This is a genomic window from Flammeovirga pacifica (assembly GCF_000807855.2).
GTDB classification, from domain to species: domain Bacteria; phylum Bacteroidota; class Bacteroidia; order Cytophagales; family Flammeovirgaceae; genus Flammeovirga; species Flammeovirga pacifica.
Window position 1 is genome coordinate 3,601,746 of record NZ_JRYR02000001.1, and the last position, 55,947, is coordinate 3,657,692.

Annotated in this window: 55 protein-coding genes; 29 read left to right on the top strand and 26 right to left on the bottom strand. The window is 33.3% G+C overall.

Features of this window, described 5'->3' with window-relative positions:
• Nucleotides 1-289 precede the first annotated feature (289 nt).
• Nucleotides 290-1,270: an alpha/beta hydrolase gene (locus NH26_RS14140; RefSeq protein WP_084812275.1), complete on the top strand. Its 981-nt coding sequence runs from the start codon at nt 290-292 to the stop codon at nt 1,268-1,270.
• 61 nt (nt 1,271-1,331) lie between these two features.
• On the opposite strand, the gene NH26_RS14145 is transcribed toward NH26_RS14140, so the two are convergent.
• Together NH26_RS14145 and rnr are read right to left on the bottom strand one after the other, a co-directional pair.
• Nucleotides 1,332-1,841, bottom strand: a complete 510-nt coding sequence (locus tag NH26_RS14145; RefSeq protein ID WP_044228496.1) for a phosphoribosyltransferase family protein — start codon at nt 1,839-1,841, stop codon at nt 1,332-1,334.
• Nucleotides 1,842-1,863: 22 nt separating this feature from the next.
• Nucleotides 1,864-4,056: a ribonuclease R gene (gene rnr, locus NH26_RS14150; protein ID WP_044228502.1), complete on the bottom strand. Its 2,193-nt coding sequence runs from the start codon at nt 4,054-4,056 to the stop codon at nt 1,864-1,866.
• 129 nt (nt 4,057-4,185) lie between these two features.
• Here rnr and NH26_RS14155 point away from each other — a divergent pair, with 129 nt between their 5' ends.
• On the top strand, nt 4,186-5,313 hold the full coding sequence (locus NH26_RS14155) for a hypothetical protein (RefSeq protein ID WP_139263071.1): 1,128 nt from the start codon (nt 4,186-4,188) through the stop codon (nt 5,311-5,313).
• A 5-nt stretch (nt 5,314-5,318) separates the two neighbouring features.
• Here NH26_RS14155 and cdd read toward each other — a convergent pair whose 3' ends face one another.
• Nucleotides 5,319-5,807 carry a cytidine deaminase gene (cdd, locus tag NH26_RS14160; RefSeq protein WP_044228507.1) on the bottom strand — a complete coding sequence of 163 codons (489 nt, stop codon included), beginning with the start codon at nt 5,805-5,807 and terminating at the stop codon, nt 5,319-5,321.
• Between the two features lie 88 nt (nt 5,808-5,895).
• Entirely contained in the window at nt 5,896-6,525 is a 630-nt protein-coding gene (locus NH26_RS14165; RefSeq protein WP_052432282.1) for a hypothetical protein, read from the bottom strand.
• Nucleotides 6,526-6,747: 222 nt separating this feature from the next.
• Here NH26_RS14165 and dtd point away from each other — a divergent pair, with 222 nt between their 5' ends.
• The 8 genes from dtd to NH26_RS14205 all read left to right on the top strand — a co-directional run bounded on the left by dtd (nt 6,748) and on the right by NH26_RS14205 (nt 15,073).
• Nucleotides 6,748-7,200, top strand: coding sequence for a D-aminoacyl-tRNA deacylase (gene dtd / locus NH26_RS14170; RefSeq protein ID WP_044228509.1), 453 nt, complete (start codon nt 6,748-6,750; stop codon nt 7,198-7,200).
• A gap of 3 nt (nt 7,201-7,203) precedes the next feature.
• Nucleotides 7,204-8,343: a DUF4271 domain-containing protein gene (locus NH26_RS14175; RefSeq protein WP_044228510.1), complete on the top strand. Its 1,140-nt coding sequence runs from the start codon at nt 7,204-7,206 to the stop codon at nt 8,341-8,343.
• A 54-nt stretch (nt 8,344-8,397) separates the two neighbouring features.
• Nucleotides 8,398-9,177: a uroporphyrinogen-III synthase gene (locus tag NH26_RS14180; RefSeq protein ID WP_044228511.1), complete on the top strand. Its 780-nt coding sequence runs from the start codon at nt 8,398-8,400 to the stop codon at nt 9,175-9,177.
• Nucleotides 9,178-9,416: 239 nt separating this feature from the next.
• Nucleotides 9,417-10,388, top strand: coding sequence for a PorP/SprF family type IX secretion system membrane protein (locus NH26_RS14185; RefSeq protein ID WP_052432283.1), 972 nt, complete (start codon nt 9,417-9,419; stop codon nt 10,386-10,388).
• A 161-nt stretch (nt 10,389-10,549) separates the two neighbouring features.
• A complete protein-coding gene (gene porK / locus NH26_RS14190) occupies nt 10,550-11,602 on the top strand; it encodes a T9SS ring complex lipoprotein PorK/GldK (protein ID WP_044228512.1) in 1,053 nt (350 codons plus the stop codon).
• Between the two features lie 84 nt (nt 11,603-11,686).
• Nucleotides 11,687-12,505 carry a type IX secretion system motor protein PorL/GldL gene (gene porL, locus NH26_RS14195; protein ID WP_044228515.1) on the top strand — a complete coding sequence of 273 codons (819 nt, stop codon included), beginning with the start codon at nt 11,687-11,689 and terminating at the stop codon, nt 12,503-12,505.
• Nucleotides 12,506-12,556: 51 nt separating this feature from the next.
• On the top strand, nt 12,557-14,167 hold the full coding sequence (porM, locus tag NH26_RS14200; protein ID WP_044228517.1) for a type IX secretion system motor protein PorM/GldM: 1,611 nt from the start codon (nt 12,557-12,559) through the stop codon (nt 14,165-14,167).
• A gap of 15 nt (nt 14,168-14,182) precedes the next feature.
• Nucleotides 14,183-15,073, top strand: coding sequence for a hypothetical protein (locus tag NH26_RS14205; RefSeq protein ID WP_044228534.1), 891 nt, complete (start codon nt 14,183-14,185; stop codon nt 15,071-15,073).
• A 456-nt stretch (nt 15,074-15,529) separates the two neighbouring features.
• Here NH26_RS14205 and tsf read toward each other — a convergent pair whose 3' ends face one another.
• The 8 genes from tsf to NH26_RS14245 form a co-directional block, all read right to left on the bottom strand.
• Nucleotides 15,530-16,360 (bottom strand): translation elongation factor Ts, encoded by an 831-nt coding sequence (gene tsf, locus NH26_RS14210; RefSeq protein WP_044228537.1) that lies wholly within the window; start codon nt 16,358-16,360, stop codon nt 15,530-15,532.
• A gap of 118 nt (nt 16,361-16,478) precedes the next feature.
• On the bottom strand, nt 16,479-16,664 hold the full coding sequence (locus NH26_RS14215) for a hypothetical protein (protein ID WP_044228539.1): 186 nt from the start codon (nt 16,662-16,664) through the stop codon (nt 16,479-16,481).
• Nucleotides 16,665-16,698: 34 nt separating this feature from the next.
• Nucleotides 16,699-17,460: a 30S ribosomal protein S2 gene (gene rpsB / locus NH26_RS14220; protein WP_044228542.1), complete on the bottom strand. Its 762-nt coding sequence runs from the start codon at nt 17,458-17,460 to the stop codon at nt 16,699-16,701.
• A gap of 99 nt (nt 17,461-17,559) precedes the next feature.
• Nucleotides 17,560-17,946, bottom strand: coding sequence for a 30S ribosomal protein S9 (gene rpsI, locus NH26_RS14225; protein WP_044228545.1), 387 nt, complete (start codon nt 17,944-17,946; stop codon nt 17,560-17,562).
• A 12-nt stretch (nt 17,947-17,958) separates the two neighbouring features.
• Nucleotides 17,959-18,402, bottom strand: a complete 444-nt coding sequence (gene rplM, locus NH26_RS14230) for a 50S ribosomal protein L13 (RefSeq protein ID WP_044228548.1) — start codon at nt 18,400-18,402, stop codon at nt 17,959-17,961.
• Between the two features lie 255 nt (nt 18,403-18,657).
• Entirely contained in the window at nt 18,658-19,500 is an 843-nt protein-coding gene (locus NH26_RS14235) for a hypothetical protein (protein WP_044228551.1), read from the bottom strand.
• Nucleotides 19,501-19,699: 199 nt separating this feature from the next.
• Nucleotides 19,700-20,974: a serine hydroxymethyltransferase gene (locus tag NH26_RS14240; RefSeq protein ID WP_044228554.1), complete on the bottom strand. Its 1,275-nt coding sequence runs from the start codon at nt 20,972-20,974 to the stop codon at nt 19,700-19,702.
• A gap of 247 nt (nt 20,975-21,221) precedes the next feature.
• Nucleotides 21,222-21,908 (bottom strand): Crp/Fnr family transcriptional regulator, encoded by a 687-nt coding sequence (locus NH26_RS14245; RefSeq protein WP_044228557.1) that lies wholly within the window; start codon nt 21,906-21,908, stop codon nt 21,222-21,224.
• Nucleotides 21,909-22,172: 264 nt separating this feature from the next.
• On the opposite strand from NH26_RS14245, the gene NH26_RS14250 reads away from it, so the two are divergent.
• The 3 genes from NH26_RS14250 to NH26_RS14260 all read left to right on the top strand — a co-directional run bounded on the left by NH26_RS14250 (nt 22,173) and on the right by NH26_RS14260 (nt 28,636).
• The gene (locus NH26_RS14250) at nt 22,173-26,852 is read left to right on the top strand and encodes a lamin tail domain-containing protein (RefSeq protein WP_044228560.1); all 4,680 of its coding nucleotides are present in this window, start codon (nt 22,173-22,175) and stop codon (nt 26,850-26,852) included.
• A 137-nt stretch (nt 26,853-26,989) separates the two neighbouring features.
• Complete coding sequence (locus tag NH26_RS14255) at nt 26,990-27,232, top strand: type B 50S ribosomal protein L31 (RefSeq protein ID WP_044228562.1); 243 nt, start codon at nt 26,990-26,992, stop codon at nt 27,230-27,232.
• Between the two features lie 216 nt (nt 27,233-27,448).
• Nucleotides 27,449-28,636, top strand: coding sequence for a GlmU family protein (locus NH26_RS14260; protein ID WP_139263073.1), 1,188 nt, complete (start codon nt 27,449-27,451; stop codon nt 28,634-28,636).
• Nucleotides 28,637-28,719: 83 nt separating this feature from the next.
• On the opposite strand, the gene NH26_RS14265 is transcribed toward NH26_RS14260, so the two are convergent.
• From NH26_RS14265 to NH26_RS14275, 3 genes are all read right to left on the bottom strand, one after another.
• A complete protein-coding gene (locus tag NH26_RS14265; protein ID WP_044228564.1) occupies nt 28,720-29,304 on the bottom strand; it encodes a hypothetical protein in 585 nt (194 codons plus the stop codon).
• A complete protein-coding gene (locus NH26_RS14270; protein WP_044228566.1) occupies nt 29,291-29,767 on the bottom strand; it encodes an RNA polymerase sigma factor in 477 nt (158 codons plus the stop codon). Before NH26_RS14270 ends, NH26_RS14265 begins: the two co-directional genes overlap by 14 nt.
• A gap of 185 nt (nt 29,768-29,952) precedes the next feature.
• The gene (locus tag NH26_RS14275; RefSeq protein ID WP_052432284.1) at nt 29,953-30,705 is read right to left on the bottom strand and encodes a hypothetical protein; all 753 of its coding nucleotides are present in this window, start codon (nt 30,703-30,705) and stop codon (nt 29,953-29,955) included.
• A 168-nt stretch (nt 30,706-30,873) separates the two neighbouring features.
• Here NH26_RS14275 and NH26_RS14280 point away from each other — a divergent pair, with 168 nt between their 5' ends.
• The 3 genes from NH26_RS14280 to NH26_RS14290 all read left to right on the top strand — a co-directional run bounded on the left by NH26_RS14280 (nt 30,874) and on the right by NH26_RS14290 (nt 33,619).
• Nucleotides 30,874-31,494, top strand: coding sequence for a hypothetical protein (locus NH26_RS14280; RefSeq protein ID WP_044228569.1), 621 nt, complete (start codon nt 30,874-30,876; stop codon nt 31,492-31,494).
• Nucleotides 31,495-31,669: 175 nt separating this feature from the next.
• Entirely contained in the window at nt 31,670-32,689 is a 1,020-nt protein-coding gene (gene pdhA, locus NH26_RS14285; RefSeq protein WP_044228571.1) for a pyruvate dehydrogenase (acetyl-transferring) E1 component subunit alpha, read from the top strand.
• A 201-nt stretch (nt 32,690-32,890) separates the two neighbouring features.
• Nucleotides 32,891-33,619: a tetratricopeptide repeat protein gene (locus tag NH26_RS14290; RefSeq protein ID WP_044228640.1), complete on the top strand. Its 729-nt coding sequence runs from the start codon at nt 32,891-32,893 to the stop codon at nt 33,617-33,619.
• A gap of 40 nt (nt 33,620-33,659) precedes the next feature.
• On the opposite strand, the gene NH26_RS14295 is transcribed toward NH26_RS14290, so the two are convergent.
• The 4 genes from NH26_RS14295 to NH26_RS14310 all read right to left on the bottom strand — a co-directional run bounded on the left by NH26_RS14295 (nt 33,660) and on the right by NH26_RS14310 (nt 36,620).
• Nucleotides 33,660-34,493 (bottom strand): helix-turn-helix domain-containing protein, encoded by an 834-nt coding sequence (locus tag NH26_RS14295; RefSeq protein WP_044228574.1) that lies wholly within the window; start codon nt 34,491-34,493, stop codon nt 33,660-33,662.
• A gap of 241 nt (nt 34,494-34,734) precedes the next feature.
• Nucleotides 34,735-35,289, bottom strand: a complete 555-nt coding sequence (locus tag NH26_RS14300; RefSeq protein WP_044228579.1) for a carboxymuconolactone decarboxylase family protein — start codon at nt 35,287-35,289, stop codon at nt 34,735-34,737.
• A gap of 51 nt (nt 35,290-35,340) precedes the next feature.
• Entirely contained in the window at nt 35,341-35,658 is a 318-nt protein-coding gene (trxA, locus tag NH26_RS14305; protein WP_044228582.1) for a thioredoxin, read from the bottom strand.
• Between the two features lie 182 nt (nt 35,659-35,840).
• Nucleotides 35,841-36,620 carry an alpha/beta fold hydrolase gene (locus NH26_RS14310; RefSeq protein ID WP_052432286.1) on the bottom strand — a complete coding sequence of 260 codons (780 nt, stop codon included), beginning with the start codon at nt 36,618-36,620 and terminating at the stop codon, nt 35,841-35,843.
• Nucleotides 36,621-36,769: 149 nt separating this feature from the next.
• On the opposite strand from NH26_RS14310, the gene NH26_RS14315 reads away from it, so the two are divergent.
• From NH26_RS14315 to NH26_RS14330, 4 genes are all read left to right on the top strand, one after another.
• The gene (locus NH26_RS14315) at nt 36,770-37,648 is read left to right on the top strand and encodes a dienelactone hydrolase family protein (RefSeq protein ID WP_044228587.1); all 879 of its coding nucleotides are present in this window, start codon (nt 36,770-36,772) and stop codon (nt 37,646-37,648) included.
• A 187-nt stretch (nt 37,649-37,835) separates the two neighbouring features.
• Nucleotides 37,836-38,399: a hypothetical protein gene (locus NH26_RS14320; RefSeq protein WP_139263075.1), complete on the top strand. Its 564-nt coding sequence runs from the start codon at nt 37,836-37,838 to the stop codon at nt 38,397-38,399.
• A 72-nt stretch (nt 38,400-38,471) separates the two neighbouring features.
• Nucleotides 38,472-39,125, top strand: a complete 654-nt coding sequence (locus NH26_RS14325) for a DUF1349 domain-containing protein (protein WP_044228593.1) — start codon at nt 38,472-38,474, stop codon at nt 39,123-39,125.
• Nucleotides 39,126-39,181: 56 nt separating this feature from the next.
• Nucleotides 39,182-39,970, top strand: a complete 789-nt coding sequence (locus NH26_RS14330) for a toxin-antitoxin system YwqK family antitoxin (protein WP_044228596.1) — start codon at nt 39,182-39,184, stop codon at nt 39,968-39,970.
• Between the two features lie 82 nt (nt 39,971-40,052).
• Here the strand turns inward: NH26_RS14330 and NH26_RS14335 are convergent, their stop codons facing one another.
• Nucleotides 40,053-40,694: a MarC family protein gene (locus tag NH26_RS14335; protein WP_044228599.1), complete on the bottom strand. Its 642-nt coding sequence runs from the start codon at nt 40,692-40,694 to the stop codon at nt 40,053-40,055.
• Nucleotides 40,695-40,738: 44 nt separating this feature from the next.
• Complete coding sequence (locus tag NH26_RS14340; RefSeq protein WP_044228603.1) at nt 40,739-42,103, bottom strand: saccharopine dehydrogenase family protein; 1,365 nt, start codon at nt 42,101-42,103, stop codon at nt 40,739-40,741.
• A gap of 266 nt (nt 42,104-42,369) precedes the next feature.
• Here NH26_RS14340 and thrA point away from each other — a divergent pair, with 266 nt between their 5' ends.
• The 3 genes from thrA to NH26_RS25465 all read left to right on the top strand — a co-directional run bounded on the left by thrA (nt 42,370) and on the right by NH26_RS25465 (nt 46,252).
• The gene (gene thrA / locus NH26_RS14345; RefSeq protein WP_044228605.1) at nt 42,370-44,832 is read left to right on the top strand and encodes a bifunctional aspartate kinase/homoserine dehydrogenase I; all 2,463 of its coding nucleotides are present in this window, start codon (nt 42,370-42,372) and stop codon (nt 44,830-44,832) included.
• Between the two features lie 151 nt (nt 44,833-44,983).
• Nucleotides 44,984-45,916 (top strand): homoserine kinase, encoded by a 933-nt coding sequence (locus NH26_RS14350; protein ID WP_044228607.1) that lies wholly within the window; start codon nt 44,984-44,986, stop codon nt 45,914-45,916.
• Nucleotides 45,917-46,081: 165 nt separating this feature from the next.
• Entirely contained in the window at nt 46,082-46,252 is a 171-nt protein-coding gene (locus NH26_RS25465; RefSeq protein ID WP_158021943.1) for a hypothetical protein, read from the top strand.
• Between the two features lie 153 nt (nt 46,253-46,405).
• Here NH26_RS25465 and NH26_RS14355 read toward each other — a convergent pair whose 3' ends face one another.
• A complete protein-coding gene (locus tag NH26_RS14355) occupies nt 46,406-47,623 on the bottom strand; it encodes an outer membrane beta-barrel protein (protein ID WP_044228609.1) in 1,218 nt (405 codons plus the stop codon).
• Between the two features lie 265 nt (nt 47,624-47,888).
• Between NH26_RS14355 and NH26_RS14360 the strand changes: the two genes are divergently transcribed.
• The 4 genes from NH26_RS14360 to NH26_RS14375 all read left to right on the top strand — a co-directional run bounded on the left by NH26_RS14360 (nt 47,889) and on the right by NH26_RS14375 (nt 51,917).
• Complete coding sequence (locus tag NH26_RS14360; protein WP_044228611.1) at nt 47,889-49,508, top strand: cation:proton antiporter family protein; 1,620 nt, start codon at nt 47,889-47,891, stop codon at nt 49,506-49,508.
• Nucleotides 49,509-49,706: 198 nt separating this feature from the next.
• A complete protein-coding gene (locus tag NH26_RS14365; RefSeq protein WP_052432287.1) occupies nt 49,707-50,258 on the top strand; it encodes a DUF3124 domain-containing protein in 552 nt (183 codons plus the stop codon).
• Between the two features lie 5 nt (nt 50,259-50,263).
• Nucleotides 50,264-51,457, top strand: a complete 1,194-nt coding sequence (locus NH26_RS14370) for a potassium/proton antiporter (protein ID WP_044228613.1) — start codon at nt 50,264-50,266, stop codon at nt 51,455-51,457.
• 43 nt (nt 51,458-51,500) lie between these two features.
• Nucleotides 51,501-51,917 (top strand): hypothetical protein, encoded by a 417-nt coding sequence (locus NH26_RS14375; RefSeq protein ID WP_044228615.1) that lies wholly within the window; start codon nt 51,501-51,503, stop codon nt 51,915-51,917.
• Between the two features lie 883 nt (nt 51,918-52,800).
• Here the strand turns inward: NH26_RS14375 and NH26_RS14385 are convergent.
• The 4 genes from NH26_RS14385 to NH26_RS25470 all read right to left on the bottom strand — a co-directional run bounded on the left by NH26_RS14385 (nt 52,801) and on the right by NH26_RS25470 (nt 54,877).
• The gene (locus NH26_RS14385; protein WP_044228620.1) at nt 52,801-53,166 is read right to left on the bottom strand and encodes a hypothetical protein; all 366 of its coding nucleotides are present in this window, start codon (nt 53,164-53,166) and stop codon (nt 52,801-52,803) included.
• A 376-nt stretch (nt 53,167-53,542) separates the two neighbouring features.
• The gene (locus NH26_RS25850) at nt 53,543-54,127 is read right to left on the bottom strand and encodes a DUF3267 domain-containing protein (RefSeq protein ID WP_044228621.1); all 585 of its coding nucleotides are present in this window, start codon (nt 54,125-54,127) and stop codon (nt 53,543-53,545) included.
• A gap of 440 nt (nt 54,128-54,567) precedes the next feature.
• On the bottom strand, nt 54,568-54,699 hold the full coding sequence (locus tag NH26_RS25800) for a hypothetical protein (protein WP_262494282.1): 132 nt from the start codon (nt 54,697-54,699) through the stop codon (nt 54,568-54,570).
• A 10-nt stretch (nt 54,700-54,709) separates the two neighbouring features.
• Nucleotides 54,710-54,877, bottom strand: coding sequence for a hypothetical protein (locus NH26_RS25470; protein ID WP_158021944.1), 168 nt, complete (start codon nt 54,875-54,877; stop codon nt 54,710-54,712).
• 295 nt (nt 54,878-55,172) lie between these two features.
• Here NH26_RS25470 and tnpA point away from each other — a divergent pair, with 295 nt between their 5' ends.
• Nucleotides 55,173-55,451: an IS66 family insertion sequence element accessory protein TnpA gene (gene tnpA, locus NH26_RS14395; RefSeq protein ID WP_071397162.1), complete on the top strand. Its 279-nt coding sequence runs from the start codon at nt 55,173-55,175 to the stop codon at nt 55,449-55,451.
• Nucleotides 55,451-55,792 (top strand): IS66 family insertion sequence element accessory protein TnpB, encoded by a 342-nt coding sequence (gene tnpB / locus NH26_RS14400; protein WP_071397163.1) that lies wholly within the window; start codon nt 55,451-55,453, stop codon nt 55,790-55,792. The genes tnpA and tnpB overlap by 1 nt, the downstream gene beginning before the upstream one ends.
• Nucleotides 55,793-55,947 lie beyond the last annotated feature (155 nt).

Sequence of the window (55,947 nt, forward strand, 5' to 3'; positions counted from 1 at the left end):
TTCTAGCTTCTAGCTTCTAGCTTCTAGCTTCTAGCTTCTAGCTTCTAGCTTCTAGCTTCTAGCTTCTAGCTTCTAGCTTCTAGCTTCTAGCTCGTATTTCCTTATTACCTATTAGTTATTACTTATCATTTACACCTCATAACTTATTCTTTCTAAAACCTTTTTCCATTCTCTAGAATTTAGTTTAAATTTCAGTATTAATAAAAAGGTCCTGAAATAATGATTTCACTTTTGAATTACTTTATTTTAGACCACTCACTGTAATAAATGAATACTGAAATTGAAAAAGATGAAAAAACTATTTTCTGTTCTATTAGCCTCTATTATTATTGTCTCATGTTCTTCTACTGAGAAAAAGGACGAGAACAAAAAAGAAGAATCAAAACCTTTAGTTGGTGAAGCATCACAATTACAAATACCAAAGGTAGCAGCGGGTAAAATTGATCGTATTGAGTCGTTTAAATCGGATTACATTGATGACCGTTTAGTAGATGTCTATCTACCTGAAGGGTATTCAGCTGATAAAAAATATGCCGTATTGTATATGCATGATGGTTTGATGTTGTTTGATTCAACAATTACATGGAATAAACAAGAATGGCAAGTTGATGAACACATCACTAAATTGTTAGGAGAAAATGATATCAAAGATGTTATTGTTGTAGCCGTACCGAATAATGGTAAATATCGTTCTTCAGAATACTTACCTCAAAAGTCAATTGAAACACTTGATGAAAAACTATATAAAAAGGTCTTAAAATATAGAATGGAGGGTAAGGCTCTCTCTGATAATTATCTGAAGTTCCTTACAAAAGAATTAAAACCATATATTGATAATAAATATCCAACAAAACCAGAGCGTGAAAATACATTTGTTATGGGATCAAGCATGGGTGGTTTAATATCTTTATATGCTATTTGTGAATATCCTGAAGTATTTGGAGGTGCAGCATGTTTATCAACACATTGGCCAATGATATTTCCTGATAAGTTTACTGAAAATGATTTAAAAAACGTTACTGATGGTATTATAGATTATACTGATACTCATTTACCAGATCCTAAAACGCATAAAATATATTTCGATTTTGGAACGGAAACGTTAGATGCAATGTATGAACCATATCAATTAAGAATAGATGAAGTAATGAAAAAGCATCATTTTGATAAATCGAATTGGTTGACTCAAAAATTTCCTGGTCAAAATCATTCTGAGAGGGCTTGGGACAGTAGATTAGATATTCCTCTAATATTTTTATTGGGTAAATAAATAAAAAAACGACCGATTTCTTAAAATAGAAATCGGTCGTTTTTTTATCTGGTGTTAAAGTCTAGTTTAATGTTACCACAAATTTATGTGGATCAGAAAAATCAGCTTCAACATTTTGTTTTACTGTGGTAGATAATTCATAACCTAAGAAGTTAGGAACAATAGGGAAAGTGTGGTATCCCCTGTCTACTAAAACAGCTACTTGTAACTTTTCGATTCTAATACCTAAAAAAGGTTTAATACTGTAAGCAAGAGTACGTCCAGTATTTAATACATCATCTACTAAAACAATTACTTTACCTTCCATTGTTTTAAGGTCTTTATCTACCTCAATAAACGTTTGGAGAGGGGCTGTTTTATCAATTGTAATCATAGTGATATCAGAAGGGATTTGGGCAATTTTGTCAAACTGATTTTTTAATAATTCAGTAAACTGATAACCTGATCCTTTAATACCAGCAAAAATGATTTCTTTCGCACCGAAGTTGTCTTCATAAACTTCAAAAGCGATGCGTCGTAATTTCTGAACGATTTGTTCGTGCGATAAGATGACGTTGGTTGTTAACGACATAATATTATTTTCTGATAAGTTTTTAAACTAATTCAAAATCAATTGATCTCTTTTCGATATTGGTTTCTTTGACAATCACTTTGATAGGATCACCTAATTGAAAAGTCTCTTTATTACGAGCTCCTTTTACAATCATTGCTTCACTATCAAAAATATATTGATCACCATGCATAGAACTGTATCTAATCAAACCTTCGCATCGAGTATCATTTAATTCTACAAACATACCCCAATCTGTTAAACCAGAAATAGTACCTTCCATCTCTTCACCTAAAAACTCAGACATGAATTCGACTTGTTTGTATTTAATGGATGCTCTTTCTGCATCAGCAGCTACTTTTTCTCTAGCAGACGAATGCTTACACTTATCTTCATATTCATTCTCATCAGCTGATTTTCCTTTATCTAGGTAATGCTGTAATAGTCGATGAACCAGCATATCTGGATATCTACGTATTGGAGAAGTAAAATGAGTATAATGAGCGAAACCAAGACCGTAGTGACCTTCAGGCGTTGTTGTATAAACTGCCTTAGCCATTGTACGGATAGCTTGTTGTTCTATGATGTTCTGCTCAGGTTTACCTTCCACTTCCTCTGTTAACTTATTAATAGTATGAGGAAGTTTCTTCATGCTTAAATTAAGGTCGTAACCAAATCTTTTAGCAAAAGTAGCAAATTGAGCTAATTTATCAGGATCTGGATCACCGTGTACACGATATACCATTGTACATGGTTTGCCATCTTGTTTTTTCCTAAAAATATTTTCAGCAACACGTTTATTTGCGAGAAGCATAAACTCCTCAATCATTTTATGAGCTTCTTTTCTAATCTTTGGAGTCAAGCCAGTAGGCTTTCCATCTTCATCAAGGTCAAACTTTAGTTCAACAGATTCAAAAGAGATCGCACCATCTTCAAAACGTTGTCGTCTTAATTTTTCAGCAATATCATTAAGGATATTAATTTCTTCTTGATATTCGCCGTCTTTCTGTTCAATTCTTTCCTGTGCTTCCTCGTAGGTAAATCGTCGATCAGAGTGAATAACAGTACGTCCAAACTGTTGTTTATAAACTTTACCGTCTTCATCCATTTCGAAAATAGCACCAAAAGCTAACCTATCTACGTTAGGATTTAAAGAACAAAGACCGTTACTTAATTTCTCCGGTAACATAGGTACAGTTCTATCTACTAAATAGACTGAAGTAGCTCTTTTTAAAGCTTCTTCTTCTAGTGCAGAACCCGGACGAACATAATGAGTAACATCGGCAATATGAACACCGATTTCGTAATGACCATTCTTCATTTTTCTGATAGAAAGGGCATCGTCAAAATCTTTGGCAGTTAGAGGGTCAATCGTAAATGTTGTACGGTTTCTAAAGTCTTTACGATTTTTGATTTCTTCTTCAGGAATTTCATCGGGAATATGGTTGGCCTCAGCTTCAACCTCCTTAGGAAATTCGAATGGTAAACCAAATTCAAACATAATAGAATGAATTTCGGTGTTGTTATCACCAGCCTTACCAAGCACTTTTATGATTTTACCTGTTGGCGATTTATCATTAGGTTTCCATTGGGTCATCTTCACAATCACCTTGTCACCATTTGTTGCCTCACCAATCTGATCTCTTGGGATAAAAAAGTCGAAAAACATTTTTCTATCCGAAGCAGCTACAAAAGCAAAACGATCTGAAACTTGTAGTTGACCTACATATTCATCTTTCTCTCGCTTAAGGATCTTAGTAATTTTCGCTTCAGTTCTATTCCTGTTACGATTAAAAAACGTAGTGAAAGCTACTTTGTCTCCATGAAGAGCTCTACTCATATTATTTACCATAATACGGATATCATCTTCTTCTTCCTCTCCTTCTTGTCTATCGACCACTAGAAAGGCAAATTTTGGATTGACAAAATCAACAGTAGCAGTACGTGTTTGAGAAAGTTCATTTTCTAAAGTGATGGACTGATACTTTTTACCTTTTATCTGAAGCTTACCTTCATCTGCCAATTGGGCAAGAATATATTTTAATTTATCCTTATCTGTTTGGCTTTTGATTTTAACCTCTTTATTGATTTGTCTTAAGCTAAAACTACTTTCAGGAGAAGAATTCAATAAATTGATGATGCTATCAATAGTATATTTATTTAAGCTACTTCTCTTTTGAGGTTTTCGCTTTCCTCGAGAATTTTCTTTTTTATTCTTTTTTTTGCCTTTTGTCATGTTTTTGATTTACATCTAGAAAAAGATGAGACAAGATTTGTTATATTAATAGAATGATGTTGACACAAACCCTGTTAACTCTGCTAAATTACGATAAAAACCTAGTATATTGACGATTATCCCTTTTATATGTTACGAACTTTATACATAAGTCTGCTTTTTTTATTCTTATTATCAAAAAGTACCGCTCAAACACCCAAAATGCTTTGGGAAAATGATGATGCTCTGAACATTGCCTCGGGAGTAATGGATGCTTATTACCATTGGAATTTTGAAAAGGCTGATAGCTTACTAGTACGTTTTGAAGTGATGATGCCTAATCATCCATCATTATTTCTACTAAAATCGTTAGGTATATATTGGGAGAACGCCCCTTTTGATTATCACAATGATGGGGCTGTAGATAAAATGTTTAAAGAGGCAGATTATTGTATATCCATATCTGAAAGTAGATTATCAAAAAATAAGAACGATAAGGAAGCTATTTACTTTATGTTATTGGCAAAAAGTATCAAAGCTAGAGCATATAACTTTAGAGGGGCAACATGGAAAGCAGTAAGTGAAGCAAAATCAGTTTATTCTTTGACTAGAAAAGGAATGGAAATGACAGAGGATTTACCTGAGTTTAATTTTTCTTCTGGTATTTATAATTACTATCGTGAGTACTACCCTGAGAAACATCCAATTTACAAGCCATTTTTAACTTTCTTCCCCTCAGGAAATAAGCTGTTAGGTATAGAGCAAATTACATTCACTAAGAATCATAGTATTTTTGCATCTGCTGAAGCACACAAATATTTAATGTGGATTTATACTCATACCAAAGATGACCTTTCTATTCTTTTGGCCAGAGATATGATTTCTAGGTATAACAAGAACGAATGGTTAATCTATGAATCTTTGTTGGTTCTTTCAGAATATGATATGTTATCTGATTCGGTGTTTAAGCTAGAATTAGATAAATTATCTAATTCAAAACACTCTTTTTTCGTTTTATCAGGAAAAATGCTCAATGGGATGAGGGATTATGAAAATCAAAAGTTTGAGCAAGCAAAAGAATTCCTTTTAGCTACTGAAAATAATCTCAGTAAAATATCAACAAGAAAAATTTATCTCGAACCTTATTTGTATTCATATTTAAAATCAATTTATGAATTAGAAGGGAATCAAAAATTGATGCAGAAATATCAAAAAAAGGCGAGTAGTACAGTCTATGGAGAAGCTATAATGCAAAGATTACAAGCTTCTCGTCAATAGTACTTTTATTCGAAAAGATCTTTTTGAGTAAATTTAAAAGGAAGTAAATCTGAAATAGAAGATAGCTCATAGATTTGATCTGTCCCTTTCATAATTACTCGAATATTTTCATCTTGTTTTACTTCATATTCTAACATTGCTTGACGACATGACCCACATGGCGAGATAGGTATGAATTCTTTTTCCTCTCCTTTTCTAGCAGCAATCGCAATAGTTTTTATCGTGGTATTCGGATATTTTGAACCTGCAAAATACATCGCAGTTCTTTCGGCACACATTCCAGAAGGGTAAGCAGCGTTCTCCTGATTATTTCCAATAATAATATCGTTATTTTCTAATCTTAATGCAGCTCCTACATTAAAATTTGAATAGGGAGCGTAAGAAGTGAAGGTTGCTTTTTCTGCAGCTTCGAGTAATTCTTGATCTTCCTTAGCTAAATCATTAAGCTCACCGTAGGTGATGATTTCTATATTTATATTTATTTTTTTAGGCATACTTCAGTTGTTTCATTAAACATTGAAGATACAAAAAAGCCTTTAGAAATAAATCTAAAGGCTTTTAAATAAAAATATCTTAACGTTATTATTTACCGCTTTTGCGTTTAACGTCTTTGATATCTTTACGAGTGTTATCTTCGTATGCTACAATCCAAGCATCTTTAACACCCATAGCTCTCATGTATTTTTTAAACTGATCAGCTTCACCGTAGTCACGGAAGTAAGCAATCGTATATTTTTTCAAGCCATCTTCGTCTTCCATCCAGAAATTTCCTTTTTCTTGGAATTTAGATAAATCTCTGTTTTTGAAAGCACCAATTTGTACTTTGTATACAACACCTTTGGTATAGTCATCACCAGAAGAAGAAACATTATTGTCCATTCTAGACTTCATCTTGTCTAACTGAGCTCTTAAGTCTGCAATTTCGTTATCTTTCTCCTTTAGTTGTTGGTCGAAAGTTTCTTTCTCTTGCTCCAATTTTGAAATTTCGGCTTTAAGACCTGAAGCTTGACCTCTAAGAGTGTTTAATTCTTGAGTCATATCACGGAATTTAAGAGGGTCAGTTTCTTTTAGTTTCTTTTTCCACTCTTTAATTTCTTTCTTTTCAGCCTTTTTGTCGTTGCCTTTACTTTTCTTTTTCTTTTGGGCGAAAGCATCATTTTCAACAGCAACAATGCTAAAAGCGAGTAATAGTAATATAAAAATCCTTTTCATGGTAAAATATGTTTTCTGAAATTGGAGTGATCATGTACGTAAATAACTGACTTTTTTCGAGTTTATTATTTCGACGTACAAAAAACATCAAAGTTTATACCATTATTTTACTCAAAAATTATTGAAGATTAAAAAAATCAATCATAAAGCTTTAAATTTACATCAAAATTTAATGTTTTAGGTGATAAGCCAAAAGAAGAAATAAATCTTAAATAATTAATCATGAAAGCTGTCATTCAGAGAGTAGGTAATGCTAAAGTAGAGATAGATAATAAAGTGAAAGGAGAAATAGAAGCAGGTTTACTTATTCTTCTAGGAGTGACTCATGACGATGATCAATCAGATATTGAGTGGTTGTCTAAGAAAATTTCAGGATTAAGAATTTTTTCTGATGAGGAGGGGAAAATGAATCGTTCTATCCTTGATATAGATGGAGATATATTGTTGATATCTCAATTTACTTTACATGCAAGTACTAAAAAAGGAAACCGACCTTCTTACATTAATTCTGCTTCTCCAGATATTGCAATTCCATTATATGAGCAAATGATTTCAGCTTTGGAATCAAATTTGGGTAAAAAAATACAAACAGGAGAATTTGGTGCAGACATGCAGGTGTCTTTATTGAACGATGGGCCTGTCACAATAATTATTGATACTAAAGACAAAAAGTAACTGATGCATCAACTCAGATTTCTTTATCTTCTACTTTGTCTAATTTGTGGGATTCAAGCAGTTGCACAAAATGATAAAAATTTTTATTCCCTACAGGATCAATGGAAAGTATATGATAAAAATTCATCTAGTTTCCTTCCTTACCTTGAGGATCAAAATCCTTTTGCAAAAAACTTTTACCTCCTTTTAAACAAAGATGAGCTATTTGGTTTAGGGATAGAATTTGTATTACCTGAAGGTTCTGCGGTCTTTATCAATAATCAATTACAAAAAGTTGCTGATATTGAAAATAAAACAATCTACTTTTCAAATCATTTGTTGTTAGAAAAAGTAGGTAAAGAAAAAGATATATTATTAGTAGTCAATACTGTTACTGGGAGGATGCCTGAGGCTTACTTAACCAATTTTCAGTATTCTTACAGGACTTTGACATCCGATAAAATTAAAAACTATGAGGAGGGGATAATTCTACCACGTTTTAACTCCCAGTACCGTAGTATGTTATTAATGTGGTCTGTTATTGTTTTTATTTTGGTAAGTATTTGTGCAAAAATCGGTGGTTTAAAAACTGGATTTGAGAGCATAATGAAAGCTTTTGAAGGAGTGACATTAGGGCGTTCGGATATAAATAAATTAAATACATTACAGCTACTCATGTTTTTAATGTGTTTTATTTTAGTGGGTAGTTTAGCCATGATGTTGTTTGGTTCCGGCGATATTTGGTTGTCGAAAGTGAATTCAGCTGAAACCAATAAAACGTATGCAGATTTTTTTAATAATATCACTTATATCATTATCTCAATTTTCCTTTTTGTTGTCTTTAGATTGATTATAATCTACGTTTTAGGAAATATTTTTGGGAATAAACAAGTTTCTTCAATTCATAGCATTGAATTTTATAAAATGACTTGGGTATATGTCTTATTTTATTTGTTTTTATGTGTATTATGGACGTTAAATCCTCTTTACCTTTCTTGGGATTTTATGCGATATTTTATAGGTATTGCCTTCTTTTTAAAGAGTTTTTTAGTGTATATCGCTGTATATAAACAAGTAAACCTTAGATTTAATTATTTATTTTCGTATTTTTGCGCGACGGAATTCTTACCATCGTTACTGGCGGTTAAGGTATTCATAGGTTGATTTCTAATAACTCACAAACAAGTCTTAGGACTTTTAAAAATATAAATCAGAAGCATGGCAAACGACATAGCAGGTAAAGTGGTGAAGAAAGCTGTAAAATCAATTTTGGTGTCTCAACCGGAGCCAGCCAATCAAAACTCTCCGTATCATAAATTAGGAGAGAAGTATGGTATTAAAATAGACTTTCGCCCATTCATTGAAGTAAAAGGTGTTACAGCTAAAGAATTTAGATCTCAAAAAATCAATATTTTGGATCATACTGCTGTTATTTTTACTTCTAGAAATGCCATTGATCATTTTTTCAGATTATGTAAAGAACTTAAAGTAGAAGTTCCTACTGATATGAAATATTTCTGTATTTCTGAACAAACAGCTAACTATCTACAAAAGTATATTGTAGTTAGAAAGAGAAAGTTGTTTACAGGATACAAAACAGCAAGAGATATGTTTGATTTATTTAAAAAACATAAATCAGAAAAATTCTTATTTCCTTGCTCAGATATTCGTAAAGAAGATATTCCTAATTTCATGACAGAATCGGGAATTGAAATGAATGAAGCTATCATTTATAGAACAGTTGCAGCAGATTTATCTGACTTAAGCGATATTTATTATGATATGATTGCTTTCTTCAGTCCTTCAGGAATTAAGTCTCTTTTGACTAACTTTCCAGAATTTGAACAAAAAGAAACAAGAATTGCAGCATTTGGCCCAACAACAGCAGCAGCTGTGAGAGAGGCTGGTTTCGATTTGAATGTTGAAGCACCACTTCCTAATGCACCATCAATGACAGGAGCCATTGAATTGTATATCAAGGAAGCGAATGACTTATAAATCATAAAAGCATAAAAAAGCACCACTTAATATTTAAGTGGTGCTTTTTTTTATATAAGATTTTAATGGATAGCTCATTTATTTTATTAAATTGTATAAAAGCAATTTTCTTCTGGTTTGTGATAAAGCTAGAGGAAAGAAAGTTACATAACTAAGCAGACCAAAATAATCTGTACTCTTCCCTTTTTTTCAAAAGGGTTTACTACCTCATCACTTAACCCTTAGTAATCTCTGATTTTATGCAGCTTAATAAAGTACTAATAAAAACTTTTGTCTTAGGACTTACACTTTTCTCTTTGAATATCTTTGGGCAGCAAGATCCTCAATTTACTCAGTATATGTTTTCCAAGCCGTTTCATAATCCAGCTGCGGTAGGTATGACATCCTCTGATGCTGAAGCTCTATTAATTCATAGAACACAATGGTTAGGTTATGAAGGGACATTTGATAATGATGGAACCTTGAATACTCAATTATTTTCAATTAATGCTCCAATTGCATCTAAAAGACTTGGCGTCGGGTTTCATGTAATCAATGATGATGTAGGGCTTATGAGTAATTTAGAAGCCCAAGTATCCGTGTCTTATTTTGTGCCCCTTAAAAAAGGAACTTTATCTTTTGGTGTTCGAGGAGGTGTATATGATCGGTCAATCAATAATGAAAGACTCAGGTTTGTAAATGATAATGATCCTTTCTTTACTCCAGGTTTGAACTTGAATTCTATTGTTCCGGATATTTCGGCTGGTATTTACTTTCAACATGAAAGATTATATGCTGGTTTAGCAGCAAAACATTTATTGCCTTCTGAATTTATCGGTGGAAATGAAAGTGTTTTTTCTGCATTACAAATGTCTTTCAATGGTATGTTTGGGATGTCTTTTGATGTTACTAACAAGATCTCTCTCGAACCTTCTGTTTTGGTTAAGTCTGATTTAAGTACTTTCACTTTTGATGCAAATTTAATAGCGAACCTAGAAGAATGGGTATATGTTGGAGCAGGAATGAGGGAAATAGAATCAATGAATATCTTAGCGGGAGTCCGTTTATTGAAGTCTAGAAAGCTTCATATAGGCTATGCATTTGATTATACTTTAAGAGATCAAGTAGCAAAGGCACCTACCTCACATGAAATATTACTTTCTTTTGGATTTAATTCTTTTGGTTCAAAAACCCCTTCTGCGATACGTACTCCTAGATATAGACATGATTAAGACATGATAATATTTATATATTTTTAATTTTTTTTTGAGAATTCTCCTTTTTGGAATCTTTTTTGTTTTGTTACCGGTATCTATGATCGAGTTAAACTTTATTAACTGTCAATCAGATCAAGATAGAAAACAATAAATCCAAGTAGGAGAATTTTTAGTATATGAAAAGCTTGTCATTAAAAAGGCTTACGGGAATGTTAAGCATTATGGCTGTCCTTACTCAGAGTTGCGGTGGAGGCGGCCCTTTCGGAGGCGGAGGTGATTCTGATCAAGGAGAACTTACTGGCTCATTAGACCGTCCTGAGTGGGATGCGCAAGTTATACCATTAGGTATGACGAACGTTCCTGGTGGTACTTTCCACATGGGACAGGCAGATGAAGACATCACTTATTCGATGATCAACATGAATAAACAAGTTACTATTAGTGGCTTCTTTATGGATGAAACTGAGATTACGAATAATGAGTATCGTCAATTTATAGAAGGAATGGAAGCGGAGTCTGATACCAGCGCGGATTGGACATTCGAACAAATTCAAGAAGAATTAAGACCAGATACAACGGTTTGGGAAAAAGATTTCTCATACCACATGGGTGAACCAATGCAAGATTATTATTATTCACATCCTGCATTTGATGAGTATCCAGTAGTAGGTGTTACAAGAAGAGCAGCAGTAGAATTCTGTTCTTGGAGAACAAGACACCTGAATAGCTACAGAATCGAACAAGGCCAAGCAGAGCTTCCAGCTTTCAGATTACCAACTGAAGCAGAATGGGAATATGCTGCAAGAGGTGGTCTTGATATGGCGAAATACCCATGGGGTGGTCCGTATGTAAGAAATGGTAAAGGTTGTGCATTGGCAAACTTTAAACCAGGTAGAGGTAACTATTACGATGATGGGTATTCTTACACATCACCAGTAGGTGCTTATTTCCCTAATGGTTTTGGTTTATATGATATGTCGGGTAATGTTGCAGAATGGTGCGATGACGCCTATAACCCAGCTGGCTATCCGATTGTTTGGGACTTAAACCCAACATACACAGATCCTAACGAGCCTAAAAAGATTGTAAGAGGTGGTTCTTGGAAAGATATCCCTTATTACATTCAAACAGGAACAAGATCATACGAGTTTGAAACACAAGCGAGATCATATATTGGTTTCCGTTGTGCAATGATCAACTTGGGTAGATCTTCAGGATTTGATTTTTAAGTAATTTATTAAATGTTTAGTTGCCAAAATTGGTTATCAACATTATCGTAACACATCAATTAGAAAATTTTTAAGCAGACAGAAATGAGCCATTTTCACGAAACGGGTAGACAGAAGTTCTACAGAGTATATGCTCCAATCTTAACAAACCTAGGAGCCGCAGTCGTAATTATTGGAGCCATGTTCAAAATTCTTCACCTTCCAAACGGTGGACCAATTCTAGCAGCAGGTCTGATTACAGAGGCATTTTTATTCTTCATTGGTGCATTTGCTCCAGCAGCTCCTCCAGAGAAGCATTATGATTGGGAATTAGTTTATCCAGAATTAACTAGTGGTGAAGCTGCAGCTCCTAAAAAAGTGAAGAAAGCTGATCCATCGAAAGAATTAGCTGCACTAGGTGCAATGGACAAATTATTAGCAGACGCAAAATTAACTCCAGAAGTATTCAAAAACTTTGGATCTGGTATGGAGAATTTGAATAAATCAGTAGGTCAAATGAAATCTGTAGCTAGCGTTGCAGGTGCTTCAGATGAATACTCAAGAAGCTTACAAGTAGCTACTAAATCTATGGGTGATTTGAACAAGTCGTTCTCTACTACAGTTACAGCAATGAAAACTATGGAAGGAACTGCTGCTGATTCGAAAGCTCACCAAGCTCAAGTTCAAGCTATCACTAAGAACTTAGGTGCGTTAAATGCAGTTTATGAAATGGAATTGAAAGATGCGAATAACCATCTTAAAACAATCAATAAATTCCATGGTAATTTAGCGAACGCTGTTCAAAGTATGGACGAAGCATCTAAAGAAGCTTCTAAGTTCAAAACGCAAATGTCTACATTGACAACAAACTTAACTCAGTTGAACAATGTTTATGGTAAAATGCTAACTGCTATGAAAGGCTAAATTAGTCTTTCAAAAGATGTCTAATTTTAACACAATAATCTAAAAAGACTAATGGCAGGAGGTAAGGAAACACCAAGACAACGGATGATAGGCCTAATGTACCTAGTACTAATGGCCATGCTCGCGTTGAACGTAAGTAATACGGTACTAGATAAATTTATTGATATCGAAAAGTCTCTTGAAGAAGCTAACAAAGTGAAAGTTCAAGAGAATGATAGACAATTACATTCTATCGAAGAAGCCGTTAAGAAAAAGAATAATGCAATCACTCAAGAAGCACTTAAAGAAGCAACTGCTTTAAGAGCGGAAACGATCAAAGTAACAGATTTAATTGAAGATCTTAAAAAAGAGATCATTAAGGTATCTGGTGGTATAGAAGATGGGGATTTAAAGGGTAAAAGTGATACTCAAATTCCTGCTGAAATCATGATCGGAGTTGAAGGTGCAAAGAAAAAAGGTAAAGCATACGATTTAGAGAAGAAGTTGAATGAGCTAGCAAAGCATTACGATACTGTAGCTGCTAAATTCGACACTTCGAAAACTTGGAGACCTATCGGTAAATTAGCAAAACCGGCAAAAGAAATGCCTCAATATGCTAAAGATAAGGACAACAAAAATAAAGATTATGCTCAAATCCAATTCGAAGATACTCCTGTAGCTGCAGCATTAGCTGTATTGACAGAGGTACAATCTGAGGTATTACAAGCTGAAACAAAAGTATTGAAAGTATTAAATGATCGTGTTGGCGGTCGTGTAGTTTTCGATAAAATTGTTGCAGTGGTTAAACCAACTTCGAAATATGTAGCAGCTGGTCTTGATTATGAAGCTGAAATGTTTATTGCAGCATCATCTACAGCGGCTAAGCCAAGAATGAAACAGAACGGAAGTGATATTAAAGTGGAAGCAGGTATTGGTACTATAAAGTTCCCTGCTAAACCAGTTAAATATGATAAAAACGGACGCTCTACTCAAACTTGGAAAGGAGAGATTACTTATACTACTCCTTTCGGTGATACTACATTATTAGTAGAAGAGGAATATGTGGTTGTTAGACCTACTATTTCTGTGAACTCAGCAACTGTAAACGCTCTTTATAGAAACGTTGCAAACAAATTGGTAGTTGATGTTCCAGCTTTAGGTGAGTCATATAGCCCTAGATTCTCAGGTACTAATGCTAAAGTAATGGGTAAAGGTAAAACAGCTACTATTATCCCTACTCAAAAAGCAAAATCTGTAGTATTAACTGTAACTAGTGGTGGAAATAAAATTGGTACTAAATCGTTCAAAACACGTGGTGTACCAAAACCAACTATCCAATTCCCAGGTGTGGACATGAAAAAAGGTATCTCTCGTAAAACTTCTAAATTACGTGTTGTACCAGTTCCAGATTCTGAATTTAAAGCTGCTCTTCCAGACGAAGCGAATTATCGTGTAGTAGATTGGGAAGTAACTGTTGCATTTGGTACTAAGCCAATCGGTAGACCTAAACGTATTACTGGTGGTAACCAAAGCATGGATATTGGACAATTATTAAGAAACGCTCCTAAAACAGAAGGTGTTCGTATTGTAATTGACGTTAAAAAAGTAGTTCGTAAAAACTCACAAGGAAATACTGAAGTTGTTTCTGGTGTAGGTGGAATTACTACAATTGCAGTGAACTAAGAAGAATTTATTATTATGAAAAGTCTAAGAGGAATACTTTTACTAGCACTTACAGTAGTTGCTAGTATGGCTTACGCTCAGGAGATTGATGAGAGTGAATGGAATAAGCACTCTGTGAGACCTGTTCGTAATGCAGACATTATGTTTAAAAGAACAGTATGGTACAGAGTTAACCTAAACGACAAGATCAATCAACCATTTTTTGCTAAAAATAGATGGTTACCTAAGTTAATGATCGATGCCGTAAAGAGTAGTTTACTTAGACCATATGAAAATGATTCTTTGAAAAAGCGTCTTACTATCGACGAATTCAAAGAGCGTGTTAAGAAGCCTAATCTAGGTGGTGACTCAGGCGGCGGTGACGACTGGGGCGGCGGCGACGATTGGGGCGGCGGCGGCGACAGCGGTGGCGGCTGGGGAGACTCAGGCGATAGCTGGGGCGGCGGTTCTGGCGGAGGCGCTGGTGCAGTAGCTGCTTCTTCTGATGAAGTTTATCCTGAAGACATCTATTTGATGGATGTTAAGATAGACATCTTGTTTGACCGTAGAAGAGGTAAGTGGATTCATGACTTACAAGTGTTGACACTAGTTCTTCCTGCAGAAAACAATGGTGGTACTTTGGAAAGACAAGTTGCTTCTTTCTCATACAAAGAAGTAGTTGAAAACCTTTTCAAAGAAAACAGAGACGCTCTTTGGTACAATGATAGAAACTTAGCAGAAAGTAAAAACCTTTCTGATGCTTTTGATCTATTATTACATGAAGGTAAAATCACTAAATACACTAATACACAAGATAAAGATATTGCTTTATTGTATGGTGACGCAAAAGGTGATATTGCTTTAATGAAAGGTTTAGAATACAAATATGATCTTGTAGAGTTTGAATCAGACCTTTGGTCAAACTAATTCTATAAGAACCTTATATTAAAAGACCTCTTACTTCGGTAAGAGGTCTTTTTTTGTGTATTGAAATATATATGGTTCAAGGATATATAATGACTCTAAATTTTTTATAGAATGAAAGATGTAATGGCTATTAAACCTAGAAATGATGAAAAGCGTCTTTTAAGTAATTAATAGCTGATAATATTTTCTTGGACTATATTTTATTATGGTAAACTTATGTCCAAAATAACGCATTATAAGTAGTGGTTTTATGATATTTTTCAGTAGTCTTTAATATAGAGTTTAAGTTCTTTTAATTTTATTACTATACGTGATAGAATTGAGGTACTATTAAATTGTAAGGCATGTAAAGTCGCGATGGATTATTGTTTTTCAAACAAATTGTTCATAAAAAAATGGTTACCCTAAATAAATAGGATAACCACTTCTATATAATTAATTCCTTATGGAATAAAATTATTTACCAGTTGAAACTCTGTTGAATGATTTTACAACCATTCCAGATTTTACGCTACCTACGTAAGCTTTCACCGATTGGCTAGGCTCTTTTACGTAAGCTTGCTCAAGAAGAGTATTCTCTTTTAAGAATTTCTTCACATAACCTTCAGCAATACGCTCTAGGATATGATCAGGCTTACCTTCTTGACGTGCACGCTCAACACCGATTTCTTTTTCTTTTGCGATAACTGCAGGATCTACATCGTCAGCAGATAAAGCTAATGGACGCATAGCAGCAACTTGCATACCTACGTTTCTACCAGCTTCTAATACAGCTTCGTCAGCAGCTTCAGAAAGTTCGATTAATACTGCGATAGATGAACCGTGCTTGTAAGCAGCAACAGCAGCACCATCAACGTTAGCATAACCAGAAATTTCCATTTTCTCGCCCATTTTAGCAGTCAATGCAGTGATAAGCTCAGTAGCAGCTTCACCGTTTACTGTTAAAGCAAGAACTTCTTCAGCAGTCTTAGCGTCTGCAGCAACAGCCGCATCCAATAAACTTTGACCTAAAGCAATGAATTCTTCGTTTACAGATACAGGCTCAGTTTCGCAAGCGAAAGCTAAAGCAACTGATTTAGAGTTGTCGTCGCTAGACCAAACGAATACTTGACCTTCAGTAGTTTCTCTGTCAGCTCTTTTTGCTGCCAATTTTTGACCTTTTTTACGAAGGATTTCAACTGCTTTTTCCAAGTCACCTTCAGCTTCTGAAAGTGCTTTTTTACAGTCCATCATACCCGCACCAGTCATAGTACGAAGCTTTTTTACGTCTTGTGCTGTGATAGCCATCTCTTTATGATTTAAAAGATAGTTAAACAATTGGTAGGGATACTACCTTAAATTTATACGAACAAACCCGCAAGGTACAAGTACGATGCGGGTTTGGTTAAAACCCAAATAAGTAAACTTATTTAGAAGCTTTTCTTGTAGCTAAACCTTCTTTAACTTTAGCTTTAACTTCAGCCATCTCTGTACGGATAGCCTCAAGAGCTGCAGCGTCGCGGTCTGCTTTCTTTTGCTTGAAGATATCGCCTTGCTTCACTTTTAAATCGTGAAGTTTAGCTTCAAGCTCTTTGATATCTTTAATATCCATTTTATTCAAAATTTAAAGGTAAACGAGATAAGAATTACTCATTAGAAGCTTCGTCAGCCGCTTTCTTTTCTGCTTCAGCAGCAGCAGATGCAGCCTCGTCACGCTCTTTCTTACGCTCGCCAATTCCTTCTTCGATTGCAGAACCTACAGCACCCATAATAGCACTAACAGATTTGAATGCATCGTCATTTGCAGGGATAACGAAATCAACACCTTCAGGGTTTGAGTTCGTATCTACCATTGCAAATACAGGAATACCCAATTTTTGAGCTTCTTTTACAGCGATAGACTCACGCTTCACATCAATGATAAATAATGCAGCAGGAAGACGAGTTTGGTCAGCAATACCACCCAATACTCTTTCTAACTTCTCACGCTCACGTTGCATCATAAGACGCTCACGCTTTGCAAGAGATGCATACTCTTCAGACTTCATCAATTTGTCAATCGATGTCATTTTTTTCAATGACTTACGAACAGTTTGGAAGTTAGTTAACATACCACCTAACCAACGTTCTGTAACGAAAGGCATTTTTAGTCTTGCCGCTTCTTCAGCAACGATGTCTTTTGCTTGTTTTTTAGTAGCAACAAACATCACCTTACGACCAGACTTTACAATATTTTTCAACGCATTTTGAGCTTGCTCTAATGCTGTTTTTGTTTTGTTCAGGTCAATGATGTGGATACCATTGCGCTCCATGAAGATGTAAGGAGCCATCTTTGGATTCCACTTTCTGGTCAAGTGACCAAAGTGAACGCCTGCGTCAAGCAGTTCTTTATATTCTAAATTTTTCATTGTTCTAACAAGTAGATTGTTTTTGCAAAACGTATTTATGCAGCTCGGCTGATAGTCTTCTGAGAAGACCATCGATAGCCGGCAATACAAAATACTGGATTAACGTTTCGAGAATTGGAATTTTCTTCTTGCTTTTCTGCGACCTGGCTTCTTTCTTTCCACCATACGAGGGTCACGAGTCAAGAAACCTTCCGGTTTCAATGTCAATCTGTGTTCTGCGTTGATTTCGCAAAGTGCTTTAGAGATTGCCAAACGAACTGCTTCAGCTTGTCCGTTGATACCACCACCTTGCACGTTTACGCTAATATCGTACTTGCCAGACTCATTAGTCAATTCTAATGGTTGTTGCACTTTGATTTGCAAAACCTCAGATGGGAAATAATCACCAAACTCTCGTTTGTTGACAGTAATCTTTCCTTCACCTTGACCCAGGTAAATTCTTGCTACAGAAGTCTTTCTTCTGCCTGAAGTGTTAATTACTTCCATCACTTTTTTTTATTAAAGTTCAATTTTCTTTGGTTGTTGAGCTTCGTGTTTGTGATCGACACCTGCATATACATACAAGTTACGGTATAAATCACGACCTAAACGCCCTTTTGGCAACATGCCTTTAACTGCGTTCTCTACTAATCTAGTAGGGAATTTTGCTTTCATTTCAGTAGCAGTTCTTGATTTCAAACCGCCTGGGTAACCAGAGTAACGAAGGTATACTTTATCGTCCCACTTTTTACCTGAAAGCTTCACTTTTTCTGCATTGATAACAACGACGTTATCTCCACAGTCAACATTTGGTGTAAAGCTAGGCTTCTTCTTACCACGTAAGTACATGGCAATTTCAGTAGCCAAACGTCCCAATGTCTTACCTTCAGCATCGATCAAAACCCACTCTTTTTGAGCAGTAGCCTTGTTCACTGAAACAGTTTTGTAACTGAGTGTATCCACTGTATTGTACGTTTTATTAATTTAAAACTTGAAGCATTTACGTTCCTGTAAAACAGCAAGTTGTAAATACTCCGACCTGAACACGCAAAACGGGTGAACGTTTGCGACGGGCAAAGGTAGAACATTATTTTTTGATAACCAACATTTTAGCGCTTATAAATGTCTAAACAATTCATAATTCAGGAATAAAAATAAGGTGCTCTTCTTTGAAAAAGAACACCTTATAATTTAATAATGGTCGAACTCTGGTTGATTCTACTCGATATTAACTGTTTTTGACCAAGTGCCAAACATAGCGGTACCATCTGTTGTACAATTAATTGTAGCATCAAAATAATTATATGTTATATAGATGCGGAACTCCGATTGCGGGATATCTGAATCAATTTCAGGACGTCTTACGGTGTATGTTACGTTGAAATTATAAGTGTAATACCCGTTGATATCTTTTGTTAATGTATGCTGAGTTACCTCAAATGAGGTTCTGACTGAATGAGGTATAGACGTTAAACTATTGTCTATTACAGCGTCGAAAGAGGCATCTAAAACACTTGTACTAAATTTAATACCTGACTGTTTCGTTGGTAGATCAACACTAGTGGTTGTTCCATCAAAAGGTAAGACTGATTTCAATGTTCCGCTTAAAGTGAAAGTTGTATTTTCAGTAGCTGAAGAAGGAACATTAGAACTATCTATGTCTATCATAAATGGTTCATCAATTACTTTTATTTTTTGTTCTATGTTGGATGTTTTACCTCCATCATTATATGCAGTAAAACTAATAGTATAATCACCTTTACTGTAAGGAGCCAGTTGATTATAATTTAGATATCCTTCATTTGCATTGAGTGTGGTATCTTGATTTTGAATACAATTTCCGTCTCCGGTAGCACTAACATCACTAACAGGTAAATCGCTAGTTGTCTTAGCTAATACATTAAGTTGTATTCTTTGTAAAGGGTATACCTCTAATATATCTTGTTGATTTTCTATTGAGATTGAAGGAGGATTATTAGGATTTTCATTGTCATTATTATTTCCACAACTGAATAATGATATTGATAAAAAACTTAATAGGATGAATGATAGATTTTTCATGATAGTATATTCTGTTTTTTTATTAAACGAGAATTTAAAATAGGAGTGTCACCTTATTTAAATTAATAACATATATTTAATATACTGATTTTATGATGTTTATTTAAGATGATATGGTATAATCAAAATAAAAAAAGCCAAGTCCATTGCTGAACTTGGCTTAACTATTTATCTGAAAGTATCAGATACTATATTTTCATTACGCTTTGAATAATGGGAATTGACGCATCCATGCATTGATTTCTTCTTTCACATTTGCGATTTCAGCATCATTTTCATGGTTCATCAATACACGATCGATGAAGTCAACGATTTTACCCATATCTGCTTCTTTTAAACCACGAGTGGTTACAGCTGCAGTACCAACACGCATACCAGAAGTAACAAATGGAGATTTGTCGTCGAATGGTACCATGTTTTTATTGATTGTAATATCTGCTTTGATTAAAGTGTTCTCAGCAATTTTACCTGTCAAGTTTTTCGAACGAAGGTCGATTAACATCATGTGGTTATCTGTACCACCTGAAATAATTTTATAACCTTTTGCCAAGAAGTGTTTTGCCATTTCTTGAGCATTTTTCTGAACTTGAGTAGTGTAAGCATCGTACTCTGGAGTTAAAGCTTCACCAAAAGCAATTGCTTTAGCAGCAATAACGTGCTCTAAAGGACCACCTTGAGTTCCTGGGAATACACCTGAGTCTAATAAAGAAGACATCATACGTGTTTTACCTTTTGGAGTTTTCAATCCCCATGGGTTTTCAAAGTCTTCGCCCATCATAATAACACCACCTCTTGGTCCACGAAGAGTTTTGTGAGTTGTTGTCGTTACGATATGACAATGCTTGATAGGATCATCTAGTTTACCTTTAGCAATTAATCCAGAAGGATGAGAAATATCGGCCATTAATAAAGCACCAATTTCATCTGCTACAGCACGAAGTTTTTTGTAATCCCACTCACGAGAGTAAGCAGAAGCACCGGCAATAATTAGTTGAGGCTTTTCTTTACGAGCAGTTTCAACTACTTTATCGAAATCGATAAGGCCAGTTTCTTGTTCTACACCATAGAATGTAGGTTTGTAAAGTTTACCTGAGAAGTTTACAGGAGAACCGTGAGTTAAGTGACCACCATGCGACAAGTCAAAACCTAAGATTTTATCACCTGGCTTTAAAACAGCTAGCATAACAGCTGCGTTTGCTTGTGCACCAGAGTGAGGCTGAACATTAGCCCATGCCGCACCGAATAGTTCTTTTAGGCGTTCGATAGCAAGGTTTTCTACCTCATCAACTACTTCACAACCCCCGTAATAACGTTTACCTGGTAGGCCTTCAGCGTATTTGTTAGTTAATACACTACCCATGGCTGCCATCACTTGTTCTGAGGCGAAGTTTTCTGAAGCAATCAATTCGATGCCAGAAATTTGTCTTTCTTTTTCGCGATCTATAAGATCAAAGATGATATCATCTCTTTTCATGGTTGGAATAGGGTTTGTTCTTTAGTTGATACTCTCTATTGACATCAATAGGAGGTTGTACCTTTTTGAAGTGCAAAAGTACAAATTTTAAAATATTCAATAACGATATTTATTAAAAAAGATCTTATTGTATGAATATTTTATAATTTTAATAACTCCAGCACTCTTTTTTAACGTAAAAAAAATAGCCATGACGGGTGAGGTCGATGGCTATTCAAAATATCTTTTGACATCTAAAGAAGTAGATTTAGTCGTATAAATGACTAATTTTTACTAATCCATCAGGATTAATGATTTTAATACTTCTTTTGTTGATTTCAATCAATTTTTCGTGCTTAAACTCCGAAATGATTCTAATCGCTGTTTCCTTTACAGTTCCGACAAGGCCAGCCAAGTCTTCTCTTGTAAGTGTAATTTGTTCTTTATCCTCAAAAGCTTTATCCAAAAGTAATAGTGCTTCTGCAATTCTTCCTCTCACAGGTTTATAGGCAATATCTGTCAATTTTGACTCGGCATTGTCGATAACTTCACACAGTAAATGGACGATCTGTTGGTAAAAAGCTACATTTTCATGAAGTAGCTCCATAAAGATAGCTTTGGGAATTAGACAAATTGATGAATCTTCGATAGCTATGGCTGAAGCTCTGTAGCGGCCACCTTTGATTAAGGATTTATACCCTACGAAATCGCCAGGTTTGGCGATTCTTAAAATTTGCTCCTTACCATTACTCCCTAGTTTAGTTACCTTCACTAATCCTTCACTAATGCAAAAGACACCGGTAGGAACGGACTCTTCCTGAAAGATCGGTTGTCCTTTCTTAAAAAAGTGACAAGTGTGTAACTGAACTTTCTCTAATTGTTCAGGAGTAAGACAAGAAAACAAAGATTGGCTTCCCTTAGCTTTGAGTGCACAAGAAGGTTGTACCAATTTCATCTTTTAAAATTGTAAGTGGATAATTCTGATAAAAGCGTGACTAATTTAAGATAACTATTAGAACTTTTCCAAAAAAAGATGATATTAGTTACTTTTTTGATAAAAAAAACACAGCCAAGTGTGAAAATCACTCTCGACTGTGCGCTTTTATCAGAATTATCCGTTGCAAATGTATTTCTATTTTGTAAAATTGTGTATGACAAAAGTTCTCCTCAATAATGAGAGAAGTCACTATTCGCATTGCTTTATTAACGATTCATTACTATGCACTACAAAAAACTTTTTTTTGCATTATTATTTAATGCAACTGCACTACTATTATTTGGAAATTCCACGCTTTCTCCAAGTGAATATTTCTATCATTTTGGAGAAAAAAGCGATTGGGTCGAAAAGTTTTTTTCATCAGGAACCCTTTCTGAAGGAGGGTATCAGTTTAAAGATGATTCGACATTACAATTAATTTCTGAAGGAGGAAGTGGTAAAAGGGAAATACAATTTATTAGAGCTATACCTTATAAGTATGCACCTTCGGAAGATACTTTGATGTGGTCTTTGGCAATTAAAAATGATTTTGAAGTTTCTTCTACTCTACAAAAAACAAATTATTCGACTTTGCTTCTTTCAAGCTCTCTTCAAATTTCTTTTGGGAGAAGGTTAAATGTTGTTCATCAAGAAATCTCTCTTTTAGAAAAGGATATTGAGTGGAACTACAAAGATTGGAATCACATTTTAGTTTATCATGTGAATCAAAATTGGTGGATTGAAGTTAACAATCAGAAAGTAGCTTCGTTTACACTTCGAATCTCGGATGATGAAATCCTGTCTGGTATTTCATCCACCTTTACTGCCTCGAGTAGGTCAGATGCCTTTTTTTATAAACACTTTACCTTTCAGAAAAAGATAAAACAAAAAGATGTGTTTCCTCCTTATGTCGAGGGGATTTCATTTATAAATGATGCATCTATTCAAATTAAATTTAATGAAGAAATACAGCTGGATTGTGGTGAAACATCACTTTTTGAACTTCAAGGGAATACTATAGAAAGCGTATTGTTTATTGATTCAACTAGTTTAGAATTACAATTGTCAGAAGTGTTACAACAAAATGCTGTCGTAAAATTGTCTTTTGATTATATATGTGACAATGAAAAAAATATCTTATTAGAATATCAAATAGATACTTTTTATACCGATACACAACCACCTAAACTATTGTCCTATGAAATAGTCAATCCATTCACCCTAAAACTATTTTTTTCGGAAGAAATTTTCTTAGACTCCTCTTTTAATTCTTTTTATCAGAATGATATTACAATTGAATCTTCTCATCAATCAATTAATGATACCACCTTACTGCTTTATTTTGAAGCACCTTTTCCAGAAAATAAAAATATTAACTTCTCAGTTTCGTCACTGAAGGATACCTTTGAAAATAGTTTGAATACTACTTTTTTAATTCATTTTGATACTCAGAAACCAAGAGTGGTAGCCCATTATTTTATCCCTCCTAATTTGTTTAAAATAACATTTTCGGAACAGATGGAAGATAGTGTACTTCTTGATGAATTTAATTATCATATTGATAATAGATATGTAACTAAAGTAGAAAGTAATATTAATAATGAGGTGGTGTTAGCACTAGATACATCTTTGTTAGAAGATAGTAAAAGTTATAAACTACAAGTGAGGCACCTTCAGGATCTAAAGGGTAATTTGATAAAAAACCGTTATTTATCTTTTGTATTCGATACCATTCCTCCTAATATAAGCCACTTTGAAACTCATGACACAGGTACTCATGTTGTTTTTACTGAGCCGATTTCTTCTATAGATTCTTTAAAAGTAAACCATCAAAAAGTGGAAATAGCTTGGGAAGGATGCTCTAAAAATATTTATTCTCTTCCTTTATTATACGGAGATAATGTGACGTTTTATGGTCTGCTGGATAATCAAAACATCGAATCAACAATTGTAGAACATGTGGTTTACTTTTCTAATGATTCCTCTGTTTTTATACCCTTTGATGAAATTTATCATCAACTATCAATTCTTGATGAATATCATATCCAACTATCTTTTGAAGAGAATATTCAAGATATATTTTTTGATGAAAATAGTGGAATTGCTCACTATCAAGTGAAAGGTAAAGAGGTGTTTGTTACCCTCAGTCAAGCAATAGAAGAAAGTCAATCCTATGAAATTTTGATCAATCAAGTAGAGCTTTGTGGTGGTAACCTATTAACTTCTTCTTCCATAACTTATCAATTAGATCGATCTCCTCCTTATTTAATGCGTCTAGAAACGATGGACCGAAGACATATTCGTCTTCAGTACTCTGAAAAATTATCTGAACGTTCTGTTATTAATGAACGGTTTTCTATTGAAAATTATACTATAATTCAAGTGGAGTTAAAAGGAGATGAGGTGGTATTGGTTTTGGAGCAAGAATTGGAGTTTAATCAAGAAAATATTTTGAAAGTGCAGGCAGGTTTAGAAGATGCTTCATTGAATAAGATGAACGAGCATCAGTTTCTATTTTTCACACCTGATTTACCTTTATCACATCATCTTGTTTTAAATGAAATAATGATTGATCCTACCCCTAGTTATGGGAGTCCAGTCGCTGAATATATCGAACTTTATAATTCCTCTAAAGATAGTATCTCTCTTTGGGGTGGCTATTTGATTTTTCAAGAGGAAGTCGTGTCATTACCTTCAATACAATTACCACCTGATTCATATGCAATTGTAGTAAATGCAGAAGACGCTTTTCTTTTTGATGATTCTCTACATCTTATTAAAATCGATAAGTTACCAACACTACATAATAATAAAGGTAGTCTACAACTCTATTTTGATGAGCAATTATACGACGAGGTCCAGTACCCTTTTATTAATAATGAAAATATTCACTTCAAAGGAGGTTATTCATTAGAAAGAGTGGACCCCACGTTCTTTTGTGATTATAATAGAAATTGGAAAAGTTGTCAACACCTTTCTGGAAACACATTAGGTAGGGAAAATAGTATTTTTGCATTTTTAGAAGATACTAAACCACCTGAAATTAAAGAAATTACGTGGGTAAGTAGTAGGTCTATACAAGTAGTATTTGATGAAGTGATAAGAGGTGATTCTGTGAATAATACAACGAATTACTCTCTTTTAAATGTTGATAACTCTGTGAATAACCTCGAATTTGTTGATAACTACACTCTGATCATCAGCTTTGAAAAGGATTTACCTACCGGAATGTTGATATTTTTAACTGTTGATAACTTTGTTGATTGTTTTAGCAACTTTCAATTTTACTATCAAAAACCCTTTGTATTGCCTCAAAAAGTCGAATATCAACAAATGTTAGTAAGTGAGTTGATGATTGATCATTCACCAAAGGTGAAAATGCCTGAAACAGAGTATATAGAAATACATAACAATTCGATGTACTACCTATTGCTCTCTGAGTGCATAATGTTATTGAACAACGATACTATTCAGTTGCCTAATAATTGTATTATTCCGGGAGGTTATGCTGTCTTATGTGATGAAAATGAGGTAGATAAGTTTCTCGGTGACAAAAATGTAGTGGGTTTACCTCATTGGAAGAGTTTAAATAATACCTCTGGAGATCTACGCATTTTAAACAAGGATTTAGGATTGGTAGATGAGGTGTTTTATCACAAAGACTATCATAATGACGCCGAAAAGAAAAATGGAGGATGGTCGTTAGAGCGTATTGATATATCCAATGATTGTTTTGAAGGAGTGAATTGGACAAGTTCTATTAGTAATAATGGAGGGACAGCAGGTGAAAAAAATTCCGTAAGTGCCAATATTATTGATCAACAACCACCATTATTAGAAAAGGTATATGCCATAAATGATACGCTTTTATTTATTTTTGATGAGGTTATTTCAGAGAGAAAATCAAATAAAATTAGAGTTGAAACCCCAGCATTTATTTTGGAACAAAAAGACTTTGTTTTTGATGGACATCAATTAATAAGTGTGATAAAAAGTGATGAGGAGTTAGATCATATTAATATAGAACAAGCCACAGATTGTTTTGGAAATGCGATGAGTCAGACGGCAGAAGTCATTCAAATTTCATCAGAAAACCCATCCTTATTTTTATCAGAAATACTTTTTGATCCGAGTGTTTTAAATACTGACTTTGTGGAATTGTACAATGCTGCAGATGTACCTGTTTTATTAAACGATTGGTGGCTTTCCAATGGAGAAGAATACCATCAAATCGTTTCTGATGATGATATTTTGTGGGTAAATCCACATTCTTGGATTGTCTTATCAGATGAAAAAGTGCTTTTAATGAGTAATTATAATGACATAGATGAAAAAAATATCATCGAAATGAAATTACCATCATTACCTAATGCAGGAGGTAGTCTTAGTTTATGGAAAGGAAATCAGTTGATAGAGGAAATGACTTATGGAGAACATCAGCATCAAAGTTACCTTAGAGATACGGAGGATGTCTCTTTAGAAAGAATATCTTATCAAGAGGCGTCAGATGAAAACACTAATTGGGCTTCTGCGACAAGCAATGTGGGGTATGCAACGCCAACAAAAAGAAATTCAAGGTTTGAAAATACCAATGTACATGAGATGTCTTTAGGTGGTTTATCTATAAATAAGAGATTGATTACACCCAATGAAGATGGAATTGATGACTATCTGATAGTAAAAAATGTATCTGAACAGATGGTTCGAATTTTTAGAATGGACGTTTATAGTTTGTCTGGAAAGAAAATAAAAGAACTTGTTCAAAATTATACACTTTCGTCAGGAGGAACAGTAAAATGGGACGGAACAACAGATAGTCGAGAGAGAATGTATGGACAATTTATTTTATATATTCATCTTGAAAATCAGAGGAATATAGTAGAGACTTATTCACAAGTGGTGAGTATAGCACCTTGGAATTGAGTTAATTGCCTCTATTTTGATGAATATTTATAGTTGTTACAGAATAAGTCACAAGATATTTTGTATCAATAGCTTAATTATACTACTTTTGCATTTCGATTTGGGATTACAGAAAAAGTAAAAAAAATAATATTAAGATGAAACAAGACATTCATCCGGATTTCAGAACAGTGGTATTTCACGATCTGACTTCTAACGAAAAATTCCTTATTGGATCTACAGTTGCAACAACTGAGACTATTGAGCACGAAGGTGAAACTTATCCTTTATTCAAAGTCGAGATTTCTTCAGCTTCTCACCCGTTCTACACTGGTAAGAAAGCAGCTATCTCTGCAGCTGGACGTGTTGACAAGTTCAACAAAAGATACGGTAAAAAATAATTTTATTTTTCTGTACAAAAAGCCATGGTTTCTTCATGAAATCATGGCTTTTTTTGTTTATCAGAATTAAGAGTGCATTTTTGTGTAAGTCTAAATTATTCGAAATTTTTTTGGCTTAAACAAGAATGTTATACTAAGCGTCCGTGTAACAAATTTTTTAATTGTGCGTTTTCAGGGCAAGTATCCCAACTTGTTCTATCATTATCTCTATTGATCATGAATATTATATTATTCGACAATCCTAAAACGAGAGTCAAACTTCTTCCTTTTACATTTATTCGTCCGATTGCAGATATCCGTGTGGGTATTTTTAAGATTTACGAAAAGTGGGAAAGAGCTTTCAATACCTCTGTGTCTTTTTTAACAGACGATTATCTACAAGGGAAATTTCCTTTAAAACATGGTAGTGATCAGTATTATATCAACGGTTCTTTATGCCCTAATAAGACTATTTTAAATAGAATTAAAGAGTTAAAAGAAGGACAAGGTTTGGTTTGTGGAGAGGATCTTCTCGTTCTTCATACCTCACATCAATTTAATACTTTGGATAGTGAGGCTGGAGATTTTGAAAAAATTGAAGTTCCTCAAGAAGAGGTGGTTTTGATAAAGCACCCTTGGGAAATTTTTACTCAAAATAGAGGGCAGATCATGGAAGATTTCGAAGTGGTGACAAGAGGGAGACACTCACATCATATCGAAGATCCGCATACAGTAGTTTACGGTAGAGCTAATATTTTTGTAGAAGAAGGTGTCGAAATAAGAGCGGCAATTCTTAATGCACAAAAAGGACCAATTTATATTGGTAAAAATGCAGTGATTGAAGAAGGTGTCATTATTCAAGGTACTTGTGCTATTGGAGAAGGTACACGTATAAATATGGGAGCAAAAATTAGAGAAGATTGTTCTTTCGGGCCTCATTGTAAAGTAGGTGGAGAAATTAATAACTCTGTTATTTTTGGTTATTCTAATAAAGCCCATGACGGTTATTTAGGTAATTCTGTTGTAGGTGAGTGGTGTAATTTAGGAGCTGATACCAACAATTCTAACCTAAAAAATAATTACGGTCCTGTAAGAGTATGGAGTTACGCAGATAGGAACTATGTAAGTACAGGGCAACAATTTTGCGGAATGATGATGGCTGATTACTGTAAGGCAGGGATCAACACCATGTTTAATACAGGTACAGTGGTTGGAGTTTCAGCACATATTTTTGGAGGAGGTTTTCCACCAAAACATATCCCTTCTTTTGCTTGGGGAGCGATCGAATCGAACGACGTAGCCGATTTAGATAAAATGATAGAAATTGCGGAACGTGTATTTGCAAGACGTAAAGCAGATTTTACTATTCATGATCGTCAAATTCTTGAAAAAGTATTTGAGTTAAGTAAATTCGATAGAAGATAGTTTTTTTGAGTGAAGAATGAAGATAGAACTCAATGTCATATAAAAATAGGATGTCTCAGATTTAAGTGAGACATCCTATTTTTTTAATTAGTTCCTTTTTCTAAATCTCCAAAGTATTGTATTAGAGTATCAATTTTAGCTGTTTGTTTTTTAATGACTTTTGGTCTAAACACAAACCAATTGATAGCGATCCAAATTACTGTTCCAATTGCAAAAGGAATAGAATAGTTAGGATTTAGAGCTACTAAAAGTTCGAATGAATAGATTCCCATTCCAGCAGAGAAGAGAATAAAATAACTAGATATTGTTGTGGTTTGAATTTTTCTCTGCTGCTCTTTTATTGCTTTTAATTTTTTGATATAATTTCTAGTATTTTCATCAAATTGAATGCTATTAATCAATTTATGTAGGGTATTACTTGAGATAAGGAATACCAAAGTGCCAATTATAGCTAAACCTATTCCTATTTTGGTCAAAACTAATTCAGGATTATAGTAGAAACCAATAAAAAGTAAATATCCAATAATACCAATTGCAGTGAAATAACTTACAATAATAGATTGTAGTGACTTTTTCTTATAAGATTTCGCCTTTTGCAAAACTTCTTCAATACTAGGTTGTGAAGAAGATTGTTGTTGCCATAAATTTTTTAAATCAAGAGTACTCATAACGTAACATTTTTTTATTTAATTTTTCTTTAATTCTGTGGATTTTTGTACGAACATTTCCATTCGACATTCCTACAATCTCAGCAATTTCATTTTGTGGAACTTCTTCGAGTTCAAGTGAAATAATCAATCGATCAATTTCAGAAAGTGTTGAAATACATTGGTATAAGAATTTGATTTGATCATTATCTTCAAACTGATTTTCGGATGAAGATAAATCTTGCGGAAGGTCAGTAGTTTGTTGCTTTTGTCGTTTCTCTACCGATCTTAAACAAGTATTTGATGCAATTCTAAAAATCCAAGTACCAATGCTTGATTGCTTATTGAAAGTAGAAAGCTTTTGATACACAATGATGAAAACATCTTGTGTCAGATCCTTGGCAAGGTCATGGTCATTAACATACCCCATTGCAAGTCGAAAGACTTTCTGCCAATAGTTCTGATATATTTCTTCAAATTTCATTAGTTAATCATTGAGAGCGTTAATTTTTTTGTCTTTCAATTCTTTAGATACAATCGAATTGAAAATGTTACACTAGACAAGGATTTTTTTTAAAAAAATATTTTAGTGTTTAGTTCTAGGTAGAAAATTATATAAAAAAAGCTCGCAATACGAATATTACGAGCTCGTTTTGAGATATATGTATTTTAAAAATCAACAGATACTTTTGCCTTTTTTACTCTATTGATTTTACGTTTTGTATCAAAAATATCACAGTTAAGAGAGAAGTAGAATACATTGCCAGTTATTTGATTATAGCTTAATGTAGTACCATGAATACTTTCTTGATCACTACCCCAAGATTCATTAAAGAAAGGATCTAGATAATATTTAAATTTCATATTTAATCCTTTAGAAAATTGAATTCCCAACATCACACTTTGTTGAGTTGTTACTCTATCTGAGAACCATATTGAGAATTTATATTTTTTACTTTCTCCTACAAAGGTTTTTTCTTTATAATGGATTGGTTGCTCAATTTCGTAACCTCCATATACAAAGAAACCATCAAGGTTGCCTACTTTAAACCCCATTGGGATACCGACATTATAGGTTCTCATTTTTTTTCTGACTCTTCCCGAACCGACATCTGCTTTATAGGCATCAGGTACATCAAAAATAAACCCTAAGTTTTTGATCGAAACTCCTGCAAAAAGGCCAAAATGTTTTCCAAAATCCATATTGAAATACGTTTGTCCATTAAATACAGGTGCAAATCGAATCACATCATTTCCATATTCTTGGTTATTGATGTTATTAGCGGTCATTCCAGAAAATATAATTTCCATACCTCCTGAAAAATAAAAATCTGTATTCCTTTTTTCTTCCTGTCCATAAGAAGTGATAGAAAGTAGAAGAGCACCTAATAATGAAAGTGATAGTAATCTTAATTTGACCATAATAAAATAGTTTTTGTTAAAGCAGATCGTAAATGATTGTTGAAGAGTTTCCTGCTTTTATTTTTTTGATAATTAATTTGCACTAGTATTGATCTAAAGACCAAAGAAAAATACATAGGTTGCATCAAATAAAAATTTTTTGATGAAAATTAATGAAAGGCTGTAATAATGAAGCAATATATCGCTCTTGATCTAGTGTTAATACCATCAAAAGAATGGATCGACATTTTAGTTGATAGCAATCAAAGTCTACCAAATACGGTATTGAAGTTAGGAAAACAACATTCGATTCCTCATTTATCAATAGGAATGTGTAGGGTAGAAGAGAATGCTATTGATCAGTTGATAAGTAAATTAAAAGTTTATTTAGAGATATTGGACCTCTCAGAATTGTCTTCTTTAAAAATTACATCACTTTATCAACATAATATAAATACTATTGGCTGGAATCTAGAGTTAAACAATAGTTTAATTGGATTGCACCATAGTATTTGTGCTCTGATGAAAAGGTATCATTTTAATCAAATGGAAAAGGAAAATAATACAGACTTCTGTGTAATTAATAAAAATATGCCTTTTTCTGGAGTAGAGTATTTGAATACATTTTTTGATGAAAATTCGGGTAAAAACTATCAACCTCACATCACTTTAGGACAAGGAAATAATAAAATGGAGAACAACTTGGAAGGAAAAACCATTGATTTTGATCGACTTGCATTGTATCACATGGGGACAGGGTGTACATGTGAAAAAGAATTAATGTCGTTGCCCCTAAACAACAATTATTAGCAAAGAAGTGTGATAAAATTGACAAAAATCACTTTAGGTTAAATATTGAAAGCAAATAAGATTGTTTTTTTAGCGATTTATTAGCAGATTTGGGGCGAAAACGAAAAATTTAAAATATATCTTTTAGCCTCTGCATCCCTAAATGTAGATAGCTAACACTCAACAACCGTAAGAGATGTCTCAAGAAGAAAAAGTACTGAAAGAAGAGCGTGCCTTCTCAAAAGAGCAATACTGGGAATGGTATGAAAACATGCTATTAGTAAGACGTTTTGAGGAAAAAACGGCTCAGTTATATGGTCAGCAAAAAATTAGAGGTTTCTGTCACCTTTACATTGGACAAGAAGCTTGTGCTGCTGGTCAAGTTTCTGCGTTAACCAAAGACGATAGTTATATCACTGCTTACCGTGATCACGCTCATCCAATCATGTTGGGTACTGACCCAGGTGCTGTGATGGCAGAAATGTACGGTAAAGCAACAGGTACTACTAAAGGTAAAGGTGGTTCAATGCACATTTTCGATAAAAGTGTCAACTTCGCAGGTGGTCATGGTATCGTAGGTGCTCAAATCCCAATGGGAGCAGGAATTGCTTTTTCTGAAAAATATAAAGGAACTAAGAACCTTTGTGTAACTATGTTTGGTGATGGTGCAATCCGTCAAGGAGCAATGCACGAAGCATTTAACATGGCAATGGCTTGGAAGTTACCAGTAATCTTTATTGTAGAAAATAACGGTTATGCAATGGGTACTTCTGTAGAAAGAACATCAAATGTACACCACTTGTATGAGTTGGGTGCTGCTTATGATATTCCTTCTCGCCCTGTAGATGGTATGACTGTAGAAGAAGTTCATATTGCAATGGAAGAAGCTGCAGCTCACGTACGTGCCGGTAAAGGTCCTTACTTCTTAGAGTTCAGAACATACCGTTACAAAGGTCACTCGATGTCTGATCCAGCAAAATACCGTACGAAAGAAGAGGTAGCTGAGTACAAGGCACAAGACCCTATCGAGAAAGTAAAACAAACGATTTTAAAGAACGAATGGGCTACTGAAGAAGAGTTGAAAGAATTCGACAAAAGCTTAAAAGCCAAAGTATTGGATGCAGTTAAATTTGCTGAAGATTCTCCATTCCCTGATAAATCAGAAGCATATACTGACGTTTATGTAGAGGAAAATTATCCTTTCTTAAACTCATAATTTGCCTAGCAAATTTTGTTAATAGAGAAGCTGTTCTTTTAAAAGAACAGCTTTTTTTATGAATTAAGTGTATTTATGAACTTTTTTAACTCTAAACCTTGATGAAAAATATTAAGTTTAGAGGATTTTTTATAAATTTGCCGACTGAATAATATGAACAAAACTATTTAGGGCGAACCTAATACTACATACATGGCAATCATGAAAGAAAAAAAACAAAAAGTAGAGAAAGGTAATACTCACGAGGAACACAAGGAGTACGAGGTATTTGAGAGTGCTGAGGTATTACAAGAACGTATTATTGAAACTCAAGGTTTTCTTGATAAAAATAAAAACGGTGTAATTGGTGTTGTAGCTGCAATTGTAGTTATTGTTGCTGCTTACTTCTTATACGGAATGAATTTAGAATCTCAAAACTCTAAGGCTCAAGCTGAATTATCTCCAGCGGTGTTTTACTTAGAAAAAGATTCTTTAAACAAAGCTTTAAATGGTGATGCTGCTGCTCAAACTTCTGGTTTCTTAGCTATTGCAGACAAATACAGCGGAACTAAAGCAGCTGGTCTTGCTAATTACTATGCAGGTGTTGCTTACTTAAGAATGGGTGAATACAATAAAGCAATTGATCACTTAAACAAATTCTCTTCTAAAGATATTTTAGTTCAAGGTAGAGCTTATGCTTTAATTGGCGATGCTTACGTACAATTAGAGAACTTGGATGCTGCAGTATCTTCTTATAAAGATGCCGTAAACTACCAACCAAACAAAGACTTCACTCCTGCTTACATGATGAAGTTAGCATTTACTTACGAAGCAAAAGGTGACGTTGCTAAGGCAAAGTCTACTTATGAGAATGTAATCTCTGAGTACCCTCAGTCTCAAGAAGTAAATGATGCGAAAAAATATTTAGCTGTTTTAGAGGCTAAGAACTAATTATATTTAGTTCAAATAAAAAAGTCAGTTGATGATTACATCAGCTGACTTTTTTTTGTGCCCTATATTCACTTGGGCTACTTCCTTCTGCTTTCTTAAAGAATCGGCTGAAAGCTTGGATATCTTCATAGCCTAGCTCAAAAGCTATTTCGGAAATACTTTTATCGGTATATATTATTTGTCTTCGAGCCTCTAAGAGTATTCTTTCCTGTATAAATTGTAAAGGTGTTTTTTGACCTAGAAGCTTAAATACATTCGAAAGTGTTTTCGGAGATTTATTTAATAGATCGGCATATTCTGCCACCGTCTTTTTTTCTTTAAAATGACGTTCTACTAAATAATTAAACTCTTTGACTATGGTAAGTTTATCATCTTCTAATTCTGATAGGGAAGTCTGTTTTTTTAGAATTCTTGTACACAAAATCAGTAACCTTTTTAATAACATCTGCAGCATTTCTAATTGTAGCTCATCTGCAGATTGCATTTCATAATCAAAAATTTTCCATAGAGAAATAAGCATTTCTCCATCTTCATTCGATAGATTAACTCTTGGGATACTATGTGATCCAAAGAATAATACTCCTTTACAGCCTACTTGACTATCGTGATTAACAATACAATAAAACGATTTATTAAAACGAAGAAATTTAGCAGATTGTATAGCCACTTTTTCGACATGATGAAACTCCGTTAAGAAAATAACTTCATTATTATCAAATTGTCTTTCACGACCATCAATAATAAGTGTGTTGTTGTCTGAGGTAAACCATAGCATACTTAGTTTTCCTTCATTTCCATTTAGTAAATCAAGATCACAAGTGGATGTTAGATCTAAGAGCTCTAAATATTCTCCTGTAGGTTTCTGAAATTTCATAGCGACTAAGATAATTACTTTTAAAGCAGTTGAACAATTAAAATTGGAAGTTTTAGCCTTTCTTTTTTAATCAATTTTACATTAGAATTATGACTATGCTCTTTAGCTTTACCTTGATTAGATTAAAAAATAATCCTCTCATTTTACCCAAGTTCAAATGTTCATCGCTTAATATAAAAATGAGTAGATAACTATCCGAAAATAATTACCTACTCAATACTCGACAAGTTGATGATATGGGTTATGACGCTTGTGAGATTCCTTCTAAAGGAAGTGCTTTAGGGAAATCCACATTTATTTTTGTCAGGTTGTGAATAATATTAGTCACAGATATTTCTGAAATGCTTAGTACAACATCAATTAAATCTTTCTCGTTGTATCCTGCATTAAAGAAAGCTGTCTGACTGCTTTCATCCACATTACCTTTATTTTGAGCTACTTTTTTAGCAAATTCTCCGAGTGTTTTTAGTTTGTCGTCAAATTGTATGTTTCCTGACCTGATCTGAATAATTTCTTCTTCAGAAAAGCCATTCATCTTCGAAATTTGAGTGTGTGCTGATAAACAATACTCACATCCATTGTATTCACTTACTGTAAGATTAATCACTTCTTTTTCTCTATTAGATAAAGTAGATTTTCTACCTGAGAAGTTGAGATAATCACCTAAACCAGTGTCATGCTTGCCGATGTAAGCATAGATGTTAGGTACAAAACCTAGTTTTCCTTTTAGTTGTTCAAAAATCTCTTGATTTTGAGCTGATACTTGGTCGATTGTTGGTATGTTAAATTGAGCCATGATATAATAGTGTTTAATTTTTGATTGAAAAATGAGATATAAAAATTTGATTTAGTTAGAAAGTGCGTCTAAGTGATTTCTTAAAACGTCTTCTCCAGCAAAACCAACATGTGTATTGACTACTTCGTTGTCTTTGATAAATACTAGGTTTGGAATACTTCTTACTTTATGAAGCGTAGCTAATTCAGGAACTTCTTCGATGTTCACTTTCTGAATAGTTACTTTCCCTTCGTATTCTTCTGAAAGCTTTTCTACAGTAGGTAATAAAGCTTGACAAGGCCCACACCAATCTGCGTAAAAATCTAACAATACAGGGCTTCCTTGTGCTACTAGTGTATTATACTCCTCGATGTTATTAATCTTTTTCATGTCTATATTTTTTTAGTTGTTTTCTTTATTGAACATTACAAAGGTGCAGTATTCAAAAGCCATTTTGTTATGCTATTTTTCACTTCAACTTAACAATATTTCCCTTTTGGACTGATTGGTCAAAAATAGAGTGTAAAAAAACTAAATAAATCAGATCATGATCATCATTTATGAGGTAAAGCTTAGTGATTATTAGCGTAAGTAAGGAAGTTCATCACTATTTGTTGGCATTTCAATTTTTCTTCAAACATTCCCATATGTCCAACATCTCCTAGGTAATAAACATGTGCATCGTTTGGAAGATGACTTTGTTCAACGCTTTTATTTAAAGGTACAGCACCATCTTTTTTGCCGTTTATAAATAATACAGGGATATTTAGTTGTGTAAGTAGCTTGGCACTATCACCTCTGTCTTTCATCGCTAAAGAAATTTTGGCAATACTGTCTATACTTTCTGTTTCTGCTTCAGTAATAATCTGATGGATTGTTGATCTATGTTGTTCTCTTCTTTTTTCTGCAAAAAGATTTCCTATCATTGGAGCTACAAATGTTCTGATTCCATTTTCTCTTACAAAATTGGCTGCTTTGATACGTACTTCTTTTTTTGCTTCATCATCTTCAAATGCTGTAGAATGAAATAACCCGATACCATTTAATGAGGAAGCGTATTTTTTTGCATAAGCTAAAGTGACATATCCTCCCAATGAATGACCAATCATGGTATATTTAGGAAGTTGTAATTGTTGTAAAGTGTGATGGATTTCATCTGCAAAATCACTTAACTGTGGGTTTGGGTGATTAATATCGTTGTTATCACCACAACCGGGTAGGTCAATACAGATTACTCTGAAAAAGGGAGTAAGTGCTGGAGTGAAATCATTCCAAATAGATTTATTTTCACAGAACCCATGAATTAAAACAAGTACAGGTAGGTCTTTTCCGCTATCAGTTAAACTTAGCATTTGATATATTTTTTATGAATGTCTTTCCAAAATTAAATCAGACAATCGAAAACTAAAATAAATATGTGGAGTTATCCTTATGACTTTCATTTTTAAAATGATCTCAATATATTTCTGTATCAATATTTAAACTACACTCGATTTCTACTATGAAAAAATTAAACATCTTTCTATCTCTCCTCTTTTTGATAGGACTTTCTTTTCTCTCATTTCACCAAACATCAGAACCCAAAGAAGCAGTATTGTGTCATGCAGATATTGAATCTGCAAGAGCATTTGCAGAGTTTACCAATCAGAAGGAATTTCGTGATGCACATAGCATGTCAAGAACTTTGGATAAGACAAAGTTTAAAGGAAAACGTATTTCTTTTACTGTGGCTGATGGTGAAAATGGAGAAGCCTATTTTGTAAAATCCAAGAAGAAATCATCAAAGTATTTATTTGTATTCCATGAATGGTGGGGATTGAATGATTATGTGAGAAATGAGTCGGATAGGTATGCAAAAGATTTAAGTGATGTCAATATTATTGCATTAGACTTATATGACGGAAAAGTGGGAACGACAAGAGATGAAGCAAGTAAGTACATGAAAGCATGTGACCCTAAAAGAGCCGCTTCGATTATACAAGGAGCTTTGGCTTACATTGGTAAAGATGCTAAAGTAGCAACTGTAGGTTGGTGTTTTGGTGGTGGTTGGTCTCTACAGTCAGCACTTCAAGTAGATCAGCAAGCAGTAGGTTGTGTAATGTATTATGGTATGCCAGTAAAAGATGTGGCAAGATTGAAAGAATTAAAATGTGATGTTTTAGGCATTTTTGGAGAGAAAGATAAATGGATCAATCCAGAAGTGGCCAAAGAATTTGAACAAAACATGAAGGAGGCAGGGAAAAACCTAACAGTAAAAATGTATGGATCAGATCATGCCTTTGCTAACCCTTCATCGGATAGATATAATGAAGCAGATGCTCAAAATGCAAATAAGGAAGCATTGGCATTTATCAAGAAATCTTTTGAGGTACAACCATAATTTAGAAGTAGTATCTCATCAGGAAATTATTATTTGATAAACACTCTACAAGCATAACTAATCGAAAAGCCACCTTGATTTTATTGAGGTGGCTTTTTACTTAACTCATAGAGAACGCTAGATAGACCAATCAAATAGGGTTTTTGACAGTAAATGGTCCATTTGTATTAGAACAAATCTTTTTACTATGAAGAACATAAAAAATGGTTTCCCAACATCATTTTCTCTCAGTTCTCTATTTATCGTATTTATGTTTTGGAATACAATACTTTCGGCACAAACCTTAGATCAACCTTTAAAAGATAAGGGTGTATTTGGAGTTGCAGTAAGTTACGGTAATCAATTGGACAGAAATGCTTCTTTTTATGGTTGGTCGGTAGATTATAATAAACAAATAGGGAAAGGACCTTTTGCTTATGGAATAGGTGTGATGTGGGACAATGAAACAACCTTATCGAATGAAAATAGAGGAATAGAAAATACAGCTACTTTTAATTGTGCAGTTACCATAAATTATCAGATAAATTCTAAGTGGTCTATTGGAACTGGTTTAGCTAAAGGAGTGATGGATAATGATCAAATATCTCGGCAATATCAATGGACTGATGGAGATTGGAGTACTGGATTGATGGTTTGTTATCAATTTAAATTGGGGAAGCAGAACTTTAATATCAGTGGTTCATATGAATACAATATCAGTCAAAAAGAGACCAGTTTAAGCTTTGATTTAGGGTATGTTATTCCTTGGTAAAAATCAATTATAATAGTATTTGAAAAGGAATTTTGTACTTATATTTGTGCTCTAAATATTAAACGATTTATTATGAAAAAAATCCTTTTAATTGGATGTATGTTATTGACATCATCTTATTTATTTGCCCAGATGAATCCGAAAACAATGCAATGGTTTAATGCTCCCGAAAAGTGGGAAGTGAAAGACAACACCTTAACAATGCAGGTAACTGGTCAGACAGATTACTGGAGAAAAACACACTATGGTTTTACTGTAGATGATGGCCCTTTCTATTATCAAACGAGAGGTGGAGAGTTTGAAGTGAATGTGAAAATTACAGGAGCCTATAAAACTCGTTTCGACCAAATGGGTCTTATGTTTAGAATTGATGAGAAACATTGGATAAAAACGGGTATTGAATATGTGGATGGAGTTTATAATTTCTCTGCAGTAGTAACAAATGAACATTCTAGCTGGAGTGTTGTTGCTTTAGAAGGTAAACCGAAGTCGATTTGGATTAAAGCAATTCGACGTCAGGATGCAGTAGAAATATCTTATTCATTGGATGGTAAAACTTATCAGATGAGTAATCTAGCTTATTTGCCAGATCATAAACCTTTGATGGTTGGCGTAATGGCAGCCAGTCCTGATGGAGATGGTTTCGAAGCAGTTTTTGAAGACTTTGAAATCAAACATTTAGCAGATGAGAGAAGATTACAATGGTTAGAAAAAAATAAAGAGTAAATTAGAGGCACCTTCGGGTGTCTTTTTTTTGTCTATGTATTTATATCAAACTATTCATGACTAATAATAATAAAATCTTCCTTCTTATTGGTGTAGCACTTGTTATTACCTCTATCAAACTTTATTTTGATTTTAATGAAGGTTTCTCATTCGGTAATCCAGAAGTAGCAGTAGCAAACACCTCAAATGATAAAGTAAAAGTAACTTATCATAAAGGCACTAAAATAAAAAAATCGGTCATCCGGTATGTCAATGGTAAAAGAGATGGAATTGCGAAGACCTTTCACAAGAATGGAAAGTTACATATGGCTATTACTTATGTAAATGGAGAAAAACATGGTGTGGCAAAACAATTTGCTAAAGATGGAACACTTTATAAAGAGGCATTTTATGAAAACGGATATGTAACTAAAAGAAAGTTCTATCACGATAATGGTCAGGTAAAAGCTATTGAAACATACAAGAATGGTGATGTAACTACAGATCTAAAAGAATATTTAAGTACTGGAAAAGAAAAAACAAAATACCCTAAGATTCAAGTAAAATTAAATGATGATGTAAAGAGTTATGGTAAAGTGGTATTAGAGTTAACCTTGGATTTAAGACGTAAAAAAACAAAGTTTTTTATACGAAAGGATGAAACGTTACCATTAGAGACTGCAGAAGATTGGGATCAAAATTTAGTTTTCGTCAAAATGTATGAGAATAGAGGTGTATTAGAGATTCCAATACCTAAAGGTCATTATATCGATAAGGTAATTCCTATTTATGTGAAATATTCTACTATTTATGGTAGACAAAGAGTCGATAAAATTGATTATCGTTTAAAGGCAAAAAATATGTAAACTCAATATTTTAATGTCAAATTAATATAAACCAAAAGGGCTTCAATTAGATTGAAGCCCTTTTGGTTTATGTATTTTAAACTTATTGATTCATTATAAATCGTTGAATCAATGGTCCTAATCCTGCAAATAAAAATTCTACTGCCATTACCATAACGATAAGGCCCATTAAACGAAGCATTAACTTGTTACCTGTATCACCAAGTACTTTCATAATTGGACTTGCCCCTAATAAACTAAGGCAAGTTATTGCTAAAACAAGTGTGATAGCAACAAACAAAGCACCCATTTTAAATGGACTATCTCCTGCATTGTCCATTAAGATAATGGCATTGGCAATAGACCCTGGTCCGCAAATAATAGGAATTGCTAAGGGAGTAATGGCTACGTCTTTGGCATATTCATGAATTTCATCTTTGGTTACCTTCACGCTACCTAATCTAGCTTGAAGCATATCGAAACCAACTAAGAAGAAGATAATACCGCCTACTACTCTAAGTGAATCGATAGAAATACCGAAAAATTTGAATAAAGATTGTCCTGAAATTGCAAAGAAAATCAAGAAACAATACGCAATTAAAGTGGCTCTAAGAGCCGTTCTTTTTCTTTCTTTTTTCTCTAACTGATTAGTGATAGTCATGAACACCGGCATAATTCCTACCGGATTGATGAGTGTAAAGAAAGATGTAAAGGCCAAAAGGCCATAGGTGATGGCTTCTTTCATGAAAAAAATGGTAAATATGTGATGTCGCAAAGAAAGTAAAATGATTATAAACTTGAAAGTTCCTGCGTACTCATTTTTACTTCATTTTCGACAAACTCAATACCATGTTCTTTTAACTCTGTAAGCACAGGTTCGTAGATGTTTTTATGTACAGGAATACACGTTCCTGTCTTTGTTATTTTTCCTTGAAGAATGAGTTTTGTGGCAATCGCCAATGGAATACCTACTGTATCAGACATGGCAGTATAAGTTTGGTCCTTTCCTTTCACTACCATATGAGAGGTTCTCATAATATTCTCTTCTCCTTTTTTGTAGAAGAGTTTATGATACATTACAATCATGTCTTTATCGTCTTTCTCAAGCTTCCACTTTTCTTCTAAGATTTTTTGCAGTATTTGGGCAGGGGTGGCCGACTTTAGACCTACTTTTTTATCAGAAAATAGATCCAACCACCTGAGCTTATCCATTTCTAAATCATCTTGCGACAACTTGAGGTATTGCATCAATTTTAATTCTACAGAATCTTGAGGGTTGTATCTTAAGAAAGAATTGATGAACTCTCTGTATGTCATATTTTCTGTATCTTCCATTACATAGCTATCATCAGTTGCTCCTAACATTACAAAACAATTCCATGCTCTACAGAAGCCGGGTCTTCTAAGAGTTCCTCTATAGACTGTAGGAACACCTTCTAACTCATATTTTTCAACGTATTTTAAAGAATCTCTATTGGCGTACCCTTCGAAGCTGCCATAACCTTCTACTTCAATTCTTTCTGTTCTTCTAAATAGTTTATGATAAGGGATGTATTTGTACTTGCCATTGTGAAGAAATCGAACGGCTCCCCCTTGTCCTGCGATAACTACATTTCTTGGGTTCCATGTGAATTTATAATTCCAAGGGTTGTTGTCTGATTCTGGAGCGATTAAACCACCGGTAAACGATTCGAAACCTTCGATTTTATTTCCATTGTCTTTTACCTCTTCAATCATTTTCATGGCAGACATGTGGTCGATACCCGGATCAAGTCCAATTTCATTTAATAAGATGATGCCTTTATCTTTTGCTTGTTGATCTAAAGCTTGCATTTCATCTGTGATATAAGAAGCGGTGGTCATCGGTATTCCATATTCGACAGCAATTTTAGCTACTTCTATATGGAACCTAGCCGGAAGCATAGAAACAATAATATCTGCCTGTGGAATATAAGTTTGTTGGTGTGATTCATTATTGATATCAAATTGAAAGGCAGAAGCTACAGACAGATAATCTTTAATTTTCTCTTCGGCCAAACTAAGTTGATAGTCGCCTAATAAGATCTTCCAATTCTCCTTATTGGCGAGTTCACATAAGTAATGAATTAGTGAGGAAGCAGAACGACCTGCTCCTAAGATAAGTATAGTTTTCATTGTGTTTATTGGTGTTGTGTATGTGTTGTTAGTACAATTAAACAAAGAATTTTTGAATAGTGAAATTTGATTCACTAATTCGATAAGAGAATATCAAAAGATTAAATCTTGTCAAAAACAAGGCTTAGTTGTGAGAGTTTACTCTATAGTTCTTTCATTTTTAATAAATTCTTGGTGATTCAGTAATATTATTACTACTTTTATAACTTATATCGCTAATTATTGCGAATTGTTTATTTTTTAAGGACTAGCGAACAGGAACAAGGATGAAAGTACTCAAGTTTGGAGGAACGTCAGTTGGAAGTGCGAAAAATATCCAACAAGTAGCCAGTATCCTTTCCGATTATCAACAAAACGGACAAAGGGTTGCCGTAGTCGTATCGGCAATGAGTGGCATCACAAATAAGCTAATAGAAGTAGGTGAAAGAGCCGCTTCTGGAGATGAAACCTATAAGTCATTATTAAAAGACATTGAGTCTACCCACTTGACCTGTATTCGCGAGTTGATTGAGGTAAGGAGACAAAGTAAAACTATCGCTTTTGTGAAGCTTTTACTTAATGATCTTGAGGATATCTTAAGAGGTATTTTTCTTTTGAAGGAATTATCACTTCGCTCATTAGATATTCTACAAAGTTTTGGCGAGCGTTTATCGTCTTTCATTATTGCAGAATACCTTACTCAAATTGGGGTAGAAGCAGAGCAATTGGATGCACGTAAAGTAGTGCGTACTAATGCTGTATTTGGTGGAGCAAAAGTTGATTTTGTGACTACGAATTCTGCTATTACTAAGCATTTTGGAGAAACAGACAAAATGCAAATTGTCACAGGTTTTGTGGCTTCATCTGAAAGTGGAGAAACAACTACTTTAGGTCGTGGAGGATCAGATTATTCTGCTGCGATTTTTGGTGCTGCTTTGAATGTAAAAGAAATTGAAATTTGGACAGACGTAGACGGGGTAATGACTACTGACCCTCGTGTTGTACCAACTGCTTTTTCTTTACAACAACTTTCTTACGAAGAAGCAATGGAGATGTCTCACTTTGGCGCTAAAGTGATTTACCCTCCAACATTGCAGCCTGCAATTAAAAAGAATATTCCATTAAGAATTAGAAATACATTCAATCCTTCTTTCCCAGGTACATTGGTAACAAGTACATCAGGACAGGAAGATTGGCCAGTTAAAGGAATTTCTTCTATCAAAGATATTTCTTTAATTACTTTATCAGGTAGTGGTTTGATTGGTGTTCCAGGTGTATCGTCAAGATTATTTGGAGCATTAGCAAGAGGTGGAGTGTCTATGATCTTGATTACTCAAGCATCATCAGAACATACAATTACATTTGCTGTAGCTCCAACAGACTCTATTACCAGTAAGAAAATCATCGAAGAGGAATTCTTTAATGAAATGGCTTCTGGTAAAGTGAACCCGGTAGAGGTAGAAGATAACTTATCTATCTTGGCTATTATCGGTGAGAACATGAAAGAACGCCCAGGTGTAGCAGCTAAGCTGTTTAGTGCATTGGGTAAAAATGGTGTTAGTATTGCTGCAATTGCACAGGGATCATCAGAATTGAATGTATCTGTTGTTATTGAGAAAAAGCACCTTCATAAATCATTAAATGCCCTTCACGAAATTTTCTTCTTGTCTGATATGGCAGAGTTGAATGTTTTCATGTTAGGCTTAGGTTTAATTGGTGGCACACTATTGAATCAGATGAGAGATCAAGCAGAGTACTTACTTACAGAACGTAACTTACGTCTGAATGTAGTTGGTGCTGCTAACTCTAAGAAGATGGTCTTTAGTGATAAAGGTTTTGATATCTCTTTAGAAAAAGATGCTATCCTTGCAGACGGTGAAGAATCGAATGCAGCCTTGTTCGTGGAGAAAATGATCGAAATGAACTTGCCAAACTCTGTATTTGTAGATTGTACTCCAGGAGAAAGTGCTGTAAAGCTTTATGAGAAAATCTTATTGAGTTCAATCTCTATTACTACACCAAACAAAATCGCCAACTCTAGTAGCCTTGATTATTACTTAAAATGTCAGGCAGCGGCAAAACGTAGAGGAGTAAAATTCTTGTACGAAACAAACGTTGGTGCAGGTCTACCTGTTATTGGTCCACTTCAAGATTTAAGAAGATCTGGAGATAAGATCATTAAAATCGAAGGTATCTTATCGGGTACATTATCTTACTTGTTCAATACATTTGCTGCGGGAATGAAATTCTCAGAGTTAGTGAAACAAGCAAAAGAGATGGGGTATACTGAACCAGATCCTCGTGATGATTTAGGTGGAGTTGATGTTGCTCGTAAGATCTTGATTTTAGCAAGAGAAGCGGGGTATCATTTAGAACCATCTGATGTAACAGTAGACCCAATTCTTCCTCAGGCATGTTTAGACGCGCCAACTGTTGATGATTTCTTTGTAGAATTAGAAAACGCCAATGGTCTTTTTGAGAAGAAGAGAGCAGAAGCTGAGTTGGATGGAAAAGCCCTAAGAATAGTGGCTACTCTAGACGAAGAAGGAAAAGCAACTGTTGCTTTAGAAGCAGTAGATAGTGCACATCCTTTCTATGGTTTAGTAGGATCAGACAACATGGTAGTTTTCAAATCTCGTCGTTATTTCAACGAGCCACTTGTAATTAGAGGCCCTGGCGCTGGTGCAGAGGTAACTGCTGCAGGAGTGTTTGCCGAAATCATTACAATTGGAAACTTCTTAATTAACTAGAAAATAGGTAAGAGGTAATCGATAATAGGTAGTAGTTTTCTATTTCTAATTATCAAAAAAAATTACTTCTTATGTTTATAAAGTGGGGACGAGGCTATGCTTCGTCCTCATTATGTTATAAAATAATTACTCACTTTGGACGAATAACGTCATGAAAGAAGTAAAAGCATTTGCCCCAGCTACAGTTGCCAACGTAGCATGTGGTTTTGATATCCTCGGCTTTGCAGTCGATAGCCCAGGCGATGAAATCGAAATGAAATTAGTCGATAAACCGGGTATAGTTATTAAAGACATTACAGGAGATGAAGGACGTTTGTCAAAAAATCCTCGTGATAATACAGCTACAGTTTCAGTATATCAGTTTTTAGAAAAAATTGGAGCTGAGAAAGCAGGTATTGAAGTAACACTTCATAAAAAAATGCCTTTTGGTAGTGGCTTAGGTTCTTCTTCTGCAAGTACAGTAGCAGGTGCTTTTGCCGTCAATGCTCTTTTTGATAACCCATTAAGTATGGAAGAATTACTTCCGTTTGCTATGGAAGGAGAAAGAGTAGCTTGTGGTGCAGCCCATGCTGATAACGTTGCTCCTGCATTGTATGGAGGTTTCGTTTTAGTAAGAAGCTATGATCCTTTGGATGTAGTTCGATTAAATGTACCTGAAGAGTTATGTTGTGCAGTAGTTCACCCACATATCGAAGTATCTACAAAAGATGCAAGAAACATTCTAAGAGGAGAGATACCTTTAGTTGATGCGGTTAGACAATGGGGTAATGTTGGAGGTTTGATTGCAGGTTTAGAGCAAGAAAACTATGATCTAATCGGTAGATCACTTCAAGATGTTATTGTAGAACCTATTCGTTCTATGTTGATTCCTGGTTTTGATGAAGTAAAAAGAGCTGCTATATATGCTGGATCTATGGGTACAGCAATTTCTGGTTCTGGTCCATCAATCTTCTCTTTATGTAAAGGGATGGAAAAAGCAGAAAGAATAGCCAATGCGAAAGTAGAAGCATTTAAAGCTATTGGAATTGATAGTGATAAATTTGTTTCAAAAGTGAATAAAGAAGGACCGAAGATTATTTATTAATCAGCACTTCTTAAATCAAAAACACCCTAGTAATTCTCTTAATTACTAGGGTGTTTTTTTTACTCATTATTTAAAGGTTAAAATAAATTAAAACCCAAACCTAAATCATTGTTTAACCGTTTGGTTAAATATGAAAATTATTAATTAATCTACAATCTTATTATCATGAAAAAATTATTAGTTATATCCATTGCATCATTTTTATTCTTCTCATGTTCAGATAGTAATGACATTGAGCCGCTACCAGAAGGACCATCAGCAGAACACCCTGTAGTACCTGAACCTGCTCCAGAACATCCTACTGTTGCAGACCCTGCACCTACGCCTAATAATTAACTTGAGTTGTATTTAAAGTATTTATTATCACACTCAAATTTTCGTAAAGCATAAAATAGTACAAGATTGATTTATTTTATTGAGAATTGACTTTTAATTGGTTTTAGAACACAAAAGGCTCGTTTTTATGACGAGCCTTTTTCTTTTATTGAACTAAAAGATTGAATAAATAAAGTTCAATTCGAACGTCTTAAACTTATCAATATTATTGTAATGACTTCTAAATAAAGATCCTTGATAGTTATATCTAAATTCTGATCCCCATCTATCATTATACTTAAAACCTACTCCTAAATGATAGCCCAATTTAGAAGTTATCTCTGAAGGGTTATCATAAATATTATGTTCAAAAGTAGAATTTATAGGTTGATCTAGAACAACACCTACATTGTAATATAAAGATAGTTTCGGGTTGATATAAGAATAATATCTACCTCCAATTGGGAAATATAAAGATTGATAATTGACATCAAAAGTATATTTACCACTTGTTACCGAAGAGTGATATTTTCTATAACTAGGTTCTATATAAATCCTCCATTTTTGATGATTGAATGAGAATGCAATTTCAAGTTCTACACCAATTCTAAAGTTAGTTTTTGATCCAAAATCAATAGGTTCATCCATTAAAGAATTAGTTTTTGTATTTTTTTCGTAAACATAATCTCCAATAGATATACCTGGTTTTATATTAACTCTAATTGATTTATTGGAGGTCATTTTATCAGGAACTTCACTCTTTACTTTATTACTCTTATCATATTTTTGAAAAAATTTAATTAGTGAAGAATCTTCGTAAGATAGTTCTTTAACATTATTATAAGTAGCACCATTTTTTTCGAAGATGTTATACAATTGTTGTTGATAATAATTGTTCTTTTTAATATTCAAACCATCATTCACCAAATATTCTTTAAATACTAAAACATCAATATCTCCCTCTTTATTTTTGAGGTAGAAGAAATGGAAATCGTTTTGATTAAAAACATATAAGACATATTCACCAGAATAGAGCTCTTTTAATAGAACTTCTTCCTTTTTGAAATCAGGAGATCTTTTTTCAGTTAATAGATCGATATTGACATTTTGAGGTGCTCTATCAACATCAACTACAGCTTTAACATATTTGACTTCTCCATATATTTCAAAACTCTTGATTTCGTTCTTTAATAGAACTTTTGAATCATTTTGTGACTCACTAGCTTTAATAAGGATTTTTTGAGGTTCAAGTCTCCAATCTAAGTTTTTGATAAAGCATTGGATTGTATCTGAGTTTTGATTGACATAATGCCCTCTCTGAAAAGTATTTTGAGAGTAAGCATTCGATAAAAATAGTGAAGATAGAAGAAGGAGGAATAGTTTAGAATACATAAGAATTTTAGTTTGTTTTAAGATTTTAAATCTAATGGTTTATACTAGGTAAGTAATAGTTCTATTTACCTTTTTTTAAGTCTAAATATTCTAATCCTAGTTCATATTTTTATCCTAAAAAAGAGGTATTGAAAAAGTGTTTCGGGTTTATTATTAATTGCTTAAATATTAAGTAATAACAACAAACAGACCTTTGATAAATGAGCATTTTTTCATATAATCAGATGCGATTAAAACTAAATAATTCACTAACCTATTTTCATAGATGACCACACAGATTATCATTATTTTATCAGCTTTTATTGCTGGTTACATTGCTTTAAAATTAAAATTCCCTCCTTTAGTTGGATTTTTATTAACGGGCTTCTTATTACATTATTTTGGAGTAAACGATACAGAACATATCAGATCTTTAGCTGATTTAGGTGTTACTTTATTGTTGTTTACAATTGGATTAAAATTAGATATCAAAATGCTTATTGGTAAGCATATTTGGTTAAGTTCATTGATACATAATTTAATAAGTTCTCTTTATTTTGTTGCTGCACTTTGGTGTTTACAATGGATGGGCTTATCTATTCTACAAGACTTAGGTTGGCCTCAGTTATTTTTAATTGCTTTTGCCTTGTCTTTTTCAAGTACGGTATTCGCAATCAAAACACTTCAGGAAAAAGGGGTAATGAATGCTGTTTATGGTTCATTAGCCATTGGCGTACTTGTAATGCAAGATATCTTTGCAGTGGTTTTCATGACGATTAGTTCAGGTAAAGTACCTGAGGTATGGGCACTACTTTTGTTTGGGTTGCCACTTCTGAGACCTTTATTCTTTAAGTTATTAGACACCGTGGAACATGGCGAAATGCTTGTTTTATTTGGGGTATTTATGGCTTTAGTTGTAGGTGCGGGTCTATTTTCTATGGTAGGATTAAAGGCCGATTTAGGCGCCTTAATTATGGGTGTTTTATTATCAAGTCATAAGAAAGCATCAGAGTTATCAAAAGCTTTATTTAATATAAAAGAGTTATTACTAGTTTGCTTCTTTTTAGATATTGGTTTAACCGCTTCAGTTACCTTAAATTCCTTATTATTTGCTATCGCTTTAGTGATATTATTACCTATAAAAGGGTGGTTATATTTTAGGGTATTTGACCGATTTAATTTTAGAGTGAGAACATCCGTTTTTGGTAGTTTGATGTTGATGAATTATAGCGAATTTGGATTAATCGTAGGAGGGTTAGCCTATAAAATGGGTTGGTTACCTGGGGAAATGTTAGTAAGTATAGCTATCGCTGTTTCTTTATCTTTCTTGATATCGGCTCCGATCAATAATAAAAGTAATGAAGTTTATTTAGGATTAAGTCAGTTTAAAACAGAGAAAAGTCGATTCAATATTATGGATAAGATGATTGAATTGGGACAGGCTAAAGTAATTGTGATTGGGATGGGACGTATTGGTTCTGGTGTATATGATGAAATGCAAAGACAGTTTGGTGATGTGATTTTGGGTATTGAAGTGAACGAACATACTGTTGAACGACAAAGAGTAGAAGGTAGAAATGTTATACAGGGAGATGCAGTTGATAGTGACTTTTGGATGCGTTTAAAAAATATCAATGATATTGAATTAATATTTTTTGCAATGCCTCACCATCATGCCAATGAGTTGGGGGCAGAACAATTGAATAAAATAAAATACAAGGGTAAAACAACTGCTATTGTAGAGTTTAACGATCAAATACAACCATTAAAGCAATTAGGAGTAAATGCTGTTTTTAATGTCTATAGAGAGGCAGGGAAAGGTTTTGCACAACATGCCATTGAGGAATTTCAACCCCAAAAACTTATTTCTAATAAACCGTTCAAAAAGGTGACAATAACAATGTAATTATACAAGACAAGTAACCGTTACATACGGTAGTTAACTTACATACCTCTATTGGTATACCTACTTTTGTGTCATAATCATTTTTAAAATAAACAATATTGATATGGCAGGTATAGCATTAATGGGATTATCATTTTTCTTAGTAGGATACTTTCTTTATCTGGCTTTTAGGAATTAGAAAAAGAAATGTCTAGAAAGATGAAACATATTAATAAAAAAGTAATTTTGAGTGCGATAATCCTCACCTTTTTTGTGATAGCATTATCTTGTAACAAAATTAATAAGTTTGGATTAGAAGAAGTTGAAAGATCTCTTCATCATATAGAATTAGATCAGGAATATATTCCGGAACTTCATTTTAAGGAGAAAAGATATATTCCTGCTTATTCTAATTTGTATTATAAGTCAAAGTCTGCAAGTCTTTTTTGTACGGTAATTTTGAGTATCAGAAATACGAGTATGACAGATGATATTTATTTGAATTCTGTAGATTATTATAATACTTATGGTGAAAAAATCAAAGAACTCATTCAGAAAACGAATAAGCTTAGACCATTAGAAACCAGAGAGTTTGTGATAGAATTCAATGATAAACTTGGAGGTTCTGGAGCTAACTTTATAGTGGACTATGGAGCTAAAAACGCTTTAATTGATGTTCCTATTATAGAATCAGTTTCTGTAGGACATCATGGAAATAATGGATTTACAATCACTTCTAATTCTCAAGTAATACAAACAAATAAACATTAAATACTATGATTGGAAGTGAGATGACACTACTCCTTGCCGTTTTAATTATTATCGGTATTTTATTATATAATCCTACTAAGGATTTAGGAATTCCTGCGGCCTTTATTTTTATTGGTGTTGGTTTATTCTTAGGAAATGGTGATTCTTCTTTTGAGGTATATGACAACCCCGAGTTAACTGATTTTATAAGTCAGACGGCACTAGTCTTGATCATCTTTGTGGGTGGTTTACATACCAAAGTATTGGATATAAAGAAAGTCATCAAAGAAGGAATACTGGTCTCCAATATAGGAGTTTTAGTCACTTCTTTAGCATTGGGAGTTTTTGTGTCATTTGTTACTCCACTGTCATTATTAGAAGGTTTTTTATTGGGTTCTATTGTATCTTCTACAGATGCAGCGGCTGTTTTTGGTGTTTTAGAAGCAAAGAAAATGAAGTTGAAATATGCTTCTGATAAGGTATTAGAGTTCGAATCGGCCACTAATGATCCGATGGCAATGATACTTACTTTAATCTTTGTGGGAATTTTAAAAACACCTGATGCACCGATTGATTACTTAGGAAGCTTACAGTTTTTCTTTCAGCAGATATTTATTGGAGGAGGGTTAGCCTTTACCCTATTTCATATGATTAAATTTTTGTTTAAAAAGTTTCACTTTCAAGAAGAAGGACTGATACCTATTTTATTATTTAGTGTTTTAATTGTATTCTTAAAACTGAATGAGTATTTGGGTGGTAATGCTTTAATAGGTGCGTATATTTTAGGCGTATTATTAAACACATTAGATTATCAGAATAAAGATAATTCACTACATTTCTTTAATAGTTTTTCTTGGTTAGCACAGTCTATTATGTTTTTGATTTTGGGATTACAAATCTTTCCAAAACACTTAATGGAAGTACTTCCCATAGCGATTCTACCTACCCTATTCTTATTCTTTGTAGCAAGACCATTAGGAGTGTTTACTTCTTACTTACCCATCAAAGAACCATTAAACAAAAAGATATTTATTTCATGGAGTGGTTTGAAAGGAGCAACACCCATTGTGTTTGCCTTGATACCGGTTTTATCTGAAGTAAATAATGCTGATATGATATTTTACATCGTCAGTTTTATGGTGTTTGTGTCTTTAATCATCCATCCTTTTAGTATGGAGTATTTAGCGAAAAAAATAGATCTATTAGAAGATGAAAATTAGCCAATGCCCGCTGGTTTTTATCTAAAAACAAAAAATTAAAACCATGAAAAATATAATAATCATTGCCGCATTGCTATTAAGTAGTATCACTATATCAAAAGCACAGAATATTAGTTTAGAAGATACTGTTACTATTAAAAATAGAGAATATGTTGTAAAAGGGGTAGACAAAAGAGGGTTCTTCTATGAAGTACAAAAAGTAGGTAGTCATAAAAAAAAGAATGTACATATTAATAAAATAACGAAGACAGGAACTTCTAGTAATCAAAAAATCAGCCTCGAAATAGGCATGTCAGAAGAGTCGGTGAGAAATACGATGAAGCACCCTCCTTATCATGAAAAGAAATTAGAGGGGACTTGGGGAGAATTAACCATATTACAGTACCAAATGAAATCTGATAAAATTATTTATCTGGTATTAGAGAAGGAGAAATTAGTCTCCATTATGAAAGAAAAGTAATACAAAAAGGTTCAAGAAATAATTTTATCTTGAACCTTTTTTATGTTTAAATACGACTTGATTATTTTTAATAACCTGCTTTTTCTAAGCTTTCCATTATATGTTTTGCAAGTGCTTCTAACTCACAAGTCATTCAATCCCTTTAAATTCATAGAACGATGATACTGTACTAGACAATGAGATCACTCTTCTAATTACCAACTTAATTAGAATTGGTGTTTTACTTTACAATCCATCAAAAAAAATGGGTATTCCTGCTACTTTATATTTATTGGAGTAGGTTTATTTCTAGGAAAAAGTGATTCTTCTTTTCAGGTTTATGACTATACTGAGTTATCAAATTTCATTAGTCAGGCAGCATTGGTTCTCATTATTTTTGTGGATGGTTTACATACCAAAATACTAGATATGAAAAAGGTAATTACTAAGTTTTAGGGTGTTTAATTAAAAAATCGACATATTTTTTTTAATTAAAAAGTGATTAATAATTAAAAAGAATACGAGAAAAAATAGATATTTCTTCAAGTCAACTTCATTAAAAATGAAATCATAAATGAAGGTCCCTGTAACATAAGACAATGAAATTGTAATATTTTTTTTAAATCTTTGAATATCCATTTTGAATTAGTTTATTTTTTAAATTAATAAAATGACCTTCACCATATAGTAATACCAAGTTCTTATTCTGGTTGTTTATTACTTTTTTTACAATTTTATTTTCTCTAATACTAAATATTATTGAATCTTCGATATTGTAATCCCTTTTATGTTTATTAATATCGAAAGGTTCTCCTATAATTTTTTCATATAACTTCACATAGTCACAAGCTGTGATATCAAGGTTTAAATTATTCTTAAAGTGATCTTTTAATTTTGAATTAGTTCAAGCTTCAAGATCAAGAAAAAAAGCTATTCTTTTATATCTCTCAATAGAGTGTTGATTCAATAAATATTCGATTTTTTCTTGTTGTAAGGAGCAATTTTTAGTATTAATTTTCATTTGTTCGTAAAAGAGGGTATAACCCAATTGATTTAAAGAATCAAATTCATTAGTCAATGACTTGTAATAATTTTCAGATTCGATATGTTTAATACCAAATAGTATTACCTTTTTTCCTTCCTCATTGATAAATGTACATTTCTTATAGTTTCTACCAAACCCTAGAAATCCTGTTATAAAACCTTGAATGAAAAGAAGAAACCCAATAGCTAGAAAACTGTAAATTAAATACTTTATTTTTTTATGCATGATAACTTTTATTTTAACTCTGTCTGTATAATTTGATACTGTAATTAGGTTAGCAGTCTACCAACCCATACTTATCTACATCCACTTTACACCCACCCTTTCAAATCATGATCAGGTGCAATGCAATCACTTCTTCTAGGCGTTCGAAGTTGCCTGTTAAAGCTGTACGTAAAGTTTTTTTCTTATTTCGGAGTAGCCCAACTGCTTACGAAATACCATTATGAATGTTTTTTTAGTTTAAATTGGCTTCCTTTTTTTATGAAAAAGTGATTTATTCTTAAGAAGAATGAAATCATTACGTTTTTATAATTTTCGATCTGAAAACATCTTTAATTATAGTGGTATTGATGATTTTAGACTTTTCAGAAAACCCTAATTATTTTTCAGTCTTTTGGATGTAAATAGTTTCTTGTTTATTCCATAAAATCAAGGAAGAAATTCCTTGTTCTAAAACATAGTCACAGAAAGCAAAATCTCCTTTTGAAAAAGAGTAATTACAAAGCATTACGGGAATAGTAAAGTAATATAATTGGAGATCATTATATAATATTGGGAAGATTATACAGAATAAGGTTATTAAAACAATTGGTAACATTGAAATAAATAGATATTGATATCCATTTAGTTTACTTGAGTGAGTTGTGACATAGAAGATCATTGCCTTTTTGACTTTTCCAAAATAGGCATCTCGTTTTCCAAGTATAATATACCCTAGATAATGAATTATTTCATGGATAATAATAAGTATAGAAAAGGAAAAATAAATAGATACTCCTAATAAAAATAAAGCACTATACTCTTGGTGATAACAACTATTTGATACTTTGACTATAAGTAGAAGAAGTATCAATAATTGTATGTACTCAATTCGAGAATAACTTTTAAGAAGCCTTCCATTTTTTTGAAACCTATCAGTAATGAAAGAATTCACGTCAGAATGCTTTATTGTTTGTAGTGGCATGTTTTAGAAAATTAGATATTATCATAGTTCTTTTCTATAATATGAACCTATGATTAAAATTATATTAATAGAATAATCATAGAAATAAAATACTCCATTTTATTTCTCATTACTTTTTCAGAAGAGGAGGTTTAGTTCAAACTTTTTAAAGTTGGACATATTAATCCTTAGAGGATATAGTACTTGGGACCTTAATTCCTTTGATAATAATTACTGAACTCAAAATTGTGAAATAAATAACCTTTAGGTCTATTTAATTGAGTGTAATAGTTAGTATTACTCTAATTAGTTCTTTGGATAGTAGCATTATTTAATGAAATTTGCTTTAAAGTAAATTAGTTTTTGAAGCACAAATCTTAATACTTTTTTTAAAAAAAAGTCACCTTAAATAGAGTTGTATACTAATATTATTTCATGAAAAAAGAGGCTGTCTCAATTTTTTAATCTAAAATAATGTATCTCACCACAACATAGCTACCAATTACCATTCCTATTAGAAAACATGATAAAAAGGTAATAGAACTAATTCCTTTTGGTAAAGCATTTTGGAGTTCATTTAAAAAATCTTTCATAAATATAATATTAAAATTTGGCAATATATTTAGCAGCGCTATAGCCTGCGTATGTGGCAGCTCCGCCCACAAAACCACCTAAAATTACTGCAGTAGAACCTAAATTAATTGCATAAAAAAGGACTCCACCTTCAATTTCTTTTTGTTCGTAAATATTAATTTCTTTGAACTTATTCATAGTTGTATTATCTAGTTGCTGCTAAAATGCTGCTCCTCTAACAGCTCCTGCTGCTACCCCTGCTAAAAAGCATTTAGCGAAGAAAGCAGTTGAAACACCTAGGATTACAGCAAATCCCCCATTAGCCTAACGAACTGCCTCAAGTTCTAATTCCTGAAATTTCATAATAATTAGTTTTGCTTAATTGAGTGTAATAGCTAGTTAGTATTACTCTAATTGTAAGCAGTCGGGCAACTCCATCTATCATCCTATAATCCCACGCATTAATTTTACGACATAATCAAACACAACAATTATGTCAAGAAAAGAAGAAATGTACGCTCATCTAGAAGCATGGAAAGAAAGTGGATTAACTCAAAAAGGTTATTGCGCACTTCATTCAATAAAAGCACCTACTTTCAGTTATTGGGTAACCAAGACTTGTGGTAAAAAAAACGTTGACTCACCTGCTCAATTTATTCCTATCTCTCCAACTAACCCTGTTGAGCAAAAAATAACAGTTGAATACCCTAACGGAGTAAAAGTTCATTTATCAAACACTGAACTTCTTAAAGAAGCGATTCATTTATTCTAATGTTATCCTTACGAAATACAGACCATATTTACCTTTACAGTGAGTTTACGGATATGCGTAAAGGATTTAACGGTTTAAGTACTATCGTTATTTCTTTGATGGAGATGAATGTAGTGAGTGGTGACATTTATGTTTTCATCAATAGAAGTAAAGATAAAATCAAACTGTTACGTTTCGAAAGAGGTGGCTTTTCTCTCTATTATAAGCGATTAGAAAGAGGTCGATTTGAACTTCCAGTAGGTTTTGGAAAGTGTGACAGTATTCATTTAACCTCTGCTCAAATTATGATGTTAATAGAAGGCATTTCTTTAGAAAAAAGAAATCAAAAAGTGCGTTTCTAGTATCATTATTGCTATAAATAAGAGGTGAGTAAAGATGAGAAAATAGCATCACTGAAACAAACAAACACTTCTTTAAGTGAAGAAAACACACAATTAAAAGCACAGGTGGCCATGTTTCAGAATATGCTTTTCGGGGCTAAATCCGAGAAGCGTAA

What these genes read in the sequence shown, in the direction of transcription:
- porM (WP_044228517.1), top strand. Translation starts at nt 12,557, where the DNA reads ATGGCAGGAGGTAAGGAAACACCAAGACAACGGATGATAGGCCTAATG.
- porL (WP_044228515.1), top strand. Translation starts at nt 11,687, where the DNA reads ATGAGCCATTTTCACGAAACGGGTAGACAGAAGTTCTACAGAGTATAT.
- NH26_RS14355 (WP_044228609.1), bottom strand. Translation starts at nt 47,623, where the DNA reads ATGTATTCTAAACTATTCCTCCTTCTTCTATCTTCACTATTTTTATCG.
- NH26_RS14165 (WP_052432282.1), bottom strand. Translation starts at nt 6,525, where the DNA reads ATGAAAAGGATTTTTATATTACTATTACTCGCTTTTAGCATTGTTGCT.
- NH26_RS14245 (WP_044228557.1), bottom strand. Translation starts at nt 21,908, where the DNA reads ATGAAATTGGTACAACCTTCTTGTGCACTCAAAGCTAAGGGAAGCCAA.
- NH26_RS14155 (WP_139263071.1), top strand. Translation starts at nt 4,186, where the DNA reads ATGTTACGAACTTTATACATAAGTCTGCTTTTTTTATTCTTATTATCA.
- NH26_RS14270 (WP_044228566.1), bottom strand. Translation starts at nt 29,767, where the DNA reads ATGAAATTTGAAGAAATATATCAGAACTATTGGCAGAAAGTCTTTCGA.
- rpsI (WP_044228545.1), bottom strand. Translation starts at nt 17,946, where the DNA reads ATGGAAGTAATTAACACTTCAGGCAGAAGAAAGACTTCTGTAGCAAGA.
- NH26_RS14315 (WP_044228587.1), top strand. Translation starts at nt 36,770, where the DNA reads ATGAAAAAATTAAACATCTTTCTATCTCTCCTCTTTTTGATAGGACTT.
- NH26_RS14255 (WP_044228562.1), top strand. Translation starts at nt 26,990, where the DNA reads ATGAAACAAGACATTCATCCGGATTTCAGAACAGTGGTATTTCACGAT.
- NH26_RS14185 (WP_052432283.1), top strand. Translation starts at nt 9,417, where the DNA reads ATGCAGCTTAATAAAGTACTAATAAAAACTTTTGTCTTAGGACTTACA.
- NH26_RS25800 (WP_262494282.1), bottom strand. Translation starts at nt 54,699, where the DNA reads ATGAAAGATTTTTTAAATGAACTCCAAAATGCTTTACCAAAAGGAATT.
- trxA (WP_044228582.1), bottom strand. Translation starts at nt 35,658, where the DNA reads ATGAAAAAGATTAATAACATCGAGGAGTATAATACACTAGTAGCACAA.
- thrA (WP_044228605.1), top strand. Translation starts at nt 42,370, where the DNA reads ATGAAAGTACTCAAGTTTGGAGGAACGTCAGTTGGAAGTGCGAAAAAT.
- NH26_RS14370 (WP_044228613.1), top strand. Translation starts at nt 50,264, where the DNA reads ATGATTGGAAGTGAGATGACACTACTCCTTGCCGTTTTAATTATTATC.
- NH26_RS25465 (WP_158021943.1), top strand. Translation starts at nt 46,082, where the DNA reads ATGAAAAAATTATTAGTTATATCCATTGCATCATTTTTATTCTTCTCA.
- NH26_RS14325 (WP_044228593.1), top strand. Translation starts at nt 38,472, where the DNA reads ATGAAAAAAATCCTTTTAATTGGATGTATGTTATTGACATCATCTTAT.
- NH26_RS14215 (WP_044228539.1), bottom strand. Translation starts at nt 16,664, where the DNA reads ATGGATATTAAAGATATCAAAGAGCTTGAAGCTAAACTTCACGATTTA.
- NH26_RS14250 (WP_044228560.1), top strand. Translation starts at nt 22,173, where the DNA reads ATGCACTACAAAAAACTTTTTTTTGCATTATTATTTAATGCAACTGCA.
- rnr (WP_044228502.1), bottom strand. Translation starts at nt 4,056, where the DNA reads ATGACAAAAGGCAAAAAAAAGAATAAAAAAGAAAATTCTCGAGGAAAG.
- NH26_RS25470 (WP_158021944.1), bottom strand. Translation starts at nt 54,877, where the DNA reads ATGAATAAGTTCAAAGAAATTAATATTTACGAACAAAAAGAAATTGAA.
- tnpB (WP_071397163.1), top strand. Translation starts at nt 55,451, where the DNA reads ATGTTATCCTTACGAAATACAGACCATATTTACCTTTACAGTGAGTTT.
- NH26_RS14205 (WP_044228534.1), top strand. Translation starts at nt 14,183, where the DNA reads ATGAAAAGTCTAAGAGGAATACTTTTACTAGCACTTACAGTAGTTGCT.
- NH26_RS14360 (WP_044228611.1), top strand. Translation starts at nt 47,889, where the DNA reads ATGACCACACAGATTATCATTATTTTATCAGCTTTTATTGCTGGTTAC.
- NH26_RS14375 (WP_044228615.1), top strand. Translation starts at nt 51,501, where the DNA reads ATGAAAAATATAATAATCATTGCCGCATTGCTATTAAGTAGTATCACT.
- NH26_RS14330 (WP_044228596.1), top strand. Translation starts at nt 39,182, where the DNA reads ATGACTAATAATAATAAAATCTTCCTTCTTATTGGTGTAGCACTTGTT.
- NH26_RS14385 (WP_044228620.1), bottom strand. Translation starts at nt 53,166, where the DNA reads ATGCATAAAAAAATAAAGTATTTAATTTACAGTTTTCTAGCTATTGGG.
- pdhA (WP_044228571.1), top strand. Translation starts at nt 31,670, where the DNA reads ATGTCTCAAGAAGAAAAAGTACTGAAAGAAGAGCGTGCCTTCTCAAAA.
- NH26_RS14320 (WP_139263075.1), top strand. Translation starts at nt 37,836, where the DNA reads ATGAAGAACATAAAAAATGGTTTCCCAACATCATTTTCTCTCAGTTCT.
- NH26_RS14365 (WP_052432287.1), top strand. Translation starts at nt 49,707, where the DNA reads ATGAAACATATTAATAAAAAAGTAATTTTGAGTGCGATAATCCTCACC.
- tsf (WP_044228537.1), bottom strand. Translation starts at nt 16,360, where the DNA reads ATGGCTATCACAGCACAAGACGTAAAAAAGCTTCGTACTATGACTGGT.
- NH26_RS14290 (WP_044228640.1), top strand. Translation starts at nt 32,891, where the DNA reads ATGAAAGAAAAAAAACAAAAAGTAGAGAAAGGTAATACTCACGAGGAA.
- NH26_RS14240 (WP_044228554.1), bottom strand. Translation starts at nt 20,974, where the DNA reads ATGAAAAGAGATGATATCATCTTTGATCTTATAGATCGCGAAAAAGAA.
- NH26_RS14145 (WP_044228496.1), bottom strand. Translation starts at nt 1,841, where the DNA reads ATGTCGTTAACAACCAACGTCATCTTATCGCACGAACAAATCGTTCAG.
- dtd (WP_044228509.1), top strand. Translation starts at nt 6,748, where the DNA reads ATGAAAGCTGTCATTCAGAGAGTAGGTAATGCTAAAGTAGAGATAGAT.
- NH26_RS14235 (WP_044228551.1), bottom strand. Translation starts at nt 19,500, where the DNA reads ATGAAAAATCTATCATTCATCCTATTAAGTTTTTTATCAATATCATTA.
- NH26_RS14180 (WP_044228511.1), top strand. Translation starts at nt 8,398, where the DNA reads ATGGCAAACGACATAGCAGGTAAAGTGGTGAAGAAAGCTGTAAAATCA.
- NH26_RS14335 (WP_044228599.1), bottom strand. Translation starts at nt 40,694, where the DNA reads ATGAAAGAAGCCATCACCTATGGCCTTTTGGCCTTTACATCTTTCTTT.
- NH26_RS14275 (WP_052432284.1), bottom strand. Translation starts at nt 30,705, where the DNA reads ATGGTCAAATTAAGATTACTATCACTTTCATTATTAGGTGCTCTTCTA.
- rpsB (WP_044228542.1), bottom strand. Translation starts at nt 17,460, where the DNA reads ATGAAAAATTTAGAATATAAAGAACTGCTTGACGCAGGCGTTCACTTT.
- NH26_RS14260 (WP_139263073.1), top strand. Translation starts at nt 27,449, where the DNA reads ATGAATATTATATTATTCGACAATCCTAAAACGAGAGTCAAACTTCTT.
- cdd (WP_044228507.1), bottom strand. Translation starts at nt 5,807, where the DNA reads ATGCCTAAAAAAATAAATATAAATATAGAAATCATCACCTACGGTGAG.
- NH26_RS14300 (WP_044228579.1), bottom strand. Translation starts at nt 35,289, where the DNA reads ATGGCTCAATTTAACATACCAACAATCGACCAAGTATCAGCTCAAAAT.
- NH26_RS14175 (WP_044228510.1), top strand. Translation starts at nt 7,204, where the DNA reads ATGCATCAACTCAGATTTCTTTATCTTCTACTTTGTCTAATTTGTGGG.
- NH26_RS14295 (WP_044228574.1), bottom strand. Translation starts at nt 34,493, where the DNA reads ATGAAATTTCAGAAACCTACAGGAGAATATTTAGAGCTCTTAGATCTA.
- tnpA (WP_071397162.1), top strand. Translation starts at nt 55,173, where the DNA reads ATGTCAAGAAAAGAAGAAATGTACGCTCATCTAGAAGCATGGAAAGAA.
- NH26_RS25850 (WP_044228621.1), bottom strand. Translation starts at nt 54,127, where the DNA reads ATGCCACTACAAACAATAAAGCATTCTGACGTGAATTCTTTCATTACT.
- NH26_RS14140 (WP_084812275.1), top strand. Translation starts at nt 290, where the DNA reads ATGAAAAAACTATTTTCTGTTCTATTAGCCTCTATTATTATTGTCTCA.
- NH26_RS14310 (WP_052432286.1), bottom strand. Translation starts at nt 36,620, where the DNA reads ATGCTAAGTTTAACTGATAGCGGAAAAGACCTACCTGTACTTGTTTTA.
- NH26_RS14265 (WP_044228564.1), bottom strand. Translation starts at nt 29,304, where the DNA reads ATGAGTACTCTTGATTTAAAAAATTTATGGCAACAACAATCTTCTTCA.
- NH26_RS14280 (WP_044228569.1), top strand. Translation starts at nt 30,874, where the DNA reads ATGAAGCAATATATCGCTCTTGATCTAGTGTTAATACCATCAAAAGAA.
- porK (WP_044228512.1), top strand. Translation starts at nt 10,550, where the DNA reads ATGAAAAGCTTGTCATTAAAAAGGCTTACGGGAATGTTAAGCATTATG.
- NH26_RS14340 (WP_044228603.1), bottom strand. Translation starts at nt 42,103, where the DNA reads ATGAAAACTATACTTATCTTAGGAGCAGGTCGTTCTGCTTCCTCACTA.
- NH26_RS14350 (WP_044228607.1), top strand. Translation starts at nt 44,984, where the DNA reads ATGAAAGAAGTAAAAGCATTTGCCCCAGCTACAGTTGCCAACGTAGCA.